Source organism: Terrimonas sp., assembly GCF_003075435.1.
In the GTDB taxonomy this organism is placed as follows: Bacteria; Bacteroidota; Bacteroidia; order Chitinophagales; family Chitinophagaceae; genus Agriterribacter.
This window is the reverse complement of sequence record NZ_QCZJ01000029.1, coordinates 1-57,671: the sequence shown is the minus strand read 5'-3', so window position 1 is coordinate 57,671 and position 57,671 is coordinate 1. Positions and strand designations below refer to the sequence as shown.

47 protein-coding genes (1 of these 47 running past the window's edge) are annotated in these 57,671 nt (G+C 40.9%); 33 read left to right on the top strand and 14 right to left on the bottom strand.

Translation table 11 applies throughout. The annotated features are described in order from the left end of the window. Positions 1–261, top strand: partial view of a DNA polymerase I gene (gene polA / locus DC498_RS22000; RefSeq protein ID WP_116876317.1) — the 3' portion only. The gene continues 2,586 nt to the left of window position 1, outside the view; only the last 261 of its 2,847 coding nucleotides appear in the window; its start codon lies beyond the left edge, outside the window; its stop codon occupies positions 259–261. 2 nt (positions 262–263) lie between these two features. On the opposite strand, the gene DC498_RS21995 is transcribed toward polA, so the two are convergent. Next, positions 264–3,173, bottom strand: a complete 2,910-nt coding sequence (locus DC498_RS21995) for a hypothetical protein (protein ID WP_116876316.1) — start codon at positions 3,171–3,173, stop codon at positions 264–266. Between the two features lie 159 nt (positions 3,174–3,332). Further along, on the bottom strand, positions 3,333–4,499 hold the full coding sequence (locus DC498_RS21990; RefSeq protein ID WP_133176943.1) for an amidohydrolase family protein: 1,167 nt from the start codon (positions 4,497–4,499) through the stop codon (positions 3,333–3,335). A gap of 165 nt (positions 4,500–4,664) precedes the next feature. Between DC498_RS21990 and prfA the strand changes: the two genes are divergently transcribed. From prfA to DC498_RS21945, 9 genes are all read left to right on the top strand, one after another. Continuing rightward, complete coding sequence (gene prfA / locus DC498_RS21985) at positions 4,665–5,732, top strand: peptide chain release factor 1 (protein WP_116876314.1); 1,068 nt, start codon at positions 4,665–4,667, stop codon at positions 5,730–5,732. 135 nt (positions 5,733–5,867) lie between these two features. After that, complete coding sequence (locus DC498_RS21980) at positions 5,868–6,920, top strand: NAD-dependent epimerase (protein ID WP_116876313.1); 1,053 nt, start codon at positions 5,868–5,870, stop codon at positions 6,918–6,920. Positions 6,921–7,087: 167 nt separating this feature from the next. Continuing rightward, entirely contained in the window at positions 7,088–7,558 is a 471-nt protein-coding gene (gene rimP / locus DC498_RS21975) for a ribosome maturation factor RimP (RefSeq protein ID WP_116876312.1), read from the top strand. A gap of 62 nt (positions 7,559–7,620) precedes the next feature. Then, positions 7,621–8,868, top strand: a complete 1,248-nt coding sequence (gene nusA / locus DC498_RS21970) for a transcription termination factor NusA (RefSeq protein WP_116876311.1) — start codon at positions 7,621–7,623, stop codon at positions 8,866–8,868. A gap of 107 nt (positions 8,869–8,975) precedes the next feature. Continuing rightward, positions 8,976–11,891 (top strand): translation initiation factor IF-2, encoded by a 2,916-nt coding sequence (infB, locus tag DC498_RS21965; RefSeq protein ID WP_116876322.1) that lies wholly within the window; start codon positions 8,976–8,978, stop codon positions 11,889–11,891. Positions 11,892–11,967: 76 nt separating this feature from the next. Then, positions 11,968–13,338 carry a peptidylprolyl isomerase gene (locus tag DC498_RS21960; protein ID WP_116876310.1) on the top strand — a complete coding sequence of 457 codons (1,371 nt, stop codon included), beginning with the start codon at positions 11,968–11,970 and terminating at the stop codon, positions 13,336–13,338. A gap of 359 nt (positions 13,339–13,697) precedes the next feature. Then, the gene (locus tag DC498_RS21955; RefSeq protein WP_116876309.1) at positions 13,698–14,645 is read left to right on the top strand and encodes a CPBP family intramembrane glutamic endopeptidase; all 948 of its coding nucleotides are present in this window, start codon (positions 13,698–13,700) and stop codon (positions 14,643–14,645) included. A gap of 165 nt (positions 14,646–14,810) precedes the next feature. Further along, positions 14,811–15,683 (top strand): phosphatidate cytidylyltransferase, encoded by an 873-nt coding sequence (locus DC498_RS21950; protein ID WP_240628075.1) that lies wholly within the window; start codon positions 14,811–14,813, stop codon positions 15,681–15,683. Positions 15,684–15,789: 106 nt separating this feature from the next. Beyond that, positions 15,790–16,446 (top strand): phosphatidylserine decarboxylase family protein, encoded by a 657-nt coding sequence (locus DC498_RS21945; RefSeq protein WP_116876307.1) that lies wholly within the window; start codon positions 15,790–15,792, stop codon positions 16,444–16,446. Between the two features lie 112 nt (positions 16,447–16,558). Here DC498_RS21945 and DC498_RS21940 read toward each other — a convergent pair whose 3' ends face one another. Then, positions 16,559–17,254, bottom strand: a complete 696-nt coding sequence (locus DC498_RS21940) for a YjjG family noncanonical pyrimidine nucleotidase (protein ID WP_116876306.1) — start codon at positions 17,252–17,254, stop codon at positions 16,559–16,561. Between the two features lie 296 nt (positions 17,255–17,550). Between DC498_RS21940 and DC498_RS21935 the strand changes: the two genes are divergently transcribed. Further along, positions 17,551–18,252: an SDR family oxidoreductase gene (locus tag DC498_RS21935; RefSeq protein WP_116876305.1), complete on the top strand. Its 702-nt coding sequence runs from the start codon at positions 17,551–17,553 to the stop codon at positions 18,250–18,252. A gap of 65 nt (positions 18,253–18,317) precedes the next feature. Here DC498_RS21935 and DC498_RS21930 read toward each other — a convergent pair whose 3' ends face one another. The 3 genes from DC498_RS21930 to feoB are packed head-to-tail and all read right to left on the bottom strand — an operon-like array spanning position 18,318 to position 22,026. Continuing rightward, positions 18,318–19,349 (bottom strand): Gfo/Idh/MocA family protein, encoded by a 1,032-nt coding sequence (locus DC498_RS21930; RefSeq protein WP_116876304.1) that lies wholly within the window; start codon positions 19,347–19,349, stop codon positions 18,318–18,320. Positions 19,350–19,380: 31 nt separating this feature from the next. Next, positions 19,381–19,890 carry a hypothetical protein gene (locus DC498_RS21925; protein WP_116876303.1) on the bottom strand — a complete coding sequence of 170 codons (510 nt, stop codon included), beginning with the start codon at positions 19,888–19,890 and terminating at the stop codon, positions 19,381–19,383. A gap of 15 nt (positions 19,891–19,905) precedes the next feature. Continuing rightward, entirely contained in the window at positions 19,906–22,026 is a 2,121-nt protein-coding gene (gene feoB / locus DC498_RS21920; RefSeq protein ID WP_116876302.1) for a ferrous iron transport protein B, read from the bottom strand. A gap of 240 nt (positions 22,027–22,266) precedes the next feature. Between feoB and DC498_RS21915 the strand changes: the two genes are divergently transcribed. From DC498_RS21915 to DC498_RS21905, 3 genes are all read left to right on the top strand, one after another. Next, positions 22,267–23,916: a M20/M25/M40 family metallo-hydrolase gene (locus DC498_RS21915; RefSeq protein ID WP_116876301.1), complete on the top strand. Its 1,650-nt coding sequence runs from the start codon at positions 22,267–22,269 to the stop codon at positions 23,914–23,916. A gap of 101 nt (positions 23,917–24,017) precedes the next feature. Further along, a complete protein-coding gene (locus DC498_RS21910; RefSeq protein ID WP_116876300.1) occupies positions 24,018–24,452 on the top strand; it encodes an IPExxxVDY family protein in 435 nt (144 codons plus the stop codon). 79 nt (positions 24,453–24,531) lie between these two features. After that, the gene (locus tag DC498_RS21905) at positions 24,532–24,762 is read left to right on the top strand and encodes a 4a-hydroxytetrahydrobiopterin dehydratase (RefSeq protein ID WP_116876299.1); all 231 of its coding nucleotides are present in this window, start codon (positions 24,532–24,534) and stop codon (positions 24,760–24,762) included. Here DC498_RS21905 and DC498_RS21900 read toward each other — a convergent pair. The 6 genes from DC498_RS21900 to purN all read right to left on the bottom strand — a co-directional run bounded on the left by DC498_RS21900 (position 24,757) and on the right by purN (position 32,697). Then, positions 24,757–25,512 carry a LytR/AlgR family response regulator transcription factor gene (locus DC498_RS21900; RefSeq protein WP_116876298.1) on the bottom strand — a complete coding sequence of 252 codons (756 nt, stop codon included), beginning with the start codon at positions 25,510–25,512 and terminating at the stop codon, positions 24,757–24,759. The genes DC498_RS21905 and DC498_RS21900 overlap by 6 nt on opposite strands. After that, a complete protein-coding gene (locus DC498_RS21895; protein ID WP_133176942.1) occupies positions 25,502–28,576 on the bottom strand; it encodes a sensor histidine kinase in 3,075 nt (1,024 codons plus the stop codon). Before DC498_RS21895 ends, DC498_RS21900 begins: the two co-directional genes overlap by 11 nt. Before the next feature lie 114 nt (positions 28,577–28,690). Further along, positions 28,691–29,488: a hypothetical protein gene (locus DC498_RS21890; protein ID WP_133176941.1), complete on the bottom strand. Its 798-nt coding sequence runs from the start codon at positions 29,486–29,488 to the stop codon at positions 28,691–28,693. 99 nt (positions 29,489–29,587) lie between these two features. Then, positions 29,588–30,442 (bottom strand): hypothetical protein, encoded by an 855-nt coding sequence (locus DC498_RS21885; protein ID WP_116876295.1) that lies wholly within the window; start codon positions 30,440–30,442, stop codon positions 29,588–29,590. A gap of 100 nt (positions 30,443–30,542) precedes the next feature. Continuing rightward, entirely contained in the window at positions 30,543–31,604 is a 1,062-nt protein-coding gene (locus DC498_RS21880) for a zinc-binding metallopeptidase family protein (protein ID WP_116876294.1), read from the bottom strand. Positions 31,605–31,647: 43 nt separating this feature from the next. Beyond that, positions 31,648–32,697, bottom strand: a complete 1,050-nt coding sequence (gene purN, locus DC498_RS26605; protein WP_240628074.1) for a phosphoribosylglycinamide formyltransferase — start codon at positions 32,695–32,697, stop codon at positions 31,648–31,650. A 236-nt stretch (positions 32,698–32,933) separates the two neighbouring features. On the opposite strand from purN, the gene DC498_RS21870 reads away from it, so the two are divergent. The 12 genes from DC498_RS21870 to DC498_RS21815 all read left to right on the top strand — a co-directional run bounded on the left by DC498_RS21870 (position 32,934) and on the right by DC498_RS21815 (position 47,438). Continuing rightward, positions 32,934–34,184 (top strand): c-type cytochrome, encoded by a 1,251-nt coding sequence (locus DC498_RS21870; RefSeq protein ID WP_116876293.1) that lies wholly within the window; start codon positions 32,934–32,936, stop codon positions 34,182–34,184. A 74-nt stretch (positions 34,185–34,258) separates the two neighbouring features. Continuing rightward, a complete protein-coding gene (locus DC498_RS21865) occupies positions 34,259–37,417 on the top strand; it encodes a TAT-variant-translocated molybdopterin oxidoreductase (RefSeq protein ID WP_116876292.1) in 3,159 nt (1,052 codons plus the stop codon). Between the two features lie 78 nt (positions 37,418–37,495). Then, the gene (gene nrfD, locus DC498_RS21860; RefSeq protein WP_116876291.1) at positions 37,496–38,938 is read left to right on the top strand and encodes an NrfD/PsrC family molybdoenzyme membrane anchor subunit; all 1,443 of its coding nucleotides are present in this window, start codon (positions 37,496–37,498) and stop codon (positions 38,936–38,938) included. A gap of 86 nt (positions 38,939–39,024) precedes the next feature. After that, on the top strand, positions 39,025–39,618 hold the full coding sequence (locus tag DC498_RS21855) for a DUF3341 domain-containing protein (protein ID WP_116876290.1): 594 nt from the start codon (positions 39,025–39,027) through the stop codon (positions 39,616–39,618). 25 nt (positions 39,619–39,643) lie between these two features. Then, positions 39,644–40,267, top strand: a complete 624-nt coding sequence (locus DC498_RS21850; RefSeq protein WP_116876289.1) for a c-type cytochrome — start codon at positions 39,644–39,646, stop codon at positions 40,265–40,267. A 35-nt stretch (positions 40,268–40,302) separates the two neighbouring features. Next, entirely contained in the window at positions 40,303–41,526 is a 1,224-nt protein-coding gene (locus DC498_RS21845; RefSeq protein ID WP_116876288.1) for a quinol:cytochrome C oxidoreductase, read from the top strand. A gap of 50 nt (positions 41,527–41,576) precedes the next feature. Further along, on the top strand, positions 41,577–42,653 hold the full coding sequence (locus DC498_RS21840) for a cytochrome c oxidase subunit II (protein ID WP_116876287.1): 1,077 nt from the start codon (positions 41,577–41,579) through the stop codon (positions 42,651–42,653). Between the two features lie 41 nt (positions 42,654–42,694). Further along, positions 42,695–44,500 carry a cytochrome c oxidase subunit I gene (locus DC498_RS21835; protein WP_116876286.1) on the top strand — a complete coding sequence of 602 codons (1,806 nt, stop codon included), beginning with the start codon at positions 42,695–42,697 and terminating at the stop codon, positions 44,498–44,500. A 48-nt stretch (positions 44,501–44,548) separates the two neighbouring features. Continuing rightward, positions 44,549–45,457 carry a heme o synthase gene (cyoE, locus tag DC498_RS21830; RefSeq protein WP_116876285.1) on the top strand — a complete coding sequence of 303 codons (909 nt, stop codon included), beginning with the start codon at positions 44,549–44,551 and terminating at the stop codon, positions 45,455–45,457. Positions 45,458–45,616: 159 nt separating this feature from the next. Next, on the top strand, positions 45,617–46,192 hold the full coding sequence (locus DC498_RS21825; protein WP_116876284.1) for a cytochrome c oxidase subunit 3: 576 nt from the start codon (positions 45,617–45,619) through the stop codon (positions 46,190–46,192). Between the two features lie 35 nt (positions 46,193–46,227). After that, on the top strand, positions 46,228–46,971 hold the full coding sequence (locus DC498_RS21820) for a cytochrome c oxidase subunit 3 (RefSeq protein ID WP_116876283.1): 744 nt from the start codon (positions 46,228–46,230) through the stop codon (positions 46,969–46,971). A 29-nt stretch (positions 46,972–47,000) separates the two neighbouring features. Further along, the gene (locus DC498_RS21815) at positions 47,001–47,438 is read left to right on the top strand and encodes a cytochrome C oxidase subunit IV family protein (RefSeq protein ID WP_116876282.1); all 438 of its coding nucleotides are present in this window, start codon (positions 47,001–47,003) and stop codon (positions 47,436–47,438) included. Positions 47,439–47,720: 282 nt separating this feature from the next. Here the strand turns inward: DC498_RS21815 and DC498_RS21810 are convergent, their stop codons facing one another. Then, positions 47,721–50,270, bottom strand: coding sequence for a zinc-dependent metalloprotease (locus DC498_RS21810; protein WP_116876320.1), 2,550 nt, complete (start codon positions 50,268–50,270; stop codon positions 47,721–47,723). A 299-nt stretch (positions 50,271–50,569) separates the two neighbouring features. Between DC498_RS21810 and DC498_RS21805 the strand changes: the two genes are divergently transcribed. The 7 genes from DC498_RS21805 (at position 50,570) to DC498_RS21775 (ending at position 56,950) form a co-directional block, all read left to right on the top strand. Then, positions 50,570–51,436 carry a MotA/TolQ/ExbB proton channel family protein gene (locus DC498_RS21805; protein ID WP_116876281.1) on the top strand — a complete coding sequence of 289 codons (867 nt, stop codon included), beginning with the start codon at positions 50,570–50,572 and terminating at the stop codon, positions 51,434–51,436. 64 nt (positions 51,437–51,500) lie between these two features. Next, positions 51,501–52,154, top strand: a complete 654-nt coding sequence (locus DC498_RS21800; RefSeq protein WP_116876280.1) for an ExbD/TolR family protein — start codon at positions 51,501–51,503, stop codon at positions 52,152–52,154. A gap of 34 nt (positions 52,155–52,188) precedes the next feature. Continuing rightward, a complete protein-coding gene (locus DC498_RS21795) occupies positions 52,189–52,725 on the top strand; it encodes an ExbD/TolR family protein (RefSeq protein ID WP_116876279.1) in 537 nt (178 codons plus the stop codon). Positions 52,726–52,783: 58 nt separating this feature from the next. Continuing rightward, entirely contained in the window at positions 52,784–53,614 is an 831-nt protein-coding gene (locus DC498_RS21790; RefSeq protein ID WP_116876278.1) for an energy transducer TonB, read from the top strand. 209 nt (positions 53,615–53,823) lie between these two features. Continuing rightward, a complete protein-coding gene (locus DC498_RS21785; RefSeq protein WP_116876277.1) occupies positions 53,824–54,339 on the top strand; it encodes an ExbD/TolR family protein in 516 nt (171 codons plus the stop codon). A 20-nt stretch (positions 54,340–54,359) separates the two neighbouring features. Then, a complete protein-coding gene (gene mnmE, locus DC498_RS21780) occupies positions 54,360–55,718 on the top strand; it encodes a tRNA uridine-5-carboxymethylaminomethyl(34) synthesis GTPase MnmE (RefSeq protein ID WP_116876276.1) in 1,359 nt (452 codons plus the stop codon). A 581-nt stretch (positions 55,719–56,299) separates the two neighbouring features. Then, on the top strand, positions 56,300–56,950 hold the full coding sequence (locus tag DC498_RS21775) for a class I SAM-dependent methyltransferase (RefSeq protein ID WP_165813926.1): 651 nt from the start codon (positions 56,300–56,302) through the stop codon (positions 56,948–56,950). Here DC498_RS21775 and DC498_RS21770 read toward each other — a convergent pair. Continuing rightward, positions 56,837–57,502, bottom strand: coding sequence for an MATE family efflux transporter (locus tag DC498_RS21770; protein WP_255415856.1), 666 nt, complete (start codon positions 57,500–57,502; stop codon positions 56,837–56,839). The two genes, DC498_RS21775 and DC498_RS21770, sit on opposite strands and share 114 nt — an antisense overlap. Positions 57,503–57,671 lie beyond the last annotated feature (169 nt).

The window sequence follows — 57,671 nt, the reverse complement described above, 5'->3', positions numbered from 1 at the left end:
AACTCACCCATTCAGGGCACGGCTGCTGATATGATTAAGCTTGCTATGACAAAAGTGTATAATGCCATGAAAAAAATAAACATGCGCAGTAAAATGATTTTACAGGTACATGATGAGCTGATATTTGATGCCACAAGAACCGAAGCAAATGAATTGAAAGCTTTGATTATAGAAAGCATGCAAACCGCAATGGTATTACCTAATGATGTGCCTATTATAGCAGAAGTGGGAGAGGGGGAAAACTGGCTGGAGGCACATTAATATTATTTTGTACTACTATTGCCTTTTAATATCTCTGTTCCCATGAATTTTATGCCATCAACATCATAAATATCCTGCCAGTTTATTTTGCTGATTTTATATGAATTGTTAACTACAGGTTTGGCAAAATACTTATTCCCCCAAATCTTCACATCGTAATTCGAGGTGGAGTCGAAATAAAGAGGATTAGGACACTGGTTTGCCGGAAAAAGTGTTACCTGGTTTGCAGATGCATTTTGCCTGATGATTGTATTGCCGTAAATGCGCATAGACGCACCGGCATAATAGCCATAGATGCCAGCATCAAAATAGCTATCCGATACGGTTATCCTGTTATCTGAAACCACCCAATTTTCCCAATAAAATGAAGGATAATTAATGCCATTTACATTTATTTTGTTTTGGACATTAAATAAATATGTTCGCACACCACGTATAATATTGTTTCTAAATGAAAATTTTTTCTGTGTAGCTGCACCACCTCCTGCCGGGGCTAATAGAAATGTGCCTGAATATGATCCCCATTTGCCTGAAGATGGCTGGTAAGCATTGAATTCGCATGAATTAATATCAACATTCTTATTGTATATTATTGCAAATCCCTGGGCACCCCGGCCGTAGCCGCCATTGGTTGCTGAAAGAGAAGGCATGGGCACGGCTCCTGTAAATGTATAGTTGAATATTTTTACCCCTGTAAGCGTTACCGAATCACCTTCAAATTCAAAAGGCGTTTCTTCACTTGAGGTATATGATCCGCCGTTGATGGTAAATTTCCGGGCATATCCGCTGATGTGATAACCACCACCGCCGGCGTTGCGTGTAGTCCATTTGAAAGTATTATCGTTAAATATAAGGTTGGCAAATGTGCCTCCTTCACCAAAATAATCACTATAGGAGCGGGAGAATTTGCCCGCAGTATAAGTTGCTTCAAATCCTCCCGCTACGGTATCTCCTGAATTATAATTATATCTCGCGAATTTTATTTTTTTAATATTACCGGATGTGTCAAAATCAATAACCTTATACCTGTAATGACCTGACTGGAAGAGTCCGATATCCGTAACAGCAATTGAGTTGCCCGGTGTTATATCTGCATCTGCTATATTAGCATTGGTCAACACTTTTACAGTTCCAAACCCCAGATTTTTGGTGGTTACTCTATAGTTGGCCGGGTTATTAATTGTAATCCAGTTATCAGCTTTAACGAGTTTAATATTGTCAAACGCACCAGGGATTAATCCTCTGAATGCTGTACTAACACCTTTGTTTATTTCGCAGGTCATCCAATGATATGCTGCTGTGTTCTTTTCAATCAAAACAGTATTATCCATGCCGACATTAAAGATTTTTTGTTTTGTTGCACCGCTTAAAGCAAAAGCATGCCCGTTGTATTCTATAGTATTATTGCGCATGAATGATTGTTTTACATATCCAAGCAGCCCGATTGCATCGCCGGGCTTACCGATAAGGATAAGTAGTTTATTAGTGATTGATACCGGTAAAGGCTTATCAATAATAATAGAATCATAATGCACATTGCAGATGGTGAATTTACCTTTAATGCCAGGCAGCATGAATTGCAGGCCCGGGAACATGTTTTTTTGTGCGGCATCCATTGTCTCGTTATGCGTGTGCATAGCGAGGCTTCTGCTTCCGGCAGACCCCGAATAATTGGGCATTGCAAAAAGCAGGGGAAATGAATGTTGGGAAACAGGTATGATCATCGCGTTTTTAATAACCGGTGCTGTTAAGCCTTTTGCAGAATCAGCCCACCCGTTTGTATTCGAATATCCTCCGGCTGTAAAATGCAGGCGTGCATAGCTGTTATTAGTATCACTTATAACAAAAGACTTAAGTCTGAAAACCTTATGCGTAGTGGCATAGCCACCCTTATCGATCGCAGGCGTAGTGCCGGCATTAAGATGAGTGCCTATGTTAAAGTACCTGCCTGTACCACTTTCCAAACGATCTATGATAGGTTCACCATCAACAGTTTTGATATATATAGCAGTATCTCCAATATTAGCATCCTTAACTAAAGCAAGTCCACCAAACGGTCCTCCATTTTTTATTGTATTACTATCTGCAACATATTTTAACCCATAGCCTGTACTATCTGTTACCAGTGGGTCTGTTAAAAAAGCAATCGCTTTATTTGAATAGTTTTTTATAGTATTATTTGAAACATTAAATTCTTCAATAATAGTATTATGAGCACCCGAAAGAGAAGCAATAGCAAAAGCGGTAATGCCATGCTCAAGATCAACAATGGCATGTTCTATAACTATTTTGCCGATCTTTCTTTTATTGGATGACGTAGCCTGGTTTTTATTTCCATTATATAAACCTGTTGTAAGGCTATTCCAGACCGGATAGAGGAAAATCATTGCAAACCCGCTTGCTGCATTAATGGGTGGATAAATTTTCGAATAATTAAAATCTATATGATAGGAAAACGCGGGAGAATAAATGGTGCCAAACCTGTATTGCCTGCTGTTGTCAAAAACTATTTTTTTATCACGCGCTTCGTTAACCAGCGATTGTACATATGGGGTTACATCCGTTGTATCAGGAAGCCCTTCGGGAATGGCCCATTGAGATTGCAGTGTTTTGCCATCATATATACGTTGCCAAACCTGCCCTGCAGCATCAATAATAATAGTTATGCCATTATTGTTGTAGCCAAAACTACTTGATGCTATTTTTACCCATGTTCCCGCACCATAGTTTGTTGTGTTGGCCGCTATATACAATGCATTTTTATTGGATTTTAGTTGCTCATTAGTGCCGATGAAAGGTTTTGTAAAAGCAGGGAAATCTGTGTTGAGATCGTCAGCTATGGAATTGTTATAAGGCAAAGCATGAGCAGTGCAGGCGGTAACTATCAACAGCAGTATTGAAATATGTTTCATTATTTTTCTCCGCATTATATTTCATTTTTAATCTGGCATTAAACAAGAAGTTTGAAAACTTGTTGAGGTGTTGTTGCAATTTTAGTGCTAATTATTATTTTAACCTGCTCTGTTTTTTTAACGGCATGTTATTACCTGTTTCCGCAAATATGTTTGCAGCTATAAAATTCTTTTTGAATTATTCCAGTCATTGCCGGTCAGTACTATTCCCGGGCGTTTCCCTTTTTCAAAACTTCCAAGGTCTTTAAATCCTAATGCTCCTGCACCATTTGCGGTGGCCCAGTTTAAGCGTTTTTCTAAAGGTACATGTGGGAGATGTTGCCGGATAGCTACCATTTCTTTTGCAATACTTAATTGCCAGTTACTTCCATAGCTATCTGTGCCGAGCACTATATTACAATTGTGCTTTATAAATAAATCAACAGGCGGCAACCTGTTTTCTATATACAGGTTGGCATTAGGGCAAAGGCAGAATATAATTTCCAGACCATTGGCTGCGGCATAGTTTTTTGCGAATACAATATCTTCTTCTGAGATATAGGTGTTATGCACCGAAATAATGGTTTGCCCGTTATTAAAATAGGGCAGCCAGGTTTGTATGCTGCTTTTGCCGGATGGAGGAATGGGCAATGTTTTTCTGCCAATACTTTCATAAAACCGGAGAAATTTTCCTGCACCATTTTTAAGCAGCTCATCTTCATCTGCACACTCCTGGTTGTGTATGGTAATAGTTTTGTTTTGAGTTGATTGGTTGATTAAGTTGAAGGTTTGAGGAGATACGCTATAAATAGCATGTGGCGATAATGCAGTATTGCCCGGTGGATAAAGCGTGCCGGAAAATTGATCGGCTATTGTTTTAAAAGCAGACAATTTTGCTTCAGCTTTTTCATCATCAGGATTGGTTATTTCAATAAAGTTATACCAGCGTATTTTGCTTTTGCTTTTTTGTGAAAGCGAATAAACCTGGTTGCTGATATCTCCTACAGCTACAATACCACTATTATACATTTCTTCGTCAGCAAGGCGCATTTGTTCATCTTTAAAGTCCTGCGCGGGCTGTGCATATTGCATTACGGATGCGATAAAACCCGTTAACCCGGTGCCGGCAGGAATATTGCTCCGCATATGGCTTAATTCAAGATGGCAATGGCAATTTATAAAGCCAGGTGAGAGTATACCTTGAAATTGCCTGATACCCTCTCCCGCGTTTTCAAGTGTAATAACATCTTCTACTGTTCCGTTTTCTGAAGTTATTAATACGTGGTTTTCATTGAGTAAAGTGTAGCCTGTAAACAATTGATCTGCCCGGAATTTGCAATACGCCATAGCTGAATTAACTTTGCTGCCCAAAAAGCTGTACAGGATTACCGGAAGCTGAAGTGTGCCTGCCTGTCGGCAGACAGGCTACGCAACAAAAGTTGAATAGTGTTCTGCAGCCGGTAACACAAAATAAAACAAAATCATTCGCACACAGGCGGAAAAGATAAACAGATGTTAGACAAATTAGAAGCAATAAAAGCAAGGTTCGACCAGTTGGGAATTGCACTCACCAACCCTGAAATTGTAAACGATAATAAAAAGTTTACAGCTACCAGCCGTGAGTACCGCAGCCTGGAAAAGATTGTAGAGGCATATAAGGCATACAGGAATGTGCTTGATACTATTGAGTTTAATACGGAAGTGCTGAATGGAGATGATGAAGAAATGCGGGATATGGCCAAGCAGGAGCTGCCTGTATTGGAAGAACAAAAAATAAAGATGGAGGCGGATATCCGCCAGATGCTGATACCGAAAGATCCACAGGATGAGAAAAACGCCATACTGGAAATACGTGCAGGAACAGGAGGTGATGAAGCTTCGCTGTTTGCCGGCGACCTGGTGCGTATGTACCTGCGCTATTGCGAGCGACGTGGCTGGAAAACCGCCATTTTAAGTGAAAGTGAAGGAACAGTAGGTGGATATAAGGAAGCACAAATTGAGGTTACGGGTGATGATGTGTATGGCACTTTGAAATTTGAAAGTGGTGTACACCGCGTGCAGCGTGTGCCTAATACGGAAGCAAGCGGCCGCGTGCATACAAGCGCGGCAACCGTGGCAGTAATGCCTGAAGCGGAAGAAGTGGATTTTGAGTTAAGAGAAAGTGATGTGAAAATGGAAACCGCCCGAAGCGGTGGCGCAGGCGGTCAGAACGTGAACAAGGTAGAAACCAAGGTGATGTTGACACATATACCTACAGGTACGGTGGTGATTTGTCAAACCGAACGATCACAGCTGGGTAACCGTGAAAAAGCGATGCAGATGCTGCGTACTAGATTATATGAAGAACAGGTACGCAAACAGGAAGAAGAAATTGCCCGTCATAGAAAAAGCCTGGTAAGTACAGGTGACAGGTCTGCCAAAATAAGAACATATAATTTTCCGCAGGGAAGGGTAACCGATCATCGTATCGGACTTACAGTTTATAATCTTGATGATGTAATAAATGGCAATCTCCAGGAGTTTATAGACGCGCTGCAATTTGCTGAAAACGCGGAAAAGCTGACACAGGAACAGATGTAGGGATAGCAGTCAGCTATTAGCCTTCAGCTATCAGCTATTATGGGCTGTGAAGCATCATAAGCTGAGATGCTGCCGCTGATCGTTGACCGCTGAAAACTCAAAGCTCATCGCTCCCAGCCCACAAAAACGTATAATATGAAGATACTCATTACCGGAACGGCAGGATTTATTGGTTATCATCTCGCAAATTATTTGATAAAGCGAGGTGATGAAGTGGTTGGATTGGATAGTATTAATGATTATTATGATGTAAACCTTAAGTATGACCGACTTAAAGCAGCAGGCATATATAAGAATGATATTGCTTATAATGCGCTGGTAAAAAGTAAATTATATTCAAATTACAGTTTTATTCAGCTGCAGTTAGAAGATAAATCCAACCTGGAAAAGCTATTTGATTCACAAAATTTTGACAAGGTTTGCAACCTGGCTGCTCAGGCAGGTGTTCGGTATAGTTTGACCAACCCAGATGTATATATTAACAGCAATATTGTAGGATTTTTGAATATACTGGAATGTTGCCGCCACAATAATATAAAGCATTTGGTCTATGCCAGCAGCTCCAGTGTATATGGATTGAATGGCAAATCTCCTTTTTCCACTTCAGATAATGTAGATCACCCGATTTCACTATATGCCGCCAGTAAAAAAAGCAATGAATTGATGGCGCATACCTACAGCCATCTTTTTAAATTACCTACCACCGGGTTGAGATTTTTTACAGTATATGGGCCCTGGGGACGGCCTGATATGGCGCTGTTCATTTTTACTAAAGCTATATTAGAAGGCAAACCTATCCCTGTATTTAATAATGGCAACATGGTTCGCGATTTTACCTATATCAAAGATATAGTGGAAGGTGTGGTAAGAGTAATTGATAATCCGCCGGCAGGTAAATCCAACTGGGATGCGGTTCACCCGGACCCTTCTACCTCTACCGCTCCATATAAAGTATATAATATCGGCAATAATAACCCGGTAAGGCTCCTGGATTTTATAGAAGCAATTGAGCATACACTTGGCAAAAAGGCAGAAAAGCAATTTCTTCCTATGCAACCGGGAGATGTAGCTGCCACCTGTGCCGATGTGCAGGATCTTGTAGATAACCTGCATTATAAGCCGGCAACCAAAGTGGTTGATGGTATTGAAGAGTTTATTAAATGGCACGGGGAATATTATGGTAAATGAGTGAATAGGCAATAGACAATGGGCAATAAGCAATTTATTTATTCACCATTCACCATTGCCCATTCACCATAAAAATTTTTGCACTTTAATAATATAAAGCCTTACCTTTGCCTCAGGAAAAGAGCGACAGAAGGGAACGGAAGCGTTCCCTTCTTCTATTATCAAATATGAGCAGCGAGGCAACAATTCAGGTTCTGGAAAAAATGGTGTCGGATTTGCTGGAAGATAACCCGGGTTATTTTTTGGTGGAAATAAAAATTAAACCGACTAATAATATAAAAGTATTTTTGGATGCAGATACAGGCGTATCTATAGACAAATGCGTAAAATATAACCGGGCCCTTTATAAACAGTTAGAAGAAGCCGGGTTATTTCCAAACAGCGATTTTTCGCTCGAAGTATCTTCTCCCGGTCTTGAAGAACCACTAAAACTTCGCAGGCAATATGAAAAAAACACAGGGCGGAATGTGGAGGTTATTTTAAACGACGGAACAAAAACAGAGGGAAAGCTTACTGCTGTGCTAAGTGATGGAATAACAATAGAGGAAGTAAAAGGGAAAAACAAAAAAAAGGAAGTTATACAACACACTATACTTTTTGATAACATTAAAACAACAAAAATTCAAATTCAATTTTAACGACCCTGGTCTGGCTGGAGTTGGTATAACCGGCTGTGACGAAAGGAAAAAAATACTGTACTATGGCAAGTATTAATCTTATTGAATCCTTCCAGGATTTTAAGGACGCGGAAAATATTGATCGCCCTACACTCATGAAAGTGCTGGAAGACGTGTTTAAGACACTCCTCCGTAAAAAATACGGATCGGATGAGAATTTTGACGTGATTGTTAATACTGAAAAGGGTGACCTTGAAATTATTCACAGGCGTACAATAGTGGAAGACGGGCAGGTTGAAAATCCTGTGGCAGAAATTGGCTATAGTGAGGCCGTTAAAATTGAGCCAGACTTTGAGGTGGGTGAAGAATTATTCCAGGAAGTAGATATTCTTGATTTTGGGCGTCGTGCTATACTTGCTGCCAAGCAAACGCTGGCAAGCCGTATCGGCGATTTAAAGAAAAATACCCTTGTAAAAAAATATGCTGACCGCGTAGGTGAGATCATCAGCGCTGAAGTATACCAGGTTTGGAAAAAAGAAGTATTGTTACTGGATGAAGACGGCAATGAGCTGATCATTCCTAAATCAGAACAAATACCTTCTGACTATTTCAAAAAGGGAGAGAATATTAAAGCTGTAGTGAAGAAAGTGGAATTAAAAAATAACTCACCGGTAATCATTCTTTCCCGCACACATCCTTCTTTCCTTGCTAAATTGCTTGAAATAGAAGTGCCTGAAATTTTTGACGGACTGATCGTGATCCGCAAAATTGTGAGGGAACCGGGCGAAAGAGCAAAGGTGGCGGTAGAATCATACGATGATCGTATAGACCCTGTAGGCGCCTGCGTAGGTATGAAGGGTAGCCGTATACATGGTATAGTGCGTGAGCTGAAAAATGAGAATATTGATGTAATTAACTGGACCAATAATACACAGTTGCTTATTCAGCGTGCTTTAACGCCGGCTAAAGTAACTTATATGGAAATTGACGCGGAGAAAAAACACGCGAGTGTATATCTTAAACCCGACCAGGTTTCGCTTGCTATAGGCAGGCGCGGCGTTAACATCAAATTAGCCTGCGAATTGGTAGGATATGAAATAGACGTATTCCGCGATGATGAAGATGAAACTGAAGAATTTGATATTGACCTGGAAGAATTTGCAGATGAAATTGATACATGGGTGATAGATGAATTGAAGCGTATTGGTTGCGATACCGCACGCAGTGTGCTTGACCTGACTACAGAAGAACTGGAAAGAAGAACTGACCTTGAAAAAGAAACCATAGAAGATCTGAGAAAAGTGCTTGAAGAAGAGTTTCAGAAAGGTTAACATATATTGTTTCGCGTGAAGCAATATTTTTAAATGATAAAACAAATTAATCCGCTACGTATGCTGGGCATTATGCTTTGACAGGTACAAAAGCAGGACAAAAAAATATGGCTGAAATTAAACTACCACGCTTATTGGCAGCGGCAAAGGAATTTAACATTGGTCAGGATACCTTAATTGATTTCCTGAGCGGTAAAGGATTTTCTAAAGATGAGCTGAAACCTACCAGTAAGCTTACTGAACAAATGTACTATGCCTTGCAGCAGGAATTTTCTTCTGATAAAGCCGCTAAGGCCAAGAGCGACCAGATAGAAATTCCCAAGGGAAATACGATGGAAGCGAGGAAGAAAAAGGACGAGGAAGAGATACTGTTCAAAAAAGATGCAAAGAAAAAAGCTGCAGAACCAGTTGCACAACCCCCGGTAGTTGAGCCACCGGTAGTGGAGGTTGTACAACCACAGCCGCCTGTTGTTGAAAAAGCACCTGAACCTGAAGTGCAGCAGCCTGAGATAACTAAAATTGAAGCGCCAGAAATTGAAGGCCCCAAGATTTTGGATAAGATAGATCTGAGTGCTATAGATTCCTCAACAAGGCCCAAAAAAGGTGCAACACCTAAAAAGAAAAAAGAAGAAGAACCTGTAATAGAAGAACCCGTATCAGAATCTCCAAAAGTGACAGAAGAACCCGTGATAGCAGAACCTCCTGTAACAGCAGAAAAAGAAGTTGAAACTGAAGATGCCCCGGTAATTGAAAATATTCGTGCTGAAAAAATCGAAGGGCCAAGGATCGTAGGCAAAATTACACTGCCTACCCAGGCAGAACAGCGCACTTCTCCGGCCAGCCAGCAGGAAGAAAAAAGGAAGAGAAAACGTATTCCTATTGAGAAGAAAGAACAGCAGCCTGCGGCAAGATTCAACAACCAGGAAGGAAATAACCAGCAGAGAAGAGACGGCAACCGTCCTGTAATACAAAAGCAGGGCGACAGGCCGCATAATCGCCAGGGTGAAGGCGGTGGTGGTCATCACGGGCAAGGTGGTGGAAGGTTTGGACAAAACAGGGGGAATGACCGAAGAAGAGATAATAATCATCGCGAAGCAAAAGAAATAGACGCAAAAGAAATACAGGATAAAATACGTGAAACCCAGGCCAAATTAGCCGGTGCTTCACGCGGTGGTGGCAAGAGCGCCAAATCTAAATTACGCAGGGCGCGTCGTGAAGAACAGGAAAACATGGGTGCAGAAGGAATGGATGATAACAAGCTGCAGGTTACAGAATTTGTAACGGTGAGTGAGTTAGCCAACCTTATGGATGTAAACTTTGCCGAGATCATTGGTAAATGTATGAGCCTTGGTATTATGGTTTCCATTAACCAGCGCCTTGATGCGGAAGTAATTGAACTGGTGGCAGGTGAGTTTGGTTTTGAAGTGGAATTTATTGGAGTAGACGATGTAGATGAGGACGAAGAGGAAGAAGTGGAAGACAGTCCTGAAGACCTGGTATCGCGTCCCCCGGTTATAACCATCATGGGGCACGTTGACCACGGTAAAACTTCATTGCTCGACTATATACGCAGCGCAAATGTAGTAGCCGGTGAGGCAGGTGGTATTACCCAGCACATTGGTGCTTACCAGGTAACTACTGCTTCTGGTAAAAAACTTACATTCCTTGATACTCCGGGTCACGAAGCATTTACGGCTATGCGTGCCCGTGGTGCCAAAGCCGCTGATGTGGCAATTATCGTAATATCTGCGGATGACGCGGTGATGCCCCAGACACGTGAGGCAATAAGCCACGCGCAGGCTGCTAACCTGCCAATGGTTTTTGCCATCAATAAAATTGATAAGGACGGAGCCAATCCTGAAAAAATTAAAGAACAGCTTGCCGGTATGAACCTCCTTGTGGAAGACTGGGGTGGTAAATACCAAAGCCAGGAAATATCAGCAAAAAGCGGGTTGAATGTAGACCTGCTGCTGGAAAAGATTTTACTCGAGGCGGAATTGCTTGACCTGAAAGCAAACCCTGATCGCGAAGCTGTAGGTACTATTATCGAAGCTTCTTTGGATAAGGGACGTGGTTATGTAGCAACCATGCTTGTGCAGAATGGTACATTAAGGCAGGGTGAAATTGTGGTGAGCGGTCAGTTTTTCGGTCGTGCCAAAGCAATGTTCAATGAAAGAAATCAGCGTTTGGATGAAGCGGGTCCATCTGCACCTGTGCAAATACTCGGCTTAAGCGGTGCACCGCAGGCTGGTGAAAAATTCAAGGTATTTGCAGACGAGGCAGAAGCTAAAGAAACAGCAAACCGCCGTGCCCAGATATTGCGTGAGCAGGGTATACGCGCTAAAAAGCATATTACGCTGGATGAGATCGGTCGCCGTCTTGCACTTGGTAACTTTAAACAGCTTAACCTTATCATTAAAGGTGATGTGGACGGTTCGGTAGAAGCATTAAGTGATTCATTGCAAAAACTATCTACGGAAGAAATAGCAATATCCATTGTACATAAGGCAGTGGGTGCTATTACAGAAAGTGATGTATTGCTGGCAACAGCTTCTGATGCTATCCTTATCGGATTTAATGTTCGCCCTTCTATGCAGGCTAATAAGCTTGCTGAATCTGAAGGCGTGGAGATTAAAACATATTCCATCATCTATAATGCTATAGAAGAAGTGAAGAGCGCCATGGAAGGTATGATGGAGCCTACAGTTACTGAGAAGATCGTTGCTAATGTGGAAATACGTGAGGTATACAAATTTGACAAGGTAACCGTAGCAGGCTGCCAGGTACTGGATGGTAAAATAAGCCGCAATTCTAAAATAAGACTGATCCGCGATGGTATTGTAACCTATCCTACAGGGGAAGGGCAGAGCGCTGAACTTGGCTCGCTGAAGCGGTATAAGGATGATGTAAAAGAGGTGGTTAGCGGTATGGAATGTGGTCTTACCATCAAAAATTATAATGACCTTAAACCAGGTGATGTAGTAGAAGCATTTGAAATTGAAGAGGTAAAACGCACCTTGTAAACCTTTGTTAAATAAAATACAGGCGTAGTTACTCTTTTAAATGGCTTTTACTTTTGAGTGTTCTGAATTATAAGATATGAAGCAATTATTATTTTTTGTTGTATTAAGTATATCGGCATACGCAGGTCAGGCGCAGGGGCAATCTCATAAAGTGCTCGCAGACAAAATTATTGGTGTGGTTGGCGACAAAATTGTGTTGAGATCGGATATTACCAACTATATAGAGGATGAGAAAAGACAGGGAAGGGAAGTGCCGGAGAATGCCGGTTGTATGTTATTGCAGCAAATGATGATCAGGAAGGCGTTGATGCTGCAGGCGCAAAAAGATTCATTGCCCCTGGGTGATGATGAAATAGAAGCAGAACTGGATCAGCGTATAAGGTATTACATCAGTGTATATGGTGGTAAAGATGCATTGGAGCAAATAGCAGGCAAAACCATTTACCAGATAAAAGAAGACAACCGTATTGCCATTAAAGAACAGAAACTGGCAGACGCGATGCAGCACTCGATTATTGAAAATGTTAGAATAACGCCTACAGAAGTGGCTAATTACTATAATAAAATCCCTAAGGATAGCCTGTTATTTTACGATACGGAGTTAGAAATTAAGCAGGTTGTAGCGTATGCAAAGGCCAGCCGCGACCTTGAAAAATATGCACAGGATGAACTGGCGGAATACAAACGTCAGATAGAAAGTGGGGGAGCTTCTTTTGAACGTATGGCAAAAATGTACAGCGACGACCCCGGCACAAAGGAAATGGGCGGACGCTTTGAATTTAACCGTAATGACAAAAACGTAGATGGTGCTTTTTCATCCACAGCTTTTGCATTGAAAGAAGGACAGGTATCGAGAGTGATCAAGTCAAAATTCGGGTATCATATCATTCAGCTTGTAAGCAGAACCGGTGATGATGTTGTAGTGCGTCACATACTCAAAATACCACAGGTAACAGAAACAGAAGTAAATGAAGCCATTGCTAAACTTGATACCATACGATCAAAGCTTGTGGCAGGTACCTTAACTTTTGGAGAGGCGGTTGATAGATACAGTGAAGATGAAAACAGCAAATTCACTGCAGGGTCTATTACAAATGCGCAGGGCTCTCCTTACTTAACCATACAGGATCTTGACAAAAGCCTTGTTGCTATTTATAATGAATTGAAAGTTGGAGAATATTCAAAACCTGTTTCTTTTGAAGAAAGAGGAAAAAAAGGAGCCAGAATTGTATATATCCAGAAAAAAACAGAACCTCACCGCGAAAATATAAAAGACGACTACAATAAAATAGCCCAGAGAGTGCTGGAAGAAAAGAAAGGAGAAATTCTTGAAAGGTGGTTCCAGACCAAAATGCCTACCTATTATATTACGGTTGATGATGAGTTTCGCAATTGCAGTGAAATAAACAAATGGCTTAGTCTCTCAGCCAATGCAAAAAAGGATTAGCTTTTTTAAGCCTGCGGCGCAGGGATTTCGCTTTTAGAAACAACGATTGCGGCACCGTCATTTCGGTTTCCTGATTACGTCGTGTGTATAATGATTTAGCATTACAACAAATACTTTTTTATAGAATAGCACACGGAATACACGGATGATACTGATAAACACGGATACATTCCGTGAATATCCGCCATATCCGTGTTCCATTCTGCGTATTGTGCAAGCCCGAAGTTATTTTTAAACAGTTTCTAAGTAAAACTGTATAATTATTCAACTTAAAGCGAAATCCCTAGCCTCAGGCGCATTTTTTAGCTTAGTATCCTGCATCTTTGCAATAGTGTATCTTATATTTTAAACTATCATACATGTACGATCCTTACTCAAAGGGCATTTCCTACGGCAAAGGTGTTTTAATTCTTATAGGGTTATGGTTGGGCGGTTTTTTGATTGGAGGCGTTGTAAGTATTCCAATATGGGCACTTATGACCGGGAAGGGGATATTTACCATGCAGCAGGATATGTTGAAGCCGGAGTATGTGAATGCTGTAAGAGTGGTGCAGGTGGTTTCAACATTTGTTACTTTTTTTCTTCCGGCTTACTTTACTGCGCTTATTCTTAACCGTAAACCTGTGAAGCTGTTAGGCTTTACAATGCGGTTTACCTACAAACAACTGCTTTTGTCTGTTGTTATAATGTTTGCAGCGGCGCTTGCCGCAGGCGCACTGGCTGAATTAAATGAAAAGATCCCCCTGCCACAATCTGCCGCCAATTTTTTCAGGCAACTGGAAAATAATTATACTGAACAGGTAGAAGCGATTACTAATATAAAATCTTTTGGGGATTATATTATTTCGCTGATCATGATAGCCATATTGCCGGCATTGTTTGAAGAAACATTTTTTCGTGGAGGAATGCAGAACCTGCTAACGAGGTCAACACAAAGTCATTGGGTAGCGATCATTATCACGAGTGTAGTTTTCAGTGCAATCCATATTTCGTATTATGGTTTTCTTGCCCGCCTGTGCCTCGGCATTGTATTGGGTTTGATATATTATTATTCACGGAGCTTATGGCTTAGTATTGCGGCGCATTGTTTTAATAATGCATTTGCGGTTACACAAATGTATATTATGCTACGCCAGGGCAAAACCGTTAAAGAAGCCATGGACGATAAGATGCCCTTTTGGTGGGGTGTTTTGGCTGTAATAGCATTGTATTTTTTATTCATGATTTTTAAGCGTGTATCAAACCAGGCAATAAAAATATTTACATCACCCGAAGACAAAGCACTTGAAGAGAAGTGGATTGCGTGAGGGAGATGAGTGATAAATAAGTGGTAAGGAGTAAATAGTAGGGAGGCAGTATTGATAAGTAAAACGACAAAAACGCTCATTAAACCATAGCTAACGGCTGATAGCTGACTGCTAAAAGCTGATTGCTCACAGCCCATAGCTCTCTAAAACGCTCATACAATGGCAATGAACTGGAAAGTTTTCAGAACAAGGGCAATCACAGCGCTGGTATTTGTGTTGGTGATGATGGCAGGGCTGTTGTTGAATGAATGGAGTTTCCTGTTATTATTTTCCGTTATTCATTTTGGTTGCTGGATAGAGTACCAGCGGTTATTAGGACGCATAGATCCTTCCTATAAAAACATTTCTACTTTTCATCGTTATGGGGTAATGCTGGCCGGGTGGTCAATGATGTTGTATGCTGCAGGCGATATATACCACATTGCAAATATTACATTGCCTGGTATTGGTCTTGCAATGGGATTGACCTTTGCCTTTGCTTTGCCTATAGTTGAGATACTTTTTTCTCAGCAGGTCAACTTTACTCATATACGTTATTCAGCACTCGGGTTAATATACATATCGCTTAGCTGGGCTTTAATGATCAATATCAGATCAATACATGAAATATGGGTTACAGGTAATGGCTGTCCATATGAAGTTGGCTTAATGATCCCGCTGGTAACTATTTTTTCAATCTGGATAAATGATACCATGGCTTATATCGTTGGTTCATTAATCGGCAAAACGCCTTTCTCAAAAATATCCCCCAAAAAAACAATAGAAGGAACAGCAGGCGGAATTATTTTGTGCGTGGCATCGATGGGGATATTGGCTTATTTTATTAAAATGCCGGTAATGCATATCTGTATTATTGCGGCTATATCAGCAGTAGCAGGAACAGCGGGAGACTTACTGGAAAGCAAAATAAAAAGAATGGCCAATGTAAAAGACAGTGGCAGCATCATGCCCGGGCACGGAGGCTTTCTTGACCGGTTTGATTCGCTTTTGCTGGCAACACCATTTGTGTGGCTGTATGTGATGATTGTGATGAAGTAAGGTTTGTGGTTTAGGGTTTATGGTTTGTAGTTCAAGTTGTTTCTGAACGATAAACTACAAACCACAAACAATAAATTAGCTACTTTTGCATACTTAAAATACACGAATGAAAGTTCATAGGGAAGGATATCAGACCATAGCGCTTTGCGGATTATTTTTTGTTGTGCTTAACCTGGTATTGTTTTATTTTTTGCCATATAGCCTGGTATGGCTTTCATGGGTGATTTTCGTATTATCATTTTTGTTCTTCCTGTTCATCATTTCTTTTTTTCGTGTACCTGGCCGTGTGCTTACACTTGATGAAAATAAAATTGTAGCGCCGGCTGATGGTAAGATAGTGGTGATTGAAGAAACTGTAGATGAGGAATACTTTAAAGACAAGCGCCTGCAGATATCTATTTTTATGAGCCCTGCCAATGTACATCAGAATTTAAACCCGGTGAGTGGTGAAGTATTGTATAGCAAATATCATAAAGGCAAATATCTCGTAGCCTGGGACCCTAAATCATCTACGGAAAATGAAAGACATTCTGTTGTGATACAAAATGCAAATGCACCTATACTGGTAAAGCAAATAGCAGGTGCGGTAGCAAGACGCATTGTTAACTATTTAAAAGCCGGGCAAAAAGTACAACAGGGCAGCGAATTAGGCTTTATTAAATTCGGTAGCCGCGTGGACGTATTATTACCTGCAGGCATTAAAGTGCATGTGCAGTTGAATGAGGTAGTAAAAGGCGGTATAACTGTACTGGCGAGTTGGTGAGGGGGGGCAATCAGCGATCAGCCATCGGCTGTCAGCTTTACGCAACACTACTCACAGGTTTTTAAGAACCTGTAAGTGCTTCTTCCTTACGCCTTCAACCTTCTGCCTTCCTTTAAAATATCTTCTCCAGTTCCTTCAGCGAAGTAACAGTATATGTGGGCTTAACCGGCGGTTCAATATCTTTATGATTAACATATACCTGGTCCATGCCTGCATTTTGGGCGCCGATAATATCTGCGGCAATATCATCTCCCAGCATAATGCTTTCTTTTACTGTAGCCCCGGTTTGCTTCATTGCAAAATCAAAAATTTCTTTATGCGGTTTCAGGCTGTTACTGCCTTCTGAAGTAATAACATAATGGAAAAAATCAGACAACCCGGAATATTTCAATTTACTGTGCTGCACCTTTTCAAATCCATTAGTAATCAAATGCAGTGCATAACCTTTGCTTTGCAGGTAGGTTAGTATTTCTATAGCACCAGGAAAAAGCAAAGTTCTTGTGGGTAGTTTATCAAGAAATGCTACGTCCATGGTTCTGGCCAGTTTTTCATTGCCTATTTTAAAATCGAGCAGGGTATGCCACATGCGTTTCCAGCGCAGGTCATCTCTTTTAATAAAGCCTTTGCGATAACGCTCCCAAAGCCTCTCGTTGTGATAGATGTAGCGTTCATAAAATGAATCAAAATCATGCACACCATGATCGGCAAGCGCTAAGGACGAATATAAATCCTGTAATGTAAGTTTTGCATTTGCTTCAAAATCCCAGAGCGTATGATCCAGGTCGAAAAATAGATGTTTATAAGCCATGATAAAAAACGTGTTGCAAAAGTACGGTGTTTATAAGAAGTGTGTAGTTTTGAGCTGATCAGAAGTGTATTTCAAATTTTTGTATGTAGTTACAACAGCTACGGTAGATGCCTCGTGCCTCGGCATGACAGGCGGAAGAATATATACTGAACAAAAGTACCAGTGTTTAACAATAGCACTGACGCTTAACAAAATACTACAGCTTGTCATGCCGAGGCATGAGGCATCTGCACAAGATTGCCATATACACGAAAATTTGAAATACATCCTCCGTTCATTATACGCAATGTTTATTTATGAATATAATCATCACTGGAGCATCAAAAGGATTTGGAAAATCAATTGCTGAAAAATTTGCAGCTAATGGCTGGAACGTATATATGTGCTCGCGTACCGAAAAAACGCTTTATCAAACAAGAGATGAGCTCAGGCAGCAATATCCATCTGTAAAAATAGAAGCAAAGCCATTTGATTTGGGCAGTAAAACAGAAGCGCAGGCATTTGGTAAGTGGATTTTGTCGCTCAATATTTCAATTGATGTATTGATAAATAATGCAGGTTCTTTTGAGCCAGGCAGTGCGTATAACGAACCGGAAGGAGTTTTGGAAAATATGATTGCCGTGAACTTATATAGTGCTTATCATGTTACCAGAACCATGATCTCAAAAATAATAGAACAAAAACAGGGGCATATTTTCAATATGTGCTCAATAGCTTCATTGCAGGCGTATACTAACGGTGGCGCATATAGTATAAGCAAATTCGCATTGGCAGGGTTTTCTAAAAATCTGCGTGAAGAGATGAAACCTTTTGGTATTAAAGTTACCGCTATTTATCCCGGTGCTGCCTATACTGACTCCTGGGCGGGCAGTGGCGTTGATCCAAAGCGTATAATGGAATCAAATGATATCGCGGAAATGATCTATGCCGCTGCAAAGCTTTCACCTCAGGCATGTGTTGAGGATATAGTGATGAGACCGCAATTGGGAGATCTGTAAGGGGAAAAAACCAAAAATAAAATAACTTACTTACTGCTCACAGCCCATAGCTGAAGGCTGAAAGCTCACAAATAAATCGTTTTATTTTCTTTTGCCGACTGGTATATTGCCAAAACAATTGCTACTGCTTTGCGGGCTTCTTCACCATCAATTTCAAATGGTCTGTTTTCATCAAGCGCTTTAATAAATGCTTCAATATTGCTGGCATGCAGCTCAAATGGAATAGAAGCCGGGTCAGAAGCGCCGCCTGCTGAGGCATTTCCTGCCTGTTGAAGGATGGCATCATCTCCTGCTTTCTTTTCAGCAAACTGCCACACCTTTATGGTATTGTCTTCCATTGCAGCCGTACCCTTTGTGCCGGTGATAGTTATTTTACGCGACTGCCCCGGAAAAGAAGCGGTAGAGCCATAAATATTTCCCAGTGCTTTGTTTTTTAATTTTAGTATAGCAGTCGCGGTATCTTCTGCTTCTATTTTATGCCCAAGCGTTGCAGTATATGCATATAGTGATTCAACAGGACCGGCAAGGTATTGCAGCAAATCAACCATGTGAATGGATTGATTCATTAACGCTCCGCCACCATCTGTTTTCCAGGTTCCGCGCCAGCTGTTACTGTAGTATTTATCATCACGCCACCAGGGCACTTCAACCGATACATGTGTTATAATTCCAAACCTTTTTTCATCAATTGCTTTTTTCAGTAGCTGAACGCCCCCGGTAAAGCGGTAGTTGAAAATGCCTCCCAGATAAGTGCCTGCCTTTTTATGCGCCGCTATTATAGCGTCAATTCTCTCCAGGCTTATATCAAGCGGCTTTTCACATAATACATGTTTCCCGTTTTCCGCCGCTTCTATCGCCGGCTCCATATGTGTACCGCTGGGCGTAACAATGTTTACTATATCAATATCGCTGCTGCGCAACATGGCATGATAATCCGCAAAAAAAGTACAATTATATTTTTCCGCTAAAGCCTTTGCCCTGCCCGAACCATTATCGCAAAAGCCTGCCAGTTTTGCATTGGGAAGATGCTGAATTGATCTTGCATGAAAGTCAGCTACCATGCCGGCCCCAATAATACCTATATTCCAGATTTTCATAATGGCGATGGGTTAATAAGCGTTATATAGTCTATTGTTCTTTTATCTTAAAATTTTCGTAATCCTTTTTACTGAATACACCCGGTGAAGCATGGCTGCCACGAGGAAAGTCAAGGTTCACAAAGTTGACATTATTTAATGTTGTAAGATTAACAATAACCGTTGAAAGATATTCTGCTGCTCCTGATGTGCCCATGTCATTTGTAAAAGCAAAGGCGCTGTCTATCTTCGCATATACGGTATCGTTAGATTGTTTTACAAACAACAAATGAATATCGGGGTAAATAGAATTAACGCCATTGATCACGCTTTGCGGTTCAGTTATGTCAGCCGAATCTTTATATACCAGGGTCTTTGTTTTATCATAGTCGTTTATTGTCCAGAACAAAACAGTATCCGGTTGCTCTACAATTGTTTGCTCTGAATTAAGGCTGTCTGTAAGTAGTGGTGACACTTTCTTATCTGTACCATTACAGGCAGATATGGTAATAGAGATAAACCATAACAGCGCGCTGGCCAGCAGCAGGTTTTTTGTATTCATATCAGGGTGAATATATTATCTTAATAAATTATACGCCACAAAACTAAGGACATATGCAAGCACAGTCATATAAGCCAACTGTATCAACGGCCACTTCCATGAGCGTGTTTCGCGTTTTACAATTGCTAATGTACTCATACATTGCATAGCAAACACATAAAATATCATTAAAGATACGCCTGACGCAAGGGTATATATTTTTGAACCATCCGGCCAGGTTGCCGCATGCATCTTTTCCCTTAATGTTGCGCTGTTTTCATCCGCATCATCTCCAACACTGTAAATAGTAGCCATTGTGCCTACAAACACTTCTCTTGCCGCGAATGATGTAATGAGGGCAATACCAATCTTCCAGTCGTATCCCAAAGGTTTTATAGCAGGCTCTATTGCTTTACCTAATATACCTACATACGAGTTTTCAAGTTTTTCGGACTTTAATTCCTGGTCAAGCTCTTCGGCCCTGTCAGGGTTTTGACTGATCTTTTGTTCGTAGCTGGTTTCAAGCGCCTGCATTGTTTTAGACGGGCCGTAAGAGCTGAGCAACCAGAGAATAAGCGAAATAACAAGTATTATTTTACCCGCCTGGAAGGTAAATATCTTTGCTTTCTCAATCATGGTTGTAATAACCGTTTTCCATCTTGGGGTACGGTATACCGGTAGTTCAAGAATAAAAAAGCTTTTTTCTTTTATATTGATGAACCACTTCATTATATATGAAACGAATAATGCTACAACAAATCCTAAAAGATAAAGTCCTGTCATCACTAATCCCTGCAAACTGATAAAGCCAAAATAATAGGTATTGGGTATAACCAGCGATATCAGTATAATGTATACCGGAAGTCTTGCGCTGCAGCTCATGAGCGGCGATATCATTATGGTCAGCAATCTTTCTTTTTTATTTTCAATATTACGTGCGCTCATAATTGCAGGCACCGCACAGGCAAAACTGCTGATCATTGGCATTACGCTTTTCCCATTCAACCCAACTTTTCGCATAAGCTTGTCTGTTAAAAAGCTTATCCGGGCCATATAGCCGGTATCTTCAAGAATAGTTATTAGCCCGAACAGGATCATGATCTGCGGAATAAATACTACTATACCCCCCAACCCTGCCACAAATCCATTTACAATAAGATCGCCAAACCAGTTTTGTGGTAATACACCTGAGAGCCATTCGCTGAATGCGCCGAATATCCATTCAATAGCATCCATTGGGTATGTTGCCAGCCAAAAAATACTTTGAAACAATATGGCGAGCACACCCAGCAGGATTACATAACCCCAGAATTTGTGCAGTAAAATCTTATCAATGCGGTCCGTTATCCATTGCTTTTCTTTGGGATCGGCTTCAATAACAGCCTGCTGCATAATATGTTTTATGCGGCTATAGCGTTGCGTAATTTCTTCTGCCTGAACTTTGGTATGATTGAAATTGTTTTCCTTTTCAATATTTTCTATTGAAGCCTGTTCTGTATTATTGAGTGAAAAAGATTCATGATTAATCAGGTAATGTATCGCGGCATAATCGCTGATATGGGGAAACAATTTTTTCAGATCGCTGACCGCTTTTTCGGCGAGCACGCCTGTATCCGCAAAATTCCTGGATGGAGGTTTATATAAGTGTTTAGCAGTTTGCTCAATGGCCTTTTTAAGTTCTGCAATACCCTTGTTCCTGCGCGGATTAACAGGTATAACCGGTACACCCAATTCCCGCTCCAGCCCGGCTACATCTACATTAATGCCTTTTTTAGCGGCAATATCCATCATGGTAAGTGCTACCACAACAGGTTTTTTAAGATCAATGAACTGTGAAACAAAAAGCAGGTTTCTCTTCAGGTTGCTGGCATCTGCTATTAAAATATACAGCTCCGGCTGATCAGCAGCCCCCGGATCCATTACAACATTATAGGCTACCCATTCGTCTGAGCGGCGCGGGTATAAGCTATACATACCGGGCAGGTCAATAATATTGGCAACAAGATTGTCGGATAGTTTGCTTTCGCCGGACTTTTTATCTACCGTTACCCCCGGAAAATTGCCTACCTTCTGATTAAGGCCGGTTAGGGCATTGAACAATGAGCTTTTTCCGCTGTTAGGGTTGCCAATAAGCGCAATATGTAAATGCTTTTTCAAATGAAAAAATTTTTAGGAAGCTACAAAAATAAAGGCAAAATGCTTGTGCGGAGTTACGAATTTGGAAACGCCTTAAAACAAAGAAAAAGCTGTTAAAACTATCGTAAAGTGGGTGTACGAAATTCTAAAATCAATATGAGGTATAATCATAGTGCGTTAATATGGCATGAAAAATGAAATAAATATATTACCCTGAGTAATTATAACTTTGCCGTTAACTAAAAATTGTACTATTACCGGATGAAAAAGCATTTTTTACTGATACCACTTTTACTGCAATGTTTTTTTGTATCTGCACAAAAGTTAAGAAAAGCCGACAGGCAGATTATAGAAAATTTGAAAAACACGGTGCATTACCTTGCTGATGATAAACTTGAAGGCAGGAGGGCAGGCACAGAAGGAGAGAAGCAGGCTGCTGCATACATAAGTGAACAATTTAAAATAACAGGTATTGCGCCAAAAGGCGATAAAGGAACATACCTCCAGGCATTTGATATACAGGATGGTAAAAAAATAAACGCGGGTACATTATTTATGGTGAATGGCAAAGAGATGAGCGCCGGGGTAGATTATTTCCCTTTTCCATTCAGCCCTAACGGATCAGTAGCCGAAACCCCGGTAGCCATTTCCCTTTCTGAAAGAGGCGCTCCGTGGTTTAAAGATATAGAAGCCGCCGTTGAAGAAAATAAGGATAACCCTCATTTTGATATGAGTGGTTATATAAAGAAAGAAGCGAAAATTGCTTCAGACAAAGGCGCCAGTGCGCTGATCATATATAACAGCGGTACTATTGATGATGGTATTGTATTTGAAAAGAAAGATAAATCAGAAGTGTTATCTATACCGGTGATATACCTGGCAAAATCAGGAAAAAATAAATATCTGAAAGATGCTTCTGCTATTTATGATATCAGGCTCAAAGTTGATTTAGGACAGAGCGGGCGCACAGGGCATAATGTTGTGGGATATGTAGACAACGGGGCGTCTTCAACCATCATTATAGGTGCGCATTATGATCATCTGGGATATGGAGAAGACGGAAATGGATTGAGCAGGAGCAAAGAAAAGCAAATTTATAATGGGGCTGATGATAATGCAAGCGGAACAGCGGCGCTGATTGAGCTTGCGAAGCTGCTTAAGAAATCGAAAGCCAAAAAGAACAATTATTTGCTTATTGCTTTTTCGGGAGAGGAATTAGGCTTATTTGGGTCGAAATATTTTACAGAACATCCTACTATAGATATCGTTTCGGCAAATTATATGATCAATATGGATATGGTCGGAAGAATGAATGATAGTGCAAAAGCGGTTACTATTGGCGGGTTCGGCACTTCCCCAACCTGGAGCGAAGTGGTTTACGCGCAAAAAAACATTCCATTCTCTATAAAAATTGATTCAAGCGGTGTTGGGCCAAGTGACCATACTTCTTTTTACAGGAAAAATATTCCTGTACTGTTTTTCTTTACAGGGCTTCACCAGGATTATCATAAACCTTCTGACGATGCAGATAAGGTTAATTATACCGGTGAACTGTATATTATAAAATATATTCAATCGCTGGTTGAAGGATTGAATAAAAAAGGCAAGCTTGCTTTTACTCCTACAAAAGAAGCGCAAACCTCCACTACAGCAAGGTTTTCAGTTACGCTTGGTATAATGCCTGATTATACTTTTAGTGGTGATGGAGTAAGAGCGGATGGTGTGAGTGATGGAAGACCGGCGCAGAAAGCAGGTATAAAAACAGGAGATATTATTACTGCATTAGGTGATTATAAGATAAACTCAATGGAAACGTATATGCAGGCTTTGGGTAAATTTAAAAAAGGGCAAACTACTGTTGTTACTGTGCTGAGAGGAAAAGAGGAGATGAAATTTGAAGTAACGTTTTAGTGATAGCAGCTATAAGCTATCAGCCGTCAGCTTTCAGCTTTAAGCTATGAGTGTCCCGGCTGATGATGTAGCCAGAAACCTGTTACTTGTAACCATTCACCATGAAACTATCCATCGACAATACCGCCCTTGCTGAAGATTTTTTTTCAGATACACGCATACTTGGTATTGTGGCGCCGGTAAAAGATTATCGTTTTTGCTGGATGCTGAACCAGGCAATGGGCTGTGATTTCAGGCGCAATAGTGATATAGAAATACAGTTGTCAAAAAAAGGAAGACAATATTTTTTTTCTGTGTATGAATACAGGGAGGACATGAGTTTTTTGGAACATTATATTTATAGCAACCAGTTTGATGGCGAGTATCTTCTTCCTGAATTCCGTCACCTGGATTTTTTTTGGTTGCTTAAAGGAGATGAGGTAGATGAAGATTATATTGCTTCCTTACAAAAATCAATAAAAGAGATAAATGGTATTCAACTTATAACAGAACTGGATAAGGATAAGATTAAGAATAAAATACATTTAGTATTTTAAATTTGAGATTTGAAATTAAAAATGAGCAGGTTCATTCACCTCTTTCAAATCTCAAATCACCAATTTCAAATTATTTGCCATGTGGACTGAAAAAAACAATCAACTATACAGGAAATTTGAGTTCAAAGATTTTTCTGAAGCTTTTGCATTTATGACAAGAGTGGCATTGATTGCAGAAAAAATGAATCACCATCCTTTATGGACGAATGTGTATAATAAAGTTGAAATATGGCTGAGCACACATGACGCCGGTAATATTGTTACTGAAAAAGATAGAAAGTTGGCCGACAAAATTGACGCACTGCTATAGCTTCTTCAATGCTTCCATTACTTCGTGTTGCCTGCGCCGGGAAATTTCCACCTGCTGCCCGTTGTTTAGTACAATTATATTATCATTTCTTATTTCTTTAATATGCTTCCTGTTTACGAGGTGCGATTTATGCGTTCGTATAAATCCATAGACCGATAGCATTTCCTCAAATTCCTTGACTGTTTTTGACACCATTGTATTCGTTCCGTCGATCAAATGAAATTGAGTATAGTTATTAATGCCGGTACAATGTATGATTTCAGCAGGCGAAACAATCCTTAATCCTGATGAAGAGGGTAAAGCAAGCCTGAGTTGCTTTTGCTCCCTGTTATTGAGGTTGTTGATAAAGTTGAGGTATAATGCTTTTACCTGCTTTTTTTCTTCTCCCTGTTTTATGTGCCGTTCCACCGCGTGTATCAGTTCTTCTTTATCAACCGGTTTCAGCAAATAGTCCAGCGCACTAAATCGTATTGCCTGTATGGCATATTTGCTATATGCCGTTGTGAAAATCACACTAAAATAGTGTTTGGGAATTTTACTCAGCAATTCAAAACCGTTCATAAATGGCATCTGTATATCAAGAAAAATAATATCAGGATAAAAAGAATGAATAAGTTGTAAACCTTCGGCTGCACTGGTGGCTTTTTTTATTGAAGTGATGGAACTGATATGTTGTGATATCAGGTATTCCAGCATATCGCATGCCATGGCCTCATCATCAATGATCAATGCTTTTAATTCAGCTTTCATACAATACAGGAAATTGAATGGTTACTTTTGTGCCGCTGACGGAATAATTATCTGAGTGTATATCTTCCATTGCTAAATGAACGGGCTGCCCAAATTGCTGTTCAAGCATTTTCAACCTGTCTTTTACCAGCTGTGTTCCTTTTGATTGTTGCGTAATTCCGTTCAGTCGTTTTTCTTTCATTGCTTTTGCCGCTTCAATGCCTATGCCATTATCCTTTATAGTACACTGTAATATGCCTTCCGTTATCTTTTTAAAATGAATGGTCAATCTTCTTTCCCCCTGTTTATGCAACAGCCCATGCCATACCGCATTTTCCACCAATGGGTGAAGCAGCAAAGCAGGTACACTTATATCATCTTCTTCAACAGTATCATCTATCTGAATACTATAGGAAAACGTATCGCCAAACCGCATCGCTTCTATCTGCAGGTACAGGTCAAGCATTTTTATTTCATCTTTCAAGTCCACAAAATTGTTTTCAGACTCTTCCAGGATAATGCGCAGCAGCTTGGAAAATTTTGTAAGATATTCAATGCCTTTTTCATTCTGGTTGCTGGCTACCAGGTGAGCTATCGAATTTAAACTGTTAAAAACAAAATGTGGGTTCATCTGAGATTTCAGCGCTTTGGTTTCCAGTTCGGCGATATGTTTCTGAATAGCGGCTTTTTCAGCAGCGGCTTTTTGTATCGTTTTTTCTCTTTGCTTCATCCAGGCATATATTATTGCGCCTGCAATAACCGCGCAAATGGCGTAAAACCACCAGGTTTGCCAGAAAGGTTTTTGTATGATGAACAGGTAGGTTGCAATAATATCGCTTTCATTATTGCCTGCCACGGCTTTTGTTTGCAGCATATAATTGCCCGGGCGCAATCCCTCAAAATTAATTACGCGGTTATTGCCGTTGTCTTTCCATAATGAATCACTGCCTGATAGTCGGTAAAAATATTTTACGCCTGAAGGATTACTGAAGTGTATGCCCGAAAAAGAAAATGACAATTCGTTTTCATTGTAATGCAGTATTAATGGCTGGTTTTGAGATGCAGTATTATTGCTGTAATATATACTGTCTCCTGCTTTTACCGTATTCAATACTATCAACGGATTTTTTTCCGGCTGCGCAGCTCTCTGCGGATTAAAATACGAAAGCCCGTCTGATGTAATGATCCAGATTGTTTTATTGCTATCCTGCATCAACCGTGCACTTTGGTAATTTTTATCAGGGAAGCCATCGTTTGCTGTATAATTACTGATAAAAAACTTATTATGATCAAAAGCGATCTTTGAAATGCCGGAATAGCTTACAGCCCAGATATTATTTTGTTCATCAATCAAAATATTCAGGTAGCTGTTGGTATTTAATCCGTCTTCCGTATTATATTTCTTTTTCAGTTGCAATAATCCTTTCTCATCAAAATAGCATTGCCATATTCCGTTGCCTTTAGTGGTGAGCCATACTTCATTACCATGTGTTTTTTTTATATCGGATATGCTGATAGCTGTACTGTCTCTTAATGCATATTGACTGAGTTTTCCATCCGAAAATGTAAACAATCCTCTTGCACCGGCAGCCCAGATTGTTTTGTCCGGACCTTCTATCGCGTTTACAAAAACAGACCAGTTATCGCCGCTCATCAAAGAAGCATAAGTAGTGCAGGTAATTGAATCGCCACTTTGCTGTTTGCCTAATTTCGTTAAAAAGCCATCACCACCCGTCCACATATCACCATCAGTAGTTTCAAGAAAAAAATAATTTTGATTACAGCCGAGTCCGCTTGTTTTATCTAGAAATTTCAGATGATCATTTTGCTGAATTGCAATGCCCTGGTATGCGGTGCCAAACCAGAGCCATCCCTGTTTGTCTTCATACATAGCCGCTACCGTTGACCTGGAGCAAACCGATTTTTGCTTGCCGAGATAATTTACCAGCTTTGTATCCTCTTTTGTAAATATTCTACCCCTGTTGCCACCAAAAAGAATGGCTCCGTCTTTTTTTACAGCACCGCAGAACAACTCTATATTGTCATTACCGCTTTTGTATTCATAAAATATTTTTTTCCGCTGCAAAAACAGTGCATCGTGCATGCCTATCCATATATTCTTTTCCCTGTCTACCATTGTACATGAGAGCCATGTTGTAACAGCCTCTGGTATTTTACATAAAAAGCTGAATGAATTATTTTGAGGATTGAAACTGAATATACCATCAAGACACATATAATACAATGTATCGCCTGCTTTGTAAATATTAGCGGAGAGCGTTCGTTGAAAAGGTACCGCGGCTACATTGTTTGTATCACTGCATTCAAAAATGCCGTTTATGGCACTCACAAAAAATACTTTATCCTGGTGGGGCAGTATGGTATTGATCTGATCGTTGAAGGAGGATGAGCGCCATATCTGGGCGGTGTGCCTGCCATCATAACAATACATAATGCTTTTGCTGCTGAACCACACCTTGCCGTTATTGCCCGGCTTTATTAATCTTACCAGGCTGTCCTCTTTTAATGAGCTTTTCCATCGGGGTATAAGATGAGTACCAATATTCCCTTTTTTTGTTTGAATGATGCCCAACATTTCTTCTTTAGTATAATACGCGGGGCCTTTAGCGGAAGCTATCCAGTATACATGCCTGCCGTCAATGCCCATGTCATATACCGTTATGTCATCCTCTTCAAATACAATGGGATGCAGGTATCCGTTCTGATAATACGATAAGCCCGCATCGCTCATAATCCATATTGTATTATGCAGCGTATCTTCAACTATACTGTTTATTTTCCCCAATTGCTTCTTGCCTGCGGTAATATGGTTTTCAAAATTGTATCCATCATATTTGCTCACACCTACAGATGTTCCTATCCATACAAAGCCTTTACTATCCTGGTACAGGGTAAGTATTTCAGAAGATGGCAAACCATCTTTAGCGCCAATCATTGTGGTGATGTACTTTTCTTTATTGGTTGATAAATGAATGATATCCTTCTGCCACATGAATTGCTGCGATTGGGCACTACTGCAAAACAGGTATATAACAAGCACCGCTATCCATTTGTTTCGGAGCATATTAATGGTTAAAATGGCTTTATCTTCTATGTACAAATAGCAATATTCCCTTTATCTGAGAGACGGGTTTACCAAATTAGCACAAATCCTTAGAAAACAAAAGGCAGGAGGAGGTTAATCTATTTTCTCCAGCACTACCTGGCTGGTATAACAGGCGTCAACATGCCATGCGTTACCGATAGACGCTGTGTGTGGGCAAAGCCAGGTGCCTCTCCACACGGGATGCGAGTAATTGGTATTATCCAGGTCATCGCAGGCTGAACCGTCAGGGTCTACAAGCAATGAAAAATAGGTTGCCCACATGCCATTGCGCATCAGGGTGATCCTGCGGGTACTGTCTGTTATTTTGCGAATGAATACCCTTGCAAGGTCATGATTAAACTCGTTGCTGACTGGCGATATATCCGTATTTATCATAGAAACGTATGCTGACGGGCCACCTGTTTCTGCGGGGTCATCGGTGTAGCCGTATGGCAATGCATCCTGCGGCAGGTAACTATAATTGCCATCAGGCATTTGCTGATAAATAGCGTAATAGCTTAGCGGATTTGTAAGCTTCTCACTAACGCCATCGGGGCTTAACGGGTCAGCATAAATGTAAATGCCGGACCCGATGGCGCCGGTTTTTGCTATATTCCAAACATAGTAATTGAAAGGATCGGCATCCTGTTTTATGGATTCAAGATTTTCTTTTGTTGTCCACTCCCAGTTGATTGTCTCGTAGTTTTGCCCGAAGCGGAATACAAAGCAGCCCCCATTGCAGAAATATTTTGAGCGGATGATATAGCGCCCATTTTCTACAACATTCTTTTCATCGTTATCAACCGGCTGTGGCGTGTTCTTGCCTTTTTTGCACTGCGTGAGTGTGCAGAAAAATACACCTGCAAAAAAAAAGGTTATTAGCGCTCTCATGTAGTTATTTTTTATTGTTGCTATTAAGTGATCCTCTTCGGATGGTTTATTACAAAACAGGCCGGCACAGCTATCTTCCTTACGCATTATTGCATCCAACTAATACGACTCCCAGGTTATTGAGATGTTTTTATATTTCACCAGCAGCTCATTGCTATCGTATACATAATCAGTTTCTGAATAAGCCCGGTTATTCGCTGATGCCTCGCTCCAGGAAGTAGTGGCGCTATTCCATTTGTACTTTTTTGTGTCAATGGATTGAACCGCCTTGTCTGACATGATGATGTTTTCAAGAAACAAAAATGAAAAAGGAATGATCTCCAGCCCTGTAAGCTGAATCCCGCCCGAAGCCGGTCCGAAAAAGTCAAAACCCACCTGCTTCCATTGTATAAAAGGCCTGCCTGTATAATAACTGATGGTCGTTGATACAGAATCGGCTTTAACAAGATTGTTCCCGCTCCGGTTGTCTCTTGTATAAGCTACCTGGGTAAGTTGTTGTTGTGCATCATACGAAAAATAATAACGGTGATCCTCCATCTCATCACCGGTAAAATCCAGCAGGCTCATATAGGTAGTCCACAACTGCCCCGTATTGTTATATTCAAAAAAGTAATTGCGCCCTACAGCCCCGTTTGATAAGTACCGGCTACCTTTTTTTATTTTCCCCCCTTCTGTTGTGAATAAGTATTTCCAGTTTGGGTCGGGCGTGCCATTTGAAAAATAGGTTTGCACGGTTATTTCATTGGCAGCATAGGTAAATTGGTAGTAGCCGTTGTTAAAATCAATATTACTCACCCTGCCCTGGTTATCGTAGGTAAAGTTTTTGTATTCCGGACCATTCTGTATATTCTTTATTCTGTAAGGCAAATCAGGTGCGGGTTGGCTGCCATTGTTTTTTTTACAGGAAAAAGTAAATAGAGCAGCGGCTATAAGAAAAAAAAGTACTGTCTTCATTGTAATGTATTCATCAATACATAAATAATGAAGATTATTGCTCTTGCGGAGCAAAACTGAGAAAGCGGTAGTAAATAATGAGAAAGCGGATTATTTATTACTAAGCAACTATACTTTGCTTATGCAGTAACTGGTGTATAAATTGTAATTTTTGTATAACGGGCTGAGGTATAACAAACGGGTATGCATCCGGTAGACCCATACTGCGGTTTAAACTATTCAGCGCTACGGTTAATGGCAGCCAGCGATTGATGATCTTTTCAAAATCCTTAATATGATAAGGGTTCTCAGCGATGGAAACCCCAAGGTCTGTAGCCAGTTCTGAAGCTGGTCGTATTTTCAGTCCAAATGCATGCGCTGTTTCAAGTGTGTCTACAATATGCAGGTAGTGTGCCCATGTTTCAGCCCAATCTTCCCAGGGGTGCATGGTGGAATATGCGCTTATATAAGATTGATTCCAGTTAAGCGGCGCACCCTGCGAATAATGTGTATTTAAAGCGGTTTCATAATCCTGTTGTTCATTGCCAAATACCAGGCGGAATTCATTCAGCAACCCGGTATCTCTTATAAGCCTGTCCCAATAATAGTGTCCCACTTCATGCCTGAAGTGACCTAATACCGTGCGATAAACTTCATCCAGGTTACGGCGGGCCATTTCCCTTTCAATATCGTCTGCTTCTGCAATATTAATGGTTATAACGCCTTCATCATGACCTGTCATTACTTTTTGCGTATCATCAGCCATAAAATCAAAAAGCAAACCGGCTACCGGATCCTTTATTTTACTTACTATGGGGAGATTAAGTTGTATTAAACTATATATTAACCGGTGTTTGGCTATTTCAAGCGTTTGCCATCGTCGCAAATAATCTGCATTATCCAGTGAAGGTATGATGCGGTTGAGTTCACAGGCTTTACAAAATGAACTGTTCTCTCCGGCGGGTACTAACCAGTTGCAGGCATTATATACCCGGTTACTGCAATACCGCAACTGGTCTTTTATATCCGCATGCCAGGGAATGATCAACCCGTTTTCTTCACCAACCGCAGGCATAAATTCCATGCTGCCGGGATTAAAGCCCACCTGTAATCCGCAGTTTTCGCAAAAATAATTTTCAAAATATAAGGGTTTGCTGCAATTGGCGCAGGTGAATAATTTCATACAGCTAAATATTTGTGCCTGTTGTTAAGAAAAAGTCGTGCCTTTATGCCGGCTCGTTTTCTGTAATAAGCTTCTTTATGACCTCCGGAAAATATTTATGTTCCAGCACCTGCACCTTTTTTGCCAGTGTTTCCGGGGTTTCGCCGGGCTCAATATCACAATGTGCCTGGAAGATATGCGCCCCGTGGTCAAACAGCTCATCTACATAATGTATAGTGATGCCACTTTGTTTATCACCTGAGGCAATTACTGCTTCGTGTACAAAGTGTCCGTACATTCCCTTACCGCCATATTGGGGTAAAAGCGCGGGGTGTATATTAATGATCCTGACAGGGAAAGCCTGTATCAATGCAGCCGGCACTTTCCATAAGAAACCGGCAAGAATGATCCAGTCAATATTGTTTTGCTTCAGCTCATCCACATAGGCGTCGCCGTTGAAAAATTTCCCCTTCTCAATAATGAGTGATGCTATTTTTTCTCTTCCGGCTATCTGTAATACTCCTGCGGCAGGTTTATTGCTCACAATTAATGTTATCTCAACGGAAGGATCATTCCTGAAAAAATCAATGATCTTCTGCGCGTTGGAACCGGTTCCGGAAGCAAAAACAGCGAGACGGGTAGGGGAAGACATGGGGGAATTATTGGGGATTTGAGATTTGAGATTTGAAATTTGAGATTGTGGGTCCTGCCTGTCCGCAGGCAGGCTGGATATTGCCGATGCTTCGTCGGCCGCTGTTAACTGCTGATCACCGCTAACCGCTGATGGCTGATAGCTGACAGCTGATAGCTGACCGCTCCCTGCCGACCGCTTCCCTCGCATCCATCTCAGCATTTTCTTTTCATATTGCCAGAAAAAGGGAAACTGCCCGAAAATAAAAGCAACACTTAATAATATTACCTGGTAACCTATTACCAGCATGGTCAGTCGAAGCAACAATCTCCACAACCAGAACGTTTCAGCGGTAAAGCCTGCCCAACCTGTAATTACCCTGGTAAGCCAGGCAGTGGTGGTGCCGGTAATGGCAAACACGCATAGTATAATAAAGAGTTGCCTGCCGCTTACCTTCCATTTTTGTTGTAGCTTTTTGAGCATTGTGGCTGCAAATTGCGCAAAAACAACGAAAGTTTTGCATCTAAAAAAATGACAATATAATGACTTAAATGCCTTACAAAAACATGACAAAAAAAAAGTTATGAAAGTATAATCAGCTGAAATGCAGGCCAGGCCTACAAAAATTTTTTTCCAAAATGTTAATATTTTATGGGCGTACTGACCTATTTTTGCAGCCAAACGGATACGTCCACATCATACAAACTCCTTAGGATATAATGAGCTACCACTTACGAACTGTAAAAAAGGTTTTTTCTCGATCAGCGTTTGTGTTTTTGTTTAGTTTCCTTGTTGTTTCAGCAAATGCACAGGATGGAAAGGCAATTTTTAATCAAAAATGTGCTACTTGTCACAGTCTTGATAAAAAACTGACTGGTCCGGCGCTAAGAGGATTTGAAGAAAGAGGCCCATGGAGCGACAGGAAAAAATTATATGCCTGGATTCATAATCCTGCCGGTTTTATGGCATCTGACTCCTATACTCAGGGCTTAAAGAATGAGTATAATGGTGTGATAATGACTGGGTTTCCTGATCTGACCGAAGCTCAGATCGATGCGATCGCTACCTTTATTAATACTCCTCCACCTCCTCCTACAGATAATAATAACACTCCTAATGGAGTAAAAGCTCCCGAAAGCGATAATACCTTATTATTTGGCGTACTTACTTTAATACTTGCTGTTGTTGCGCTTACGCTTTTACAGGTAAACAGCAACCTGCGCAAAATGTCTGACGATAAGGAAGGCATTCCAGCACAGGAACCTGTGCCCTTCTGGAGAAACAAAGTGTATATAGCAATGGGAATTATAGTATTGTTCCTTGTGGGTGGTTATTATACCATACAGGGCGCAGTTGGCTTAGGCCGCCAGCAAAATTATGAGCCTGAGCAACCTATATATTATTCTCACAAAGTACACGCTGGTATAAACCAGATCAGCTGTTTATATTGCCATACCGGCGCGCAGGAAGGCAAACAGGCGTTAATTCCCTCTGTTAACGTATGTATGAACTGCCACATGGCCATCAACACTTATGAAAAAGGTCCTAAGCTAGTAAAAGCGGATGGCACAGAAGTGAACGGAACTGCTGAGATCAAGAAATTATACAGCTATGCAGGCTGGGATGAAACTGCACAAAAATACACCGGAAAAGGCAAGCCTATCGAATGGGTTCGTATACATAATCTTCCCGACCACGTATACTTCAATCACTCTCAACACGTGGTTGTAGGACAGCAACAATGTCAAACCTGCCATGGTAATATTACCGAAATGGATGAAGTGAAACAGTTTGCTGATTTAAGCATGGGTTGGTGTATTAACTGTCACCGCACTACTAAAGTTCAGTTCAAGGATAATAAATTCTATAGTATATACGAAAAATTCCATGAGGATATCAGGAATAAGAAGATTGACAGTGTAACTGTAGAAATGATCGGAGGACTGGAATGTCAGAAATGCCACTATTAATAATGGCAGATTGAAAGGATGTATGCGTTTTCATTCTGCGTAATAGCGGAATAAATTCTCAAATTACTTTATAAATGGAGCAAAAAAAGTACTGGCAAAACCTGGGCGAACTAAACAACACGGAAGGATACCAAAAACTGGTAAAAGACGAGTTTCAGGAAGACCTGCCCGTTTTAGATAATTCTAAAGGGCTGTTGGATGCAAAGACTCCCCGCAGAGACTTTCTGAAATATGTAGGTTTCAGCACAGCGGCCGCGGCAGTAGCTGCAGGTTGTGAAATGCCGGTTAGAAAAAGTATTCCCTATCTCAGCAAGCCCGAAAATCTTACCCCTGGTGTAGCACAATACTATGCTACCACTTATGTGTCTGAAGGTGATGTTGTTCCTATTGTGGCTAAAGTAAGAGACGGACGCCCTATTAAAGTGGAAGGGAATGCGCTTTCTGTGTTGAATAATAAAGGTGAAGGTACTTCAGCCCGTGTTCAGGCTTCTGTGCTTGATTTATATGATATGGCACGCCTGCGCTGGCCTGCCGAGGTGGTGAATAAGGAATTAAAAGAACTACAGTTTTCTCCTGCACTCGATAAAAAAATTATGGAAGGAATAAGCGGAACAGTAGTGCTGCTTACTTCAACCATCAATTCTCCTTCTACCAAACAGGTTATCAGCGAATTTTTAGCGAAATACCCGGGCGGTCGCCATGTACAATACGACGCTGTTTCCTACAGCGGTATGTTACTGGCCAATGAAGCTACTTACGGGAAAAAAGCTTTACCCGCCTACCAGTTTGATAAGGCAAAAGTTATTGTAAGTCTTGATGCTGATTTCCTCGGTACCTGGTTAAGCAGCGAAGAGTTCGCAAGCCAGTATGCTGCCGGTCGCAGGATAAACCAGAAAAACCCTGAAATGAGCAAGCATATCCAGTTTGAAGGTGTGCTCAGCTTAACAGGTGCAAATGCGGATGATCGTTTTGTTGTTCGCCCTTCTGAAATAGGAGCGGTGGCATTGAACCTGCTGGCTAAATTAGGCGGCGGTGTAAGCGCTCCGGCTATTGCGGATGATAAAGTGAAGAAAGGTATAGACATCACTGCTTCATTACTCTCCTCCAACAAAGGTGCGGCGTTGGTGGTTTGCGGAAGCAATGATCCTAATGTACAGATTGTTGTAAACGCTATAAACGAATTAGTTGGGGCTAACGGAACAACCATTAACTGGGCAACCCCGGTGTTAACACGCCAGGGTATTGACAGTGAGATGGACCAGTTGGTAAAAGATATGAATGCAGGAAGCATTGGAACACTGCTTGTTTACGAAGCTAATCCTGCTTACAACTATCCGAATGCGGAAGCATTTAAAACCGGTTTACAGAAAGTGAAATTATCAGTTTCGTTTAACGACAGGGCTGATGAAACATCCTCACTTTGTAAATATATTATTCCACATCCTCACTTTTTAGAAAGCTGGGGCGATGCGGAAGCACGCACAGGTTTTTTCAGCCTGATGCAGCCTACTATTGAACATATCTTCCAGACAAGACCATTCCAGACTTCTTTATTAAAATGGAGTGGTAATGCTGCTGACTACGAAGATTATTTTAAGAAATACTGGATTGGCAAACTCGGCAGCCAGTATGCTTTTGATAAAGCATTGCAGGATGGTGTGGTAGAACCTGAAACAGTGGCTGTAGCCGGCTCCGCCTTTAACAACGCTGGTGTAGCAGATGCGGCTTCAAAAGTATCTGCCATAAAAGGCGGTGCTAATGTTGAGTTGGTTTTATACCAGAAAGTTTCTTTGGGCTCAGGGCAAAATGCCAATAACCCCTGGTTACAGGAAATGCCTGACCCTATCAGCCGCGCTACATGGGATAACTATGTAATGATATCCTATGCTATGGCTAAAGAACTTGGTATAGCGCTGGATGATCATTATGAAGTAGAAACCAAAAAGCCGGTTATTGAATTTACTATAGGTGGTAAACCTGTAAAGCTGCCGATACTGGCAATAGCAGGTATGCATCCTAAAGTAATTGCATTAGCTGTGGGTTATGGAAGAGAAGAAGGTGTTGGTAAGGCCGGTGCAAACATTGGCTATAATGCCTACCCATTGGTTGAAGCCAAAGGCGCAACCCGTCAATATTATTTAACTGACGTAAGCGGTTACAAAAAAACAGGCGATACTTATAATATTGCCTATACACAAACGCACAACCAGTATGAAGGTCGTGTGGAAGCGGTGAAAGAATATTCACTTGCCGATTTCAGGAAAAATCCTGACGCGGTACTGCATTACCGTGAAGAACTGGCCGAAGACTTTGCGAAAAAGACGCACAACTTCCGCGATGAAGCTACGCTTTACCCGGTATATGAGTCTCCCGGCGCACACTGGGGAATGAGCATTGATCTTAATGCCTGCACAGGTTGCGGGGCTTGTACTATTGCATGTACTGCAGAAAACAACGTTCCTGTTGTAGGCAGAAGTGAGGTAATGCGCGGGCATGAAATGCACTGGCTGCGTATTGACCGGTATTATGCAACATACAGGGATGATTCAGAAGGGGATAACCTGAACGTGGTTTTCATGCCGATGCTTTGCCAGCATTGCGATAATGCGCCCTGCGAAAACGTATGCCCTGTATCTGCAACCAACCACAGTACAGAAGGTTTGAACCAGATGGCGTATAACCGTTGTATTGGTACACGTTATTGCGCTAATAACTGTCCTTTCAAAGTTCGTCGCTTTAACTGGGCTGATTATACCGGCGCGGATAGCTTCCCTGATAACCAGGAATTTGGTATTGTAGGCGGACTGGATGCAGCAGTATTACAGATGAACGATGATCTTACCAGGATGGTATTGAACCCTGATGTAACGGTTCGTTCCCGTGGTGTGATCGAAAAGTGTTCATTCTGCGTTCAGCGCTTGCAGGATGCTAAGCTGAAAGCTAAAAAATCACACGATCCTTCATTAATAAGAGATGTGAAAACAGCTTGTATGCAGGCATGTTCAACAGGCGCCATTGTATTTGGCAATGTTAACGATAAAGAAAGCCAGGTATACAAACTGCGTAACCAGGAACAAAACCAGCGCACTTACTATGCACTTGAACAGATACATGTGTTACCTAACATCAGCTATCTTGCTAAAATCAGGAATACTGACAGACCGGTAGGTGTAAAAGAAGAAGTGCATGAGGGAACTGAGCAGAAAGAAGCAGTACACGAAGCTGCACATTAAGAACAGAGATAGAATTAAAGATCAGAATTATCAACCATAATACGCGTCCGACAGGATTGCAAGAAAATTAAGTAGTCAATGAGTTTGATCAAATACGAATCTTTCGTCAGGGAACCACTGGTAGATGGAGAAAAAACCTACAATCAGGTAACGGAAGATATTGTGTATACTATCGAAGCCAAACCTACCCGCTTATGGTATATTGGTTTTTATATTTCGATAGCGCTTTTGTTATTTGGTGTTTATTCTTTGTATAGGGATGTTACCTATGGTATCGGTCAGTGGAACCTTGGTAAAACCATCGGCTGGGGTTGGGATATCACCAACTTTGTATGGTGGGTTGGTATTGGTCACGCCGGTACACTTATTTCTGCTATCTTATTATTATTCCGCCAGGGCTGGAGAACCGGTGTAAACCGCGCCGCTGAGGCGATGACGATTTTCGCGGTAATTTGTGCCGGTCAGTTCCCTATATGGCACATGGGTAGGGTTTGGATGGCTTTCTTTGTAATGCCTTATCCCAACACACGTGGTCCTTTATGGCCTAACTTTAACTCACCGTTGTTGTGGGACGTGTTCGCGATATCAACATACTTTACCGTATCATTGCTTTTCTGGTATTCCGGTTTGCTACCAGACCTTGCAACCGTTCGCGACCGCGCTAAAACAAAACTTCGTAAATTATTATACGGTATCGCTTCTTTTGGATGGAGCGGTTCTACCAAACACTGGCAAAGGCATGAAAGCCTTTCACTGGTACTCGCCGGTTTAAGTACGCCGCTGGTATTGTCAGTGCACACGATCGTATCTTTCGACTTTGCCACTTCAGTAGTACCAGGATGGCACACTACCATCTTCCCGCCTTACTTCGTTGCGGGTGCGGTATTCTCCGGTTTCGCGATGGTACAAACGCTGATGCTGATCACGCGCCGTGTAATGAATCTGCAGGATTATATCACGCTTGGCCACATAGAGGCTATGAACAAGGTAATTGTGCTGACCGGTTCAATAGTGGGTTGTGCCTATCTTACTGAGTTATTCATTGCATGGTATGGTGCAAACCCATACGAGTATGATATCTTCTTTAAATACCGTATTGCAGGTGCTTATGGCTGGAGCTACTGGCTCATGATGACCTGTAACGTAATTTCTCCGCAGTTGTTCTGGTTCAAAAAATTAAGAAGGAATATAGGGTTTACATTCTTTATGAGTATAGTGGTGAACGTGGGTATGTGGTTTGAGCGTTTTGTGATCATTGTATCTTCTCTTTACCGCGATTATCTTCCTTCTTCATGGTCGCTGTACTACCGCCCGACAATATTTGAAATAGGATTTTATTTAGGAACATTTGGTTTATTCTTCACCTGTTATTTCCTTTTCTCTAAATATTTCCCTGTGATAGCCATAGCGGAAATCAAGAGTATATTGAAAACCTCCGGTGAAAGTTATAAAGAGAAAATGGCTGATCTTGAGAACCTGAGTGTTGAAGAGTTTTATGCTAAAACACATGATCATCATTAACGATGATGTGCGCGCAGTAAAGTTGATAGTAAAGTATAGTAATAATATTGAATTAACTCACCTTAATAACAAAAAGGTTTAAGGTTATGGATATAAGAAAATTTGTAGTTGGAAGTTTTGATGATGAAGCGGTGTTGTTTCCGGCTGTGAAAAAAGTACGTAAGGCTGGATACAAAATTCACGATGTGTATACACCATTCCCTGTTCATGGTTTGGATGGTGCATTGGGTTTGAGAGATACTAGTCTGCATACAGCCGGTTTTGTATATGGTCTTACCGGGTTAACAACAGCCCTGTCTTTTATCAGTTGGATACTTACCCGCGACTGGATACAGAACTATGGTGGTAAGCCACATTTTTCTTTGCCGGCGTGGATACCCATCATGTTTGAGCTTACAGTATTGTTCTCTGCTGTTGGCATGGTGCTTACTTTTTGCTATTTGTGCCAGTTGGCGCCATTTGTAAAAAAGCATGTTTTTCACCCAAGAGCTACTGATGATCTTTTTGTGATGGTAATTGAATGCACTTCAAAAACAAACGTAAAGGAAACAGAAGATTTCCTGGCGGCTGCCGGAGCTAAAGAAGTAAATGTTCAGATAGCAGAAGCCGGTTGGTGGCTTGGGCGTTATGATCAGGACAGACATTTATTTGATAATAAATCTGAAACGGTTACGGCTTAATTAGAAAGACAAACTTATTAACGGGATGAAAAAATTATCAGTTATATCATGCTTCGCTTTTTTGATGATTGTTACAGTTGTAAGCTGTGATAGCAATAAAGAGCCTGGTAAAACCTATATGCCGGATATGGCGTATAGCCGCGCGTATGAAACTTATTCTGAAAATGACATCTTTCCTGATAAGCAAACCAATCGTACGCCGGTAGAAGGAACAATTACCAGAGATCAGCTTTTGCCATTCTCTATAGCAAAAGATGAAGGAAGTGATACAACCAATCATGGTAAAGCAAGGTTTATAAAAAATCCATTGCCTCCGTTAGATTCAGCTCAGAAAAAAGAAGCGGAAAGGTTATACCTCATTTACTGCGGTATTTGCCATGGGGCTAAGCTTGATGGTAATGGTCCTCTTTGGAAAGGCGGGGAAGGTCCTTATCCTGCTGCGCCTAAGGATTTAACAGATCCTGTTATAGGAAACCAGGGAGATGGACAGATATACTATACTATAGTGTATGGGAAAAACAAAATGGGCAGTTATGCATCGCAGTTGAATGATAAGCAGCGCTGGATGGTAGTGCATTATATAAAAGACAAATTGGGTAAATCTGCCACTGCTGCACCTGCAGCTGCTGACAGCACAGCAAAAAAATAAACTTATTCGCATTAACAAAACAAATTGATTGAGGAATGATTAAGCAACAGTTTGAGATTCCGGCCGGATATAAGAAATGGACATATGGTCTTTTGGCGGTGGGCATAGTTGCGTTTATCGCAGGATTTATTTTTCTCGGCATGAGTAAAAATGAGCATGACCAAACCCGTTTTTGGGCGGTATTGCTGCAAAACAGTGTTTACTTTCTGTTAGTTTGTAATGCGGCCATGTTTTTTATATGTGCTATTACCTTAGCACATGGAGGATGGTCTGTTGCTTTTAGAAGAGTACCCGAGGCTATATCTGCTGTAGTACCTGTATTTGCTATTCTCGCTTTCCTCGTTTTTCTCGGTTTGATATTGGGGCACAGGCATGATATTTATCATTGGGTAGATAAAGAAGCTGTAGCTCATGATAAAATCCTTACCTGGAAAAAAGGGTTTCTTAATCCAACTTTCTTTTTCATCTGGACAATAATCACACTTTGCGTTTGGACATTTACCGGCATGAAGATGCGGAAACTGTCAAGAAAAGCTGATGAAGGACCAATGAGTGCGGAAGATGCTAAAAGATATACCTGGAATAATACCGTATGGGCTGCTATTTTTGTAGTGTTCTTTGCCCTGACTGTGGGATCTACCATACCCTGGTTATGGTTAATGAGCCTGGATGCTCACTGGTATTCTACCATGTATAGCTGGTACACTTTTGCCAGCACTTTTGTGGCAGGTATTGCTTTGATCGCTTTATTTATTATTTTCTTAAAAAATCACGGTTATTTAGAATATACCACCCGCGAACAATTGCATGATGTTGGAAAGTTCATATTTGCATTCTCCATTTTCTGGACATATTTGTGGTTTTCGCAATTTATGTTGATCTGGTATGCAAATATTCCTGAAGAAACTATCTATTTTAAAATCAGATTCCAGGGACCTTACCGCGGATTTTTCTTCCTCAATTTTATCATAAACTTTTGTGCACCTATCCTGATTTTGATGACAAAAGGATCCAAGAGGAATTATGCTGTTATGACCTTTATGTCAGTAGCTGTTATTCTTGGTCACTGGCTGGATTTTTACCAGATGGTTATGCCAAGCACAGTGGGAGAAAATCATAATCTTGGCTGGTTTGAGTGGGGAATCTTAGCTTTGTATATAGGAATGATAATGTTCTTTACCGGAAGGGCGCTTACAAAAGCTCCGCTGGTAGCAAAATATCATCCGTATTTAAAAGAGAGTATAATACATCATACATAAGACGAGCATTAAAATAAGCAAGCAATTATTAAAGTATAATATTTAATAAAATGACCTGGACCGAGTATTTTGTTGTAATAATATTAGTACTGATTTTCATTGTGATTTTCCAGATCGCAAAGGCAAGTGAGTATGTTTCTGTACTTAAAGGTGAAAAGAAAACCTTTGAACAAAATAACCGTATCAACGCGTTTTTAATGCTGGTTTTTTTGGTGGTTGGTTTAGCGGCCGCGTGGTGGTGCAATAAACTGCTTTATAAAAAAACACTGCTTTGGCTGCCTTCAGCTTCAGAACACGGAGAGAAGATTGATACCATGATGTGGATTACGCTTGCCATTACAGGTATCGTATTTGTTTTAACCCAGATATTACTTTTCTGGTTTGCATATAAATACCAGGCTAATGAGAAGAGGAAAGCGCATTATTACCCGCATAACAACAAACTGGAGTTATTGTGGACTGCTGTTCCGGCAATCGCGTTAACCGTGCTGGTATCTTTCGGTTTGTATTACTGGTATAAAATTACCGGTGAAGCACCTAAGGAAGCTATGGAAGTAGAAGTAACTGGACACCAGTTTGGCTGGGAATATCGCTACCCGGGTAAAGATGGAGTATTGGGAAGGCAGCATTTTAAATTAACAGATGCAGCTAAAGGAAATCCCCTTGGACAGGATTGGAAAGATGTGGCGAATCATGATGATCTGCATCCTTCTGAATTACATCTTGTAGTGGATAAACCTGTTAAGCTGATCATCCGCTCACAGGATGTTATACATGATGTTGGTCTGGCTCACTTCCGGTTAAAAATGGACGCTGTTCCGGGTACGCCTACTACCATGTGGTTTACGCCAAAGTATACTACCGCCAAGATGAAGGAAATGACCGGCAATGAGAATTTTGTATATGAAATATCCTGCGACCAGATGTGTGGTTCAGGACACTATTCAATGAAAGGAACTATAATTGTTGAAACCCAGGAAGAGTTTGATAAATGGATAAGCGCTCAAAAGCCACAGTATGTTACAGCACATCCGGATGGTGCCCCGGCTGTGGCAGCCACTACGGCTCCTCCCGTTTCTGATTCAGTAAAAGCAGCAACGAATGCTGAGCCCAAAGCCGAACATTGATTTGATTAATACGACCCCTTTGAGTCACAAAATAATGTGTAATGAGTAACGAAATAGCAGTACAACACGGCGTAATACCTCACGAAGTACATGAACATCATGATGGACACCATCATCATGAAACTTTTATTACAAAGTATGTTTTCAGCCAGGATCATAAAATGATCGCTAAACAGTTTTTGATCACTGGTATTATATGGGCTATTGTAGGCGGGTTGATGTCGGTGTTATTCCGTATCCAGTTAGGATATCCTGATGCCACACTTCCCTGGCTCGAAGATATTTTTGGTCATTGGGCTAAAGATGGCAAGATTCAACCGGAATTCTATTATGCATTGGGCACAATGCACGGAACCATCCTGGTGTTTTTCGTGCTTACTGCAGGGTTGAGCGGTACATTCGCTAACCTGCTGATACCTTACCAGGTTGGCGCAAGGGATATGGCTTCTCCGTTCATGAACATGCTTTCATATTGGTTCTTCGTATTGGCCAGTATCATTATCATGGCTTCTTTGTTTGTACAAACAGGTCCTGCTTCTGGTGGATGGACAGTATACCCTCCATTGAGCGCTTTGGGTGATGCATCACAGGGGTCTAAAATAGGTATGGATCTTTGGCTGATCAGTATGGCTATGTTTGTGGTATCGCAGTTACTGGGTGGTTTGAACTATGTGTCTACTATTCTTAATATGCGCACCAAGGGCATGACAATGACAAGATTGCCCCTGACCATCTGGGCTATATTGTTTACCGCTATACTTGGTATTCTTTCTTTCCCTGTATTATTCTCCGGCTTTATTCTGCTTTTGTTCGACAGACATCTTGGTACCAGCTTCTATCTTTCTGATATAGTGCTTGGTGGAAATATATTACCTAACGAAGGCGGTAGCCCGATTCTTTACCAGCACTTGTTCTGGTTCCTCGGTCACCCCGAAGTATATATCATTATTCTTCCAACCATGGGATTGGTGTCGGAAGTAATGTCAATCAATGCGCGAAAGCCGATATTCGGTTATATGGCGATGATCGCTTCAATGTTCGCTATCGCGTTGCTGGCATTCCTTGTATGGGCGCATCACATGTTTGTAACGGGATTAAATCCGTTCCTGGGTTCGGTATTCGTATTGCTTACATTGCTCATTGCCGTTCCTTCAGCTATTAAGGTATTCAACTGGATCACTACGCTGTGGCGTGGTAATATCAGGTTTACGCCGGGCATGTTGTTTTGTGTAGGTTTTGTGAGCATGTTTATATCCGGTGGTTTAACCGGTATCTTCCTCGGAAACTCAACACTTGACCTGCACCTGCATGATACATATTTCGTAATTGCGCACTTTCATATAGTAATGGGTGTATCTGCGTTCATGGGTATGTTTGCCGGTATTTACCACTGGTTCCCCAAAATGTATGGCAGGTATATGAACAATACTATGGGATATATCCATTTTTGGGTAACAATGGTTTGTGCATATGTGATTTTCTGGCCCATGCACTACGAAGGTTTTGCAGGGATGCCACGTCGTTATTATGATTATTCAGGATGGGAATCATTCAAACACTTTGTTGAGTTAAACAGGGTTATAAGCTTTGCGGCAATATTATCGTTCCTCGTACAGTTGATGTTTGTATTTAACTTCTTCTATTCCATTTTTAAAGGAAGAAAAGTTACTACACAAAATCCATGGGGAGCCAACACATTGGAATGGACAACACCGATCAGACCCGGACACGGTAACTGGCCTGGTGAAATACCTGAAGTACATCGCTGGGCATATGACTACGGTAAAGACGGTAAAGATTTTATTCCGCAGACGGAGCCGGTAGGGAAAGATGAATCAACACATTAATGATCGGGCTGATAATATCAGCCTGCTAAATAGAGTTTTTTGAAGGTAATGGAATCACAGGACAGGCTACAACGTTCAGCATCTTTTGTAGTGGTTGATAAACTCAAGGACTACATGCTGCTGATAAAGTTTACCCTGAGTTTTACAGTGGTATTCTCCAGTGTGCTGAGTTATTTGATGGCGCCGAATATTACTTTCAATTTACTGTCAGTTCTTTTATTACTGATTGGAGGAATGCTGATCACAGGTTCTGCCAATGCCATTAACCAGATAGCGGAAAAGGATACTGATGCACTGATGAAGCGTACCGCCAAACGGCCTGTGGCAAATGGAAAGATGAGTGTAAATGAAGCCTCGGCTTTTGCCGCTGTTGCCGGCATTGCGGGCACATTGATCATTGGCTATTGGTTTAACTGGACTGCTGCTGTATTGGGTATTGTAAGCCTGGTTATTTATGGGTTTATTTATACACCTCTGAAAAAAATCAGCTCGGTATCGGTTCTTGTGGGTGCTGTGCCTGGTGCATTACCCTGCCTGATTGGCTGGGTAGCCGGAACAGATGAATTAAGCGCTGGCGGCTGGGTGCTGTTTGGTATCCAGTTTCTATGGCAATTCCCTCATTTCTGGGCTATTGCCTGGGTAGCGCATAATGATTACAGCAGGGCAGGGTTTAAACTGATGCCTTCTACCGCCGGACCAACCAAATATTCAGCCATTCAGGCGGTGATCTATTCATTGCTGATGATACCGGTAGGTGTGTTGCCATGGTTATTGAATATGAGCGGACAGGTAAGCTTAATAATAGTATTACTCGCCAATCTTTTTATGGTATGGCAAAGTATACGTTTATATAGAGAGATGACGGTGCAGGCGGCAAGAAGGGTAATGTTCAGTTCTTATATTTATTTGCCGGTAGTGCTTTTGAGCCTGCTGGCGGATAAGGTGGCGGGGGTATAATTTGAAAATAACGTAATTTGAAAATTTGAAAATAGGGAGAAGGAATGCGGGCATATGAAAATGTGGAAATGAATTTGAAAATAAGGTGATTTGAAGATTTGAAAACGAGTGAAGGAATGTGAGTAATTGAAAATCTCAAATCAGAAATCAGAAATACCAATGGGTGATGTAATGACTGTGGAGCAAAAAAAAATTCATCCGTACAAGTTTAACCTGTGGTTGGGTTTGGCGGGTATAATAATGATGTTTGCAGGTTTGACAAGCGCTTATATTGTAAAGCGCAGTCAGCCGGGGTGGGAAAGTTTTACATTACCACGCATATTTCTATACTCTACCATTGTGATGCTGGTAAGCAGTGTTACCATCCAGGTGGCATTAAAAGCTTTCAGGGAAAGGGAGATGGCGAGATACAGGTTGTTCTTTGGTATTACTGCTATATTAGGCATTGTGTTTATGATTATGCAGATCAACGGGTTCTATCAATTCCAGGCAAATGGAATGAAAATGATAGGTATCGGATCTAATCCTGCGTATTCGTTTATTTTAGCGATAGCAGGGGTGCATGTCTTACACGTACTGGGGGGACTGATTGCGATGCTTGTTATAGTGAGCAGGGTATATGGTAAGAAAAAGAGAAATTACGATAGTGTGCCCATTGAGATTATGACGACGTACTGGCATTTCGTAGACCTGTTGTGGGTATACCTGTTTGTATTTTTCAGCTTATTGCATTAATATAATTGGTTATTTTTTAATAAAAATTCAACTGCATGTCAACACACGTACCGGCCGGATATAAATGGTGGACGGGAGGAAAAAGCCCTTATAATGTAAGTTATGGAAAGCTCATGATGTGGATTTTCCTGTTGAGTGACACTTTTACTTTCGGGGCATTACTGATTTCTTATGGCACCATACGTGTAAGCCAGAACTATTGGCCTGATCCTAACCATGTATTCAACGCATTTCCTTTAATGGGACATGCAAACCTGCCGCTTGCATTTGTGAGCTTAATGACTTTTATATTGATCATGAGCTCTGTTACAATGGTATTGGCAGTGCATGAAGGGCATAAAAGAAACCGTGCAGGCGTTGAAAAATGGTTGCTGTGGACTATACTCGGTGGTTCTTTATTCTTAAGCTGCCAGGCATGGGAGTGGACACACATGATCACCGGAAGCCACGCAGTATTGGTAGATGGACAAATCAAAGAAATAGGGGCAACCATAACACAAAACCCTTACGGACCTGCTGTACCCGGATTAATGCATGACGGACACGCGGTTACAACACCGGGACCTGTTGGATTTGGGGGTTTCTTCTTTGGAATAACAGGTTTTCACGGGTTTCACGTTTTTAGCGGGGTATGCCTGCTGGTATTAGCCTTTGTATGGACCAAGATGGGACGGTTTGATAATCTGGGTCATTATGAAATGATTGAAAAAATCGGTTTGTACTGGCACTTTGTGGACTTGGTTTGGGTATTTGTATTCCTTTGTTTTTATCTTATTTAATCAGGCATTAATAAAAAATTATTTCGGATATGTCATCACATGAACATCATACGGAACACGGAGTAGCTTCACCTGAAATTACTTTTGCTCACGAGCCGGCGCCTAATACCAAAAGAATATGGAAGACCTTCTGGATATTGCTGGTGCTTACCATAGCAGAACTAGCGCTTGGATTATCGCATTATGCGTTTCACCTTGAAGGATTTTTATTGCTTTTTGTGAAAGGAGCAATGATCATATTATCATTGTGTAAAGCCGTTTATATCGTTTCCATATTCATGCACCTGGGCGATGAAATAAGGAATATGCGTCTTACCGTATTGGTGCCGCTGCTATTATTCATCTGGTTTATTCTTGCGTTTTTATGGGATGGTGTAGCATGGAGAAATTTACGCAACAGGTACGATAAACCGGCTACTGAACAGCAGGCTGTACCGCACGATCAGCATAAACCCAAAGCGGATTAATACATAGATATTTCAAAATAGAAAAATCCATCACCTTAAAGTGATGGATTTTGTATTTAAAGAACAGCAGGTTGCTTCAAAAACTGCCATTACAGCCGGCTAATATCTGGGCTGTTTAAGCAGTATAGATTACAGGTATTGTTACTTATCTATTACCGGAATTGCAGGTATGAGTATTCTGTAAGCATCATCACCCGATACGAATGTGATGTGTTCCCCAAAAGCAAAGGGTGATGCCCTTAGATTTAAAACATCCCCCTTTGTTGAATGCACTATTATTATTTATTTACCTCCCGGATCAAGAATCCTGTCAATTCTGTCTGCTACATCCTGCAGGTGATATTGAGTCATTTTATCATTAATTAAAGGATAAGCCGCTTTTATTTCGGTACGAAGCGAACGCAGGTTTGCCTTCAGCACAGATATGATGTCACTTTTTTTAGTATCCGTCATTGCCGCAGGAGCACCAATGCTAAAGAATATACCACCAACTGAAGGCGTTGACGCCGGATTAACGATCTGCCCAATTCTTTCAACATACGATTTCTGAAGGTTACGCCTGTATATCTCTATAGGTTTCCTGGATCTGAGCTCACTCCATATGCCACCTCTCAGGTCATCAAGCATATCTGCAGCTTTGTAGGCATTGTCATTCAGCTCAGCCTCCATGCTTAGTAATTTATTGATGGTGGTAGTACTGATCAGCCTGCCCAAAACAGCCTCCTGCCTTGCACTTATTACAGATATGCCGGTATTGCCAATCCTGTTCAATATATTGTTGTTAATAAGCCAGCCTGGTGTTGCAAATAATTGTTTGTTCAAAAACAGCATCGCTTCTTTCTGAATGGCTTTAGGCACATACTCATATACTGTACCCTGCTGCTCAACTGTTTTAGGCGTTTCATATATGCCACCGATATTCTTTACCACATGTCCCATATATCTTCCAAACTGCGTGGTTACTTCACTATACATATCAGAAAGGTTCTCATAATCCTTATCAGGCTCTTTGGTCCATTCCATTAAATTGGGCACAATACGCTGCAGGTTTTTTATACCATAAGCGCCTGCTTTCATAGCATTATCCCCAAGGTCTTCATTTTGCGAACGGGGATCATCCATGCTGCTTTCCGTACCAAACCAATACCTTCTGTCTTTTGCTTTTTCAATGGTCATTTTATTGAGAACAGGAACTTCTGCTTCAGGGGTAGTTGCCTCCGGAAACCAGCGGTAACCCCATTCAATAGCCCATTTGTCATAATCGCCGATTCTTGGAAACAATCCTTTTTCCGAAATATTATCTTCCGGCTGAGCTACATAATTAAAACGCGCATAATCCATTATAGATGGCGTATGACCATTGGCTTCAACCCATGCCTTATCCCTGAGCTTTTCAACAGGTACACTTGAACTTGAGCCGAAATTGTGACGCAGGCCAAGCGTATGTCCAACTTCATGCGAGGAAACAAACCTGATTAACTGTCCCATCAGCTCGTCATCAAATTCCATCTTCCTGGCTTTGGGGTCTACAGGTGCACATTGAATAAAATACCAGTTACGTAAAAGGTTCATCACATTATGATACCAGTTGATATGGCTCTCCAGTATTTCTCCTGAACGGGGATCGTGTATATTAGGTCCGCTGGCATTGGGTATAACCGATGGTTTATATACAATTGCAGAAAATCTTGCATCTTCCAGGCTCCAGGTCGAATCCTCTTCAGGCGTTGGAGCTACTTTGGCAACAATCGCATTTTTAAACCCTGCTTTTTCAAATGCATCCTGCCAGTCGTTTACGCCCTGTATAAGATAGGGCACCCATTTTTGGGGCGTTGCAGGGTCTATATAATATACAATTTGTTTTTTAGGCTCTACCAGTTCGCCCCGTTTGTATTTTTCTATATCCTCATCTTTCGGCTCCAGTTTCCATCGTACTATTATTGAAATATCTTTCACGCCCTGGGGGTTAGCGTCAAAATCGGTATATCTTCTCGCGAAATATCCTACCCGCGGGTCAAAAAATCTTTGCTGTGCAGGTGTTTTGGGCAATAGTACCATCGAGCTGTTCAGCTCAAGCGTATATAAAACATTTTGCACGCCTCCGCTTCCGGCAGATGGCACTCCCATCGTCATGCCACCACCTTTGCTATAGGTTTTTACTGTTTTGATTTCAATATTTACAGGGTAGCTTCTTACATTCAGAATATAGGATTTATCAGATTGATAACCGCCGACCTGGAAAGCACTTTTGGCGTTGGATGCAAAAAAAAGCACATCATTATCACCGGATATAAAGTCGGTAAAATCAATAACAGTTCCGTTTGAATCAGATTTAGCCACCTTTATGTCGAAGGAAGCTACAATAGGCAGCACATTAGAGTTGGTAACCGCTTTAAACATCGGCTTGGATGAATCTTTAGAAATTTCATCAAATGAAACCTTTTTAAGAAACAGCTTATTATTGGGTCCCTTATCAAAACGTATTACATTACTTCCTATCATATCTCCTGCGTAGCCAAAGAAAAAATTGCGCATGCCTGCTGCCGCCTTTGAAATACGGTTAACTACAAGAATTTCCCTCCCTAAAAGTGAATCAGGTATTTCAAAAAAGTATTTATCATCAACCTTATGTACGATAAATAAACCGGAATCAGCTTTTGCTTTATCGGTAATTACATCTTTAAAAGGCTTAGGCCCGGGTTTAACCGGGGCCGGTAAAGCCGGAAGCGCTTTCGGTGGTGATACCGCTGTGGTATCCTTTTTTTTATTTTGGGCAAAAGAAGGTATGGAGAGGATAAGGCTTACGAAAGAAATCAAAAGTGTTGTACGCATGAAAAAAGCATTTGGTATTTGCAGCGAAAATACTGATAAGATAAAAATCACCATCTGTTTATAGAAAACCGTTAACTAATTTATATTGCAGGCCCGGCGCAGTATAGCGGAAATTAAAATTTGGCAACTTTTTAAAAACAAAATTCAATTGTGATGTTTACTATGAGAAATTTACTATATTGCTTCCCCAACGAATAATTTCTATGATTATTTCAAAGTTTTAATTTTTTTTTTTTTAGAATTGTAAAATCAAAACCACACTTAAAAACCGAAATTCATTAATTCAAAAATCAAGATTTATGGCTGAAACAAAACCGACCGCGACCGCTTCATCTGTGAAGGCGACCACTTCTGTACAACCAAAGTCAAGCAGCAACGCGATATCATGGCTTGCTCCTGTAATTTGCATTATTGCGGGTTATTTATTCTGGAGATTTATTCTCGGGGCTGATTCAGGCTTTTCAAAACCAGATCCGGCAGGTGGCTTTTGGCCAAGCCATAAAGGACCTTTGGGAGCATGGCATCGTATGTATGAAGGTGGAATTATCGTTCCTATCCTGATAGGAATGTTCCTTATGGTAATTGTATTCTCTATTGAAAGATTTCTTACTATATCAAAAGCAACAGGTAAAGGGTCTATCTCCGAATTTGTAAGAAAAGTTCAATATCATTTAGCAAACAAAAATGTTGAAGCCGCTTTAGCTGAATGCGATAAACAACAAGGTTCTGTAGGTAATGTAATGAAAGCAGGCCTCCGCAAATACAAAGAGTTGATTCCGGATGCTGAATTAACTACCGAACAAAAAGTTGTGGCTATTCAAAAAGAAGTAGAAGAAGCTACTGCGCTTGAACTACCAATGCTCCAGAAAAACCTGGTATTCTTATCAACCATCACTTCAGTTGGTACCCTGATAGCCTTGTTGGGTACGGTAATGGGTATGATCCGTTCATTCGGTTCTTTGGGTGATTCTGGTGGCGCGGGTGCAGCTACAGAACTTGCGATTGGTATCTCTGAAGCATTGTATAATACGGCAGTAGGTATCGCTACCTCAGCGTTTGCATTGATTATGTATAACGTATTTACTACAAAAATCGACAGCATTACTTACGGAATTGACGAATCAGGATTTACACTCACCCAAAGTTTCGCTTCCCAGTATAAATAACCTGGGAAAGTTTATGGAAATCAGGTAAATCTGAATCTATTAAAGTCAATTAAAAACAGTATACATGCCTAAAGTAAAAATAGCCCGGAAAAGTACATGGGTAGATATGACAGCCTTTGTGGATGTGTCATTTCTGATCCTTACCTTTTTCATCCTGGCTACAAAGTTTAAACCAGATGAGCCGGTGGAAGTAAAATTCCCCAACTCCGTTTCTGCGGATAAAGTACCGGAAACAGATGCTTTCCTGGTTACCATAGATAAGGAAGGCAGGGTATTCGTGCAGTTGGATGATCCCAAGAAGCGTAAAGCTATCGCTGATAATCTCAATTCCACCCGTAGCCTTGGCTTAAGCCCGGAAAACATTAAAGCTTTTACCAACGCCCCCAGTGTCGGCGTTCCGTTTTCAGGTTTAAAAGGGCTTTTATCTTTATCTTCCGAACAACAGAAAAACGTAAAGCAACCTGGTATACCGGTGCCTGATTCCACAGGCGGTGAGTTATATTACTGGGTAAGAGACGCAATGTCTGTTTATGCAGGGTCAAAAGTTACCTGGCTTATTAAAGCAGATAACGAAACAAAATACCCTGTAATCAGAAATGTGCTGGAAGCATTCAAAAGAAATGATATTAATAAATTTCAGCTGGTAACAAAATTCCAGGATGCGCCTGTGGGTTCTCCGCTATGGAATACAAGACAGACGCAGCAGCAGGCAAAGTAATATTAATTTTATAACAGATTAAAAAACAAGTCTTATGGCATCAATTGATGAAGGCGGTGGCGGTGGTGGCCATAAAAAAGGCCCCGGCGTCAAAAAAGCAAAAAAGCTTTCTACAAGGGTGGATATGACACCGATGGTGGATTTAGGCTTTCTTTTAATTACGTTCTTTATTTTCTCTACTACTATGGCTCAGCCAACGGCTATGAAATTGCTCATGCCGAAGGATACTGATAAGCAGGAAGAGCAAACCAAAGTAAAGGCTTCCGGAGCTTTAACCATTATGTTGGGCAAAGCCGATGGAATATATTATTATGAAGGTGATGATCCTACTAAAATACAGGCTACAGATTACAAAAAAATCAGGGATGTAGTTATTAATAAGAAGAAAACTACAAAGCCGGAAGATTTTGTGGTAGTAATTAAGCCGAATGATGAGGCTAATTACGCAAATGTTGTAGCCGTATTGGATGAAATGTCTATCAACGAAGTAAAAAAATACGCCATGGTACCCATTTCACCGGTAGAAAATGAAATTTTAGTGGCTACCGAAAAGGCAAATGGTATTCAATAATCAGTAATTTGTGGAATAACCGCATATTCCGCATCTTAGATTAAATTAAAAAAATAATATGGAAGTAAGCAAAATACTCAACTCCAATATTCTTGACATCATATTTGATGGCAGGAATAAAACATATGGAGCGTATGAGCTGCGCACGCAGTACAATAAGCGCCTGACCAGGGCCCTGATCATTACTGCTTCCGTAGCGGTCCTCATTATGCTTGCTTCTTTTTTGAGCTCTAAATTTGAAGGCTCAAATAAGAAAGCTGACATAGTGGTAAAAGACCTGGAACTGGTTGATGTTCAGCAGCCTGAGGAAAAAGTGGAACCACCACCTCCCCCTCCTCCAAAACCACCAGATCCTCCCAAAATCGAAATGGCTAAATTTACTCCTCCTAAAGTTGTAAAGGATGAAGAGGTTAAGCCTGAAGAGGAAATGAAGGAAGTTGAAAAACTGGAAGATACCAAAATTGGTTTAACCAACCAGGAAGGGCAGAAAGACCTCGGTATTGTTGCTCCCCCGGTTGAAGATAAGGGTGGCGTTGTTGCTGCCCCCAAGGTAGAAGACGAGGATAAGGTTTTCCAGAAAGTGGAAATTGAAGCTCAGTTTCCTGGTGGAGAAAGGGCATGGACAAAATATATTTCCCGTGAAATAGAGCGTTATATTGATGAACTGCAGGAAGCTGGTAAAGCAGGTACCTGCCTGGTTCAGTTTATTGTGGATAAAGAAGGAAATATCAGTGAAGTGGAAGCACTTACCATGAAAGGAACCAAGCTGGCTGAAATTTGCGTTAATGCGATTAAAAAGGGTCCTAAATGGACTCCTGCAGAACAGAACGGACGTAAAGTAAAAGCATATCGTAAACAACCGGTTACGTTCCAGATACAGGAAGAGTAGTTGTGATACAACAATATAAATTGATAAATCCCTCTCAAAATAGAGAGGGATTTTTATTTGTGTTGCTGATAATGAAAGATGATTTTACGGGCACTCTCACTTCAGGATTTGTAAGTATATTGTAATATTTTATTGGTTTTTTGTTTTAAGATATTTCAGGATTGATATGGAAAACATTCATACTGCCATCTTATTTATAAATATTTTTTATGGCAGATATCAATACAACTCCTGCGAGCAAATCAACAACAACAAATCAACGCCATAGTACAAGGGTTGATATGACACCGATGGTTGATCTTGGGTTTTTACTGATCACATTCTTTATTTTCACTTCAGTAGTAGCAAAGCCTGCCGCATTAAAGTTTTTGTTGCCTGCAGAAGGCTCACCAACGCCCGTGCCGAAAACCAAAACAATCACCATTTTACCGGATGATAATAACAGCATTATTTGCTATGAAGGCATTGCAAACGAGCAGCCTGTTATACATCATTTTAAAACCAGTGATAATGGACTTAGGAATTTTATTATGGACAAGCGCAAAAGGATGAGTAACGCCGGCATTTCTCCCGACTCCCTTATTGTAGTAATAAAACCCGGCGACGGAAGTGACTATGGGCAATTGATGAATGTGTTGGATGAAATGGCTATATGCGAGGTTAAACGCCATGCCCTGGCTTCCCGTGATGTGTATGATAAAGAATTGCTCATCGCAGGACATTGACAGAGTTGTATTTTTGCCGGATGTCAGCACAATTACAGGAATGGGATGATACGATTGTAGCGATAGCAACAGCGCCGGGAATAGGAGCTATAGCCGTAATAAGGTTAAGCGGCAAGAACAGCATAGCCATCGTGAACCGGCTTTTTACTTCAAAAAACCTGGAAGAACAGCCTACGCATACGCTGCATGTAGGTTTATTGAAAGCCGGTGTTGAAATTATTGATGAAGTAGTGGTAGCGCTTTATAAATCGCCAAGATCGTATACCGGCGAGGATATAGTGGAGATAAGCTGTCACGGCTCTCCTTTTATTCAGCAGCAGATCATAGATGCCTGCATACAAGAAGGCGCAAGACTGGCAAAGCCCGGCGAATTTACCCAGCGTGCTTTTTTAAATGGTAAAATGGACCTTACGCAGGCAGAAGCGGTTGCTGATATTATTGCTTCACAATCGCAGGCTTCAAAACAAACAGCTTTAAAACAACTGAGAGGAGGTTTTTCAAACGACCTTTCCGGGCTCAGGAACCGGCTTATTGAGTTTGCTGCATTGATTGAGCTTGAGCTGGATTTTTCGCAGGAAGATGTGGCTTTTGCAGACCGGGATCAATTTTTGTTTTTAATTAATGAGCTCAGCACAGTTACTGACAAATTAATAGGCTCCTTCCGGCTGGGAAATGTGATTAAAAACGGCGTGAGTGTAGCAATTATTGGTAAACCCAATGCCGGTAAATCAACTTTGCTGAATGCATTATTAAATGAGGAAAGAGCAATAGTAAGTGATATAGCTGGCACAACCCGCGATACAATAGAAGAATCGCTTAATATTAATGGTGTTATTTTCAGGATAATTGATACCGCGGGAATCCGCGAACATTCAGGCGATACCATCGAAAATCTTGGAATAGAACGAAGCCGGAGTAATGCAGGAAAAGCAAGTATTATTATTCATCTTATTGATCTCACTGATAATGGATCATCGGATTTTGAATGGCTGAAACAATTCAATGCCAAAACAATAAAAGTGTATAATAAGGTTGATGCGGGCGGTTCAGCATCAGCGAATGAGAATGATATTTTTATAGCTGCAAAATCCGGTATTGGAGTTGAGCAATTGAAAAATGTATTATATAAGCATGCAATAGGAGAAGAAATTAATATTGAAAATACTATTATAACCAATGCCCGCCATTACAGCGCATTACTTAAAGTAAAAGAAGCTTTAAGTGATATTAAAGTCGGGCTGTTGAATAACATCAGTGGAGATTTACTTGCCCCGGATATCAAAAGATGCCTGAATTATCTTGGCATTATAACAGGTGAAATAGAAACAGACCGTGATATACTCGGAACTATATTCGGAAAATTTTGTATAGGGAAGTAAGCACAAATATTTGTATGGATTTATACAATACATATTACCCTGATTTGTCGGATGAGCAGACAGAAGTTTATCTCCTTTATAGTCCTTTCATCTTAACTTGATTTTCAAAGCAGTAATATTCATTGAAAGAAACAATAGTTTTTGGAGTATAGGGGTATATCGCTTCAATACGGATACTGAATCTTACCAGGTATATAATGTGCATCGGATGGATTACAAACCAAAGATTTCCAATTCGGCGCATACTTTCAGGCACATGGAAGGAGAATTGATTGAAAAATATTACTGCATTCTTAAAAATGCACAAACGCCAACCTCTGGTTACTATACGGAATCAACTTTTTTCCCCTTATTCATTTTTCTTTTATGGCGTTTATAAAAAGAAAAGTGCAGGATCACTAAAGCCGATATTATTTGGTAATGTCCGGTCCAGGTGGAACATGATAAAATCCTTTAAAATTCCTGTTAGCAGTTTGTTAGCCACAGATTGTCAAACTGGCAATTATGTTTTCCCACAAATGATTTGTTGTGCCCAGTGTAGGCCAGTTTATCCTCCTGACTGCATTATCCCTCAATGGATAATGCAGCATTACTTTTATATATTTACAAGAAGAGATTATTTTATGAAACAATCCTCGTGGAATAAACATTATGATGCATTGACAAAAACAGCGCCATTACCTGCCGCCACACTTTCCTTTGCCCTGGAGCAGTTCAATAAGGAACACATTGATCCGGCGCAAAAAACGGCCATTGATCTCGGATTTGGCAGTGGTATTGACAGTATGGCTTTGCTAAATGACGGATGGAATTTAACAGCTATGGATAAGGATGCAACCGCTATCAAATATCTCAGGCAATTGGCTTTACCCCATTACGCAGCAAGATTAAAAATCATTCATAAATCTTTTGAGGAAATTGCACTTCACCCTGCCTTATTAATAAATGCTACATTTTCCCTTCCATTTTGCGTGCCTCAACACTTTCCAGCACTTTGGAAAAATATACGCCTTGCTTTACAGCCCGGAGGACGTTTTGCAGGACAATTTTTTGGAATGGAGGATTCATGGCGCGCCAGAGAAGACATGACATTTCATACACCAGCCTTGTTACAGGAATTATTTACCGGATTTTCTGTTGAACAAATGGAAGAAACGAAACGGGAAGGCAGAACTGTTGGCGGGGCTTTGAAGCATTGGCATGTTTTTCATATAGTAGCGCAGTACCGATAGAACAATAAACATATACAAAACATTTTCGGTCACAAGCGTATAGTACACACCTGCATATCCATAAAAATATGGCAACAGCACAACAAGTGGCAGAAATAAAAGCATTTCCCGCCCTCCTGCCAGCCATGCTGACCATTTAGCGTTACCGGTGGCTTGCAGGTACACCACACTCACCGAAGATACAGGAGCGATCAGCAGCACCATCAACACCATCCTGAAATGGAGTATGCCTGAAGCACCAGGCGCTATACCGGGAAGTAATAAGCCAAGGATATTTACCGGAAAAAGAAAAGAAGGTAACGCTATAAGCAGCATTAACCCGATACAACCGCTAAGAAACACGCCCGGGGCTTTGACACTGCGCCTGTATTGTTCCGCGCCATAATTGATCCCGATGATTGGTTGCAGGGCCTGAAGAAACCCAAAAACAGGGATGATTGAAAAGCTAAATAAGCGGTAGATAGCTGCAAAAAGCGTAACCTGTGCATCGGTACCGTACCGGACAACTGCTTTGAACAAAAATAGCTGCCGGATAAAACCGCTTAACTGCATTAACATTGCAGAGAGTCCTACAGCTAAAATATCTTTGAATATATTAGGCCTCTTGTATTAAACGATATGCACATATGTTAATAATTAAAAATAGAAAAGGTATAAGAGTTGATGAGCATATTGCATGTTATGGAAAAAGATACCACAAAACCTTTCCGGCAGTCAATTT

Bases quoted from the DNA above. Each gene is read 5' to 3' on its own strand.
- DC498_RS21995 (WP_116876316.1), bottom strand. From the start codon at position 3,173: ATGAAACATATTTCAATACTGCTGTTGATAGTTACCGCCTGCACTGCT.
- DC498_RS21990 (WP_133176943.1), bottom strand. From the start codon at position 4,499: ATGGCGTATTGCAAATTCCGGGCAGATCAATTGTTTACAGGCTACACT.
- prfA (WP_116876314.1), top strand. From the start codon at position 4,665: ATGTTAGACAAATTAGAAGCAATAAAAGCAAGGTTCGACCAGTTGGGA.
- DC498_RS21980 (WP_116876313.1), top strand. From the start codon at position 5,868: ATGAAGATACTCATTACCGGAACGGCAGGATTTATTGGTTATCATCTC.
- rimP (WP_116876312.1), top strand. From the start codon at position 7,088: ATGAGCAGCGAGGCAACAATTCAGGTTCTGGAAAAAATGGTGTCGGAT.
- nusA (WP_116876311.1), top strand. From the start codon at position 7,621: ATGGCAAGTATTAATCTTATTGAATCCTTCCAGGATTTTAAGGACGCG.
- infB (WP_116876322.1), top strand. From the start codon at position 8,976: ATGGCTGAAATTAAACTACCACGCTTATTGGCAGCGGCAAAGGAATTT.
- DC498_RS21960 (WP_116876310.1), top strand. From the start codon at position 11,968: ATGAAGCAATTATTATTTTTTGTTGTATTAAGTATATCGGCATACGCA.
- DC498_RS21955 (WP_116876309.1), top strand. From the start codon at position 13,698: ATGTACGATCCTTACTCAAAGGGCATTTCCTACGGCAAAGGTGTTTTA.
- DC498_RS21950 (WP_240628075.1), top strand. From the start codon at position 14,811: ATGAACTGGAAAGTTTTCAGAACAAGGGCAATCACAGCGCTGGTATTT.
- DC498_RS21945 (WP_116876307.1), top strand. From the start codon at position 15,790: ATGAAAGTTCATAGGGAAGGATATCAGACCATAGCGCTTTGCGGATTA.
- DC498_RS21940 (WP_116876306.1), bottom strand. From the start codon at position 17,254: ATGGCTTATAAACATCTATTTTTCGACCTGGATCATACGCTCTGGGAT.
- DC498_RS21935 (WP_116876305.1), top strand. From the start codon at position 17,551: ATGAATATAATCATCACTGGAGCATCAAAAGGATTTGGAAAATCAATT.
- DC498_RS21930 (WP_116876304.1), bottom strand. From the start codon at position 19,349: ATGAAAATCTGGAATATAGGTATTATTGGGGCCGGCATGGTAGCTGAC.
- DC498_RS21925 (WP_116876303.1), bottom strand. From the start codon at position 19,890: ATGAATACAAAAAACCTGCTGCTGGCCAGCGCGCTGTTATGGTTTATC.
- DC498_RS21915 (WP_116876301.1), top strand. From the start codon at position 22,267: ATGAAAAAGCATTTTTTACTGATACCACTTTTACTGCAATGTTTTTTT.
- DC498_RS21910 (WP_116876300.1), top strand. From the start codon at position 24,018: ATGAAACTATCCATCGACAATACCGCCCTTGCTGAAGATTTTTTTTCA.
- DC498_RS21905 (WP_116876299.1), top strand. From the start codon at position 24,532: ATGTGGACTGAAAAAAACAATCAACTATACAGGAAATTTGAGTTCAAA.
- DC498_RS21900 (WP_116876298.1), bottom strand. From the start codon at position 25,512: ATGAAAGCTGAATTAAAAGCATTGATCATTGATGATGAGGCCATGGCA.
- DC498_RS21895 (WP_133176942.1), bottom strand. From the start codon at position 28,576: ATGCTCCGAAACAAATGGATAGCGGTGCTTGTTATATACCTGTTTTGC.
- DC498_RS21890 (WP_133176941.1), bottom strand. From the start codon at position 29,488: ATGAGAGCGCTAATAACCTTTTTTTTTGCAGGTGTATTTTTCTGCACA.
- DC498_RS21885 (WP_116876295.1), bottom strand. From the start codon at position 30,442: ATGAAGACAGTACTTTTTTTTCTTATAGCCGCTGCTCTATTTACTTTT.
- DC498_RS21880 (WP_116876294.1), bottom strand. From the start codon at position 31,604: ATGAAATTATTCACCTGCGCCAATTGCAGCAAACCCTTATATTTTGAA.
- purN (WP_240628074.1), bottom strand. From the start codon at position 32,697: ATGCTCAAAAAGCTACAACAAAAATGGAAGGTAAGCGGCAGGCAACTC.
- DC498_RS21870 (WP_116876293.1), top strand. From the start codon at position 32,934: ATGAGCTACCACTTACGAACTGTAAAAAAGGTTTTTTCTCGATCAGCG.
- DC498_RS21865 (WP_116876292.1), top strand. From the start codon at position 34,259: ATGGAGCAAAAAAAGTACTGGCAAAACCTGGGCGAACTAAACAACACG.
- nrfD (WP_116876291.1), top strand. From the start codon at position 37,496: ATGAGTTTGATCAAATACGAATCTTTCGTCAGGGAACCACTGGTAGAT.
- DC498_RS21855 (WP_116876290.1), top strand. From the start codon at position 39,025: ATGGATATAAGAAAATTTGTAGTTGGAAGTTTTGATGATGAAGCGGTG.
- DC498_RS21850 (WP_116876289.1), top strand. From the start codon at position 39,644: ATGAAAAAATTATCAGTTATATCATGCTTCGCTTTTTTGATGATTGTT.
- DC498_RS21845 (WP_116876288.1), top strand. From the start codon at position 40,303: ATGATTAAGCAACAGTTTGAGATTCCGGCCGGATATAAGAAATGGACA.
- DC498_RS21840 (WP_116876287.1), top strand. From the start codon at position 41,577: ATGACCTGGACCGAGTATTTTGTTGTAATAATATTAGTACTGATTTTC.
- DC498_RS21835 (WP_116876286.1), top strand. From the start codon at position 42,695: ATGAGTAACGAAATAGCAGTACAACACGGCGTAATACCTCACGAAGTA.
- cyoE (WP_116876285.1), top strand. From the start codon at position 44,549: ATGGAATCACAGGACAGGCTACAACGTTCAGCATCTTTTGTAGTGGTT.
- DC498_RS21825 (WP_116876284.1), top strand. From the start codon at position 45,617: ATGGGTGATGTAATGACTGTGGAGCAAAAAAAAATTCATCCGTACAAG.
- DC498_RS21820 (WP_116876283.1), top strand. From the start codon at position 46,228: ATGTCAACACACGTACCGGCCGGATATAAATGGTGGACGGGAGGAAAA.
- DC498_RS21815 (WP_116876282.1), top strand. From the start codon at position 47,001: ATGTCATCACATGAACATCATACGGAACACGGAGTAGCTTCACCTGAA.
- DC498_RS21810 (WP_116876320.1), bottom strand. From the start codon at position 50,270: ATGCGTACAACACTTTTGATTTCTTTCGTAAGCCTTATCCTCTCCATA.
- DC498_RS21805 (WP_116876281.1), top strand. From the start codon at position 50,570: ATGGCTGAAACAAAACCGACCGCGACCGCTTCATCTGTGAAGGCGACC.
- DC498_RS21800 (WP_116876280.1), top strand. From the start codon at position 51,501: ATGCCTAAAGTAAAAATAGCCCGGAAAAGTACATGGGTAGATATGACA.
- DC498_RS21795 (WP_116876279.1), top strand. From the start codon at position 52,189: ATGGCATCAATTGATGAAGGCGGTGGCGGTGGTGGCCATAAAAAAGGC.
- DC498_RS21790 (WP_116876278.1), top strand. From the start codon at position 52,784: ATGGAAGTAAGCAAAATACTCAACTCCAATATTCTTGACATCATATTT.
- DC498_RS21785 (WP_116876277.1), top strand. From the start codon at position 53,824: ATGGCAGATATCAATACAACTCCTGCGAGCAAATCAACAACAACAAAT.
- mnmE (WP_116876276.1), top strand. From the start codon at position 54,360: ATGTCAGCACAATTACAGGAATGGGATGATACGATTGTAGCGATAGCA.
- DC498_RS21775 (WP_165813926.1), top strand. From the start codon at position 56,300: ATGCAGCATTACTTTTATATATTTACAAGAAGAGATTATTTTATGAAA.
- DC498_RS21770 (WP_255415856.1), bottom strand. From the start codon at position 57,502: ATGCAGTTAAGCGGTTTTATCCGGCAGCTATTTTTGTTCAAAGCAGTT.